At 64.5% G+C, this 54,118-nt stretch carries 63 protein-coding genes (1 of these 63 cut by a window edge); 26 read left to right on the plus strand and 37 right to left on the minus strand.

Going from position 1 to position 54,118, the window contains the following annotated elements; all coding sequences use genetic code 11:
* Together BUA05_RS11570 and BUA05_RS11575 are read left to right on the plus strand one after the other, a co-directional pair.
* Positions 1-266 (plus strand): integrase core domain-containing protein (locus BUA05_RS11570; protein ID WP_143150309.1); only part of this gene is annotated, 266 nt, incomplete at its 5' end.
* A 93-nt stretch (positions 267-359) separates the two neighbouring features.
* Entirely contained in the window at positions 360-1,268 is a 909-nt protein-coding gene (locus BUA05_RS11575; RefSeq protein WP_072675178.1) for a lysozyme inhibitor LprI family protein, read from the plus strand.
* 299 nt (positions 1,269-1,567) lie between these two features.
* On the opposite strand, the gene BUA05_RS11580 is transcribed toward BUA05_RS11575, so the two are convergent.
* Positions 1,568-2,035: a nucleoside deaminase gene (locus BUA05_RS11580; RefSeq protein WP_245790182.1), complete on the minus strand. Its 468-nt coding sequence runs from the start codon at positions 2,033-2,035 to the stop codon at positions 1,568-1,570.
* A 130-nt stretch (positions 2,036-2,165) separates the two neighbouring features.
* Between BUA05_RS11580 and rpmB the strand changes: the two genes are divergently transcribed.
* A complete protein-coding gene (rpmB, locus tag BUA05_RS11585) occupies positions 2,166-2,453 on the plus strand; it encodes a 50S ribosomal protein L28 (RefSeq protein WP_072675179.1) in 288 nt (95 codons plus the stop codon).
* A 75-nt stretch (positions 2,454-2,528) separates the two neighbouring features.
* Here the strand turns inward: rpmB and BUA05_RS11590 are convergent, their stop codons facing one another.
* The 3 genes from BUA05_RS11590 to xseA are packed head-to-tail and all read right to left on the minus strand — an operon-like array spanning position 2,529 to position 5,270.
* A complete protein-coding gene (locus BUA05_RS11590) occupies positions 2,529-3,485 on the minus strand; it encodes an esterase-like activity of phytase family protein (protein ID WP_072675180.1) in 957 nt (318 codons plus the stop codon).
* Between the two features lie 6 nt (positions 3,486-3,491).
* Positions 3,492-3,707, minus strand: coding sequence for a DUF2093 domain-containing protein (locus tag BUA05_RS11595; protein WP_072675181.1), 216 nt, complete (start codon positions 3,705-3,707; stop codon positions 3,492-3,494).
* Positions 3,708-3,731: 24 nt separating this feature from the next.
* Positions 3,732-5,270, minus strand: coding sequence for an exodeoxyribonuclease VII large subunit (gene xseA / locus BUA05_RS11600; protein ID WP_072675182.1), 1,539 nt, complete (start codon positions 5,268-5,270; stop codon positions 3,732-3,734).
* Here xseA and purD point away from each other — a divergent pair.
* Positions 5,269-6,543, plus strand: a complete 1,275-nt coding sequence (purD, locus tag BUA05_RS11605; RefSeq protein WP_072675183.1) for a phosphoribosylamine--glycine ligase — start codon at positions 5,269-5,271, stop codon at positions 6,541-6,543. The genes xseA and purD overlap by 2 nt on opposite strands.
* Before the next feature lie 237 nt (positions 6,544-6,780).
* On the opposite strand, the gene BUA05_RS11610 is transcribed toward purD, so the two are convergent.
* Positions 6,781-7,536, minus strand: coding sequence for a hypothetical protein (locus tag BUA05_RS11610; protein ID WP_143150310.1), 756 nt, complete (start codon positions 7,534-7,536; stop codon positions 6,781-6,783).
* A gap of 231 nt (positions 7,537-7,767) precedes the next feature.
* Between BUA05_RS11610 and BUA05_RS11615 the strand changes: the two genes are divergently transcribed.
* Positions 7,768-8,160, plus strand: a complete 393-nt coding sequence (locus tag BUA05_RS11615; protein WP_143150311.1) for a hypothetical protein — start codon at positions 7,768-7,770, stop codon at positions 8,158-8,160.
* Positions 8,161-8,428: 268 nt separating this feature from the next.
* Here the strand turns inward: BUA05_RS11615 and BUA05_RS11620 are convergent, their stop codons facing one another.
* Positions 8,429-9,430 carry an adenosine kinase gene (locus BUA05_RS11620; RefSeq protein ID WP_072675186.1) on the minus strand — a complete coding sequence of 334 codons (1,002 nt, stop codon included), beginning with the start codon at positions 9,428-9,430 and terminating at the stop codon, positions 8,429-8,431.
* Between the two features lie 126 nt (positions 9,431-9,556).
* Here BUA05_RS11620 and BUA05_RS11625 point away from each other — a divergent pair, with 126 nt between their 5' ends.
* From BUA05_RS11625 to BUA05_RS11635, 3 genes are read left to right on the plus strand one after another with little or no spacing between them, the layout of a single operon-like run.
* Positions 9,557-10,258 (plus strand): EI24 domain-containing protein, encoded by a 702-nt coding sequence (locus BUA05_RS11625; protein WP_072675187.1) that lies wholly within the window; start codon positions 9,557-9,559, stop codon positions 10,256-10,258.
* Complete coding sequence (locus BUA05_RS11630; protein ID WP_072675188.1) at positions 10,255-10,650, plus strand: hypothetical protein; 396 nt, start codon at positions 10,255-10,257, stop codon at positions 10,648-10,650. The genes BUA05_RS11625 and BUA05_RS11630 overlap by 4 nt, the downstream gene beginning before the upstream one ends.
* 59 nt (positions 10,651-10,709) lie before the next feature.
* Positions 10,710-11,651: a hypothetical protein gene (locus tag BUA05_RS11635; RefSeq protein WP_072675274.1), complete on the plus strand. Its 942-nt coding sequence runs from the start codon at positions 10,710-10,712 to the stop codon at positions 11,649-11,651.
* A gap of 104 nt (positions 11,652-11,755) precedes the next feature.
* Here BUA05_RS11635 and BUA05_RS11640 read toward each other — a convergent pair whose 3' ends face one another.
* The 11 genes from BUA05_RS11640 to BUA05_RS11690 all read right to left on the minus strand — a co-directional run bounded on the left by BUA05_RS11640 (position 11,756) and on the right by BUA05_RS11690 (position 21,502).
* Positions 11,756-12,121 carry a HesB/IscA family protein gene (locus BUA05_RS11640; protein WP_072675189.1) on the minus strand — a complete coding sequence of 122 codons (366 nt, stop codon included), beginning with the start codon at positions 12,119-12,121 and terminating at the stop codon, positions 11,756-11,758.
* Positions 12,118-12,615 (minus strand): GNAT family N-acetyltransferase, encoded by a 498-nt coding sequence (locus BUA05_RS11645; protein WP_072675190.1) that lies wholly within the window; start codon positions 12,613-12,615, stop codon positions 12,118-12,120. Before BUA05_RS11645 ends, BUA05_RS11640 begins: the two co-directional genes overlap by 4 nt.
* Positions 12,612-13,109, minus strand: coding sequence for a DUF59 domain-containing protein (locus tag BUA05_RS11650; protein ID WP_084662642.1), 498 nt, complete (start codon positions 13,107-13,109; stop codon positions 12,612-12,614). Before BUA05_RS11650 ends, BUA05_RS11645 begins: the two co-directional genes overlap by 4 nt.
* 3 nt (positions 13,110-13,112) lie before the next feature.
* Positions 13,113-14,339 carry an aminotransferase class V-fold PLP-dependent enzyme gene (locus BUA05_RS11655; RefSeq protein WP_072675191.1) on the minus strand — a complete coding sequence of 409 codons (1,227 nt, stop codon included), beginning with the start codon at positions 14,337-14,339 and terminating at the stop codon, positions 13,113-13,115.
* A complete protein-coding gene (locus BUA05_RS11660) occupies positions 14,336-15,097 on the minus strand; it encodes a SufD family Fe-S cluster assembly protein (RefSeq protein ID WP_072675192.1) in 762 nt (253 codons plus the stop codon). Before BUA05_RS11660 ends, BUA05_RS11655 begins: the two co-directional genes overlap by 4 nt.
* Complete coding sequence (gene sufC / locus BUA05_RS11665; protein WP_072675193.1) at positions 15,094-15,849, minus strand: Fe-S cluster assembly ATPase SufC; 756 nt, start codon at positions 15,847-15,849, stop codon at positions 15,094-15,096. Before sufC ends, BUA05_RS11660 begins: the two co-directional genes overlap by 4 nt.
* Before the next feature lie 120 nt (positions 15,850-15,969).
* Complete coding sequence (locus BUA05_RS11670; protein ID WP_072675194.1) at positions 15,970-16,509, minus strand: endonuclease domain-containing protein; 540 nt, start codon at positions 16,507-16,509, stop codon at positions 15,970-15,972.
* Between the two features lie 118 nt (positions 16,510-16,627).
* Positions 16,628-18,124 carry a Fe-S cluster assembly protein SufB gene (gene sufB, locus BUA05_RS11675; RefSeq protein ID WP_072675195.1) on the minus strand — a complete coding sequence of 499 codons (1,497 nt, stop codon included), beginning with the start codon at positions 18,122-18,124 and terminating at the stop codon, positions 16,628-16,630.
* Complete coding sequence (locus tag BUA05_RS11680; protein ID WP_072675196.1) at positions 18,121-18,561, minus strand: SUF system Fe-S cluster assembly regulator; 441 nt, start codon at positions 18,559-18,561, stop codon at positions 18,121-18,123. Before BUA05_RS11680 ends, sufB begins: the two co-directional genes overlap by 4 nt.
* A 99-nt stretch (positions 18,562-18,660) precedes the next feature.
* The gene (locus BUA05_RS11685; protein WP_072675197.1) at positions 18,661-20,481 is read right to left on the minus strand and encodes a DUF885 domain-containing protein; all 1,821 of its coding nucleotides are present in this window, start codon (positions 20,479-20,481) and stop codon (positions 18,661-18,663) included.
* 94 nt (positions 20,482-20,575) lie between these two features.
* Complete coding sequence (locus tag BUA05_RS11690) at positions 20,576-21,502, minus strand: helix-turn-helix domain-containing protein (RefSeq protein WP_178139181.1); 927 nt, start codon at positions 21,500-21,502, stop codon at positions 20,576-20,578.
* Between the two features lie 352 nt (positions 21,503-21,854).
* Between BUA05_RS11690 and BUA05_RS11695 the strand changes: the two genes are divergently transcribed.
* The 4 genes from BUA05_RS11695 (at position 21,855) to BUA05_RS11710 (ending at position 28,307) form a co-directional block, all read left to right on the plus strand.
* Positions 21,855-22,922, plus strand: coding sequence for a quinone-dependent dihydroorotate dehydrogenase (locus tag BUA05_RS11695; RefSeq protein WP_072675199.1), 1,068 nt, complete (start codon positions 21,855-21,857; stop codon positions 22,920-22,922).
* An 11-nt stretch (positions 22,923-22,933) separates the two neighbouring features.
* Complete coding sequence (gene ggt / locus BUA05_RS11700) at positions 22,934-24,664, plus strand: gamma-glutamyltransferase (protein WP_072675200.1); 1,731 nt, start codon at positions 22,934-22,936, stop codon at positions 24,662-24,664.
* Positions 24,665-24,827: 163 nt separating this feature from the next.
* Positions 24,828-26,651, plus strand: coding sequence for an AMP-dependent synthetase/ligase (locus BUA05_RS11705; RefSeq protein WP_072675276.1), 1,824 nt, complete (start codon positions 24,828-24,830; stop codon positions 26,649-26,651).
* 123 nt (positions 26,652-26,774) lie between these two features.
* Positions 26,775-28,307: a hypothetical protein gene (locus BUA05_RS11710; protein WP_245790183.1), complete on the plus strand. Its 1,533-nt coding sequence runs from the start codon at positions 26,775-26,777 to the stop codon at positions 28,305-28,307.
* A 55-nt stretch (positions 28,308-28,362) separates the two neighbouring features.
* On the opposite strand, the gene BUA05_RS11715 is transcribed toward BUA05_RS11710, so the two are convergent.
* The 3 genes from BUA05_RS11715 to BUA05_RS11725 all read right to left on the minus strand — a co-directional run bounded on the left by BUA05_RS11715 (position 28,363) and on the right by BUA05_RS11725 (position 30,523).
* The gene (locus tag BUA05_RS11715) at positions 28,363-28,875 is read right to left on the minus strand and encodes a hypothetical protein (RefSeq protein WP_072675201.1); all 513 of its coding nucleotides are present in this window, start codon (positions 28,873-28,875) and stop codon (positions 28,363-28,365) included.
* Positions 28,876-29,081: 206 nt separating this feature from the next.
* Entirely contained in the window at positions 29,082-30,077 is a 996-nt protein-coding gene (gene thiS, locus BUA05_RS11720; protein WP_072675202.1) for a sulfur carrier protein ThiS, read from the minus strand.
* 56 nt (positions 30,078-30,133) lie between these two features.
* Positions 30,134-30,523: a MerC domain-containing protein gene (locus BUA05_RS11725; RefSeq protein ID WP_072675278.1), complete on the minus strand. Its 390-nt coding sequence runs from the start codon at positions 30,521-30,523 to the stop codon at positions 30,134-30,136.
* A 132-nt stretch (positions 30,524-30,655) separates the two neighbouring features.
* Here BUA05_RS11725 and BUA05_RS11730 point away from each other — a divergent pair, with 132 nt between their 5' ends.
* The 4 genes from BUA05_RS11730 to rpsI all read left to right on the plus strand — a co-directional run bounded on the left by BUA05_RS11730 (position 30,656) and on the right by rpsI (position 33,270).
* Positions 30,656-31,735: a COX15/CtaA family protein gene (locus tag BUA05_RS11730; RefSeq protein WP_072675279.1), complete on the plus strand. Its 1,080-nt coding sequence runs from the start codon at positions 30,656-30,658 to the stop codon at positions 31,733-31,735.
* Complete coding sequence (cutA, locus tag BUA05_RS11735) at positions 31,735-32,070, plus strand: divalent-cation tolerance protein CutA (RefSeq protein WP_072675203.1); 336 nt, start codon at positions 31,735-31,737, stop codon at positions 32,068-32,070. The genes BUA05_RS11730 and cutA overlap by 1 nt, the downstream gene beginning before the upstream one ends.
* 181 nt (positions 32,071-32,251) lie before the next feature.
* On the plus strand, positions 32,252-32,731 hold the full coding sequence (gene rplM / locus BUA05_RS11740) for a 50S ribosomal protein L13 (RefSeq protein ID WP_072675204.1): 480 nt from the start codon (positions 32,252-32,254) through the stop codon (positions 32,729-32,731).
* On the plus strand, positions 32,731-33,270 hold the full coding sequence (rpsI, locus tag BUA05_RS11745; RefSeq protein ID WP_072675205.1) for a 30S ribosomal protein S9: 540 nt from the start codon (positions 32,731-32,733) through the stop codon (positions 33,268-33,270). Before rplM ends, rpsI begins: the two co-directional genes overlap by 1 nt.
* A gap of 86 nt (positions 33,271-33,356) precedes the next feature.
* On the opposite strand, the gene BUA05_RS11750 is transcribed toward rpsI, so the two are convergent.
* From BUA05_RS11750 to BUA05_RS11760, 3 genes are all read right to left on the minus strand, one after another.
* Positions 33,357-33,554, minus strand: a complete 198-nt coding sequence (locus BUA05_RS11750) for a hypothetical protein (protein ID WP_072675206.1) — start codon at positions 33,552-33,554, stop codon at positions 33,357-33,359.
* Between the two features lie 160 nt (positions 33,555-33,714).
* Entirely contained in the window at positions 33,715-34,470 is a 756-nt protein-coding gene (locus tag BUA05_RS11755; RefSeq protein WP_072675207.1) for a metallophosphoesterase family protein, read from the minus strand.
* Between the two features lie 7 nt (positions 34,471-34,477).
* Entirely contained in the window at positions 34,478-34,750 is a 273-nt protein-coding gene (locus tag BUA05_RS11760) for a hypothetical protein (protein ID WP_072675208.1), read from the minus strand.
* Positions 34,751-34,979: 229 nt separating this feature from the next.
* Between BUA05_RS11760 and BUA05_RS11765 the strand changes: the two genes are divergently transcribed.
* On the plus strand, positions 34,980-35,297 hold the full coding sequence (locus BUA05_RS11765) for a UrcA family protein (RefSeq protein WP_072675209.1): 318 nt from the start codon (positions 34,980-34,982) through the stop codon (positions 35,295-35,297).
* Between the two features lie 222 nt (positions 35,298-35,519).
* On the opposite strand, the gene BUA05_RS11770 is transcribed toward BUA05_RS11765, so the two are convergent.
* The 3 genes from BUA05_RS11770 to fumC all read right to left on the minus strand — a co-directional run bounded on the left by BUA05_RS11770 (position 35,520) and on the right by fumC (position 39,088).
* Positions 35,520-36,275 carry a LytR/AlgR family response regulator transcription factor gene (locus BUA05_RS11770; RefSeq protein ID WP_072675210.1) on the minus strand — a complete coding sequence of 252 codons (756 nt, stop codon included), beginning with the start codon at positions 36,273-36,275 and terminating at the stop codon, positions 35,520-35,522.
* Entirely contained in the window at positions 36,268-37,539 is a 1,272-nt protein-coding gene (locus tag BUA05_RS11775) for a sensor histidine kinase (RefSeq protein WP_086616570.1), read from the minus strand. Before BUA05_RS11775 ends, BUA05_RS11770 begins: the two co-directional genes overlap by 8 nt.
* Before the next feature lie 130 nt (positions 37,540-37,669).
* Positions 37,670-39,088, minus strand: coding sequence for a class II fumarate hydratase (gene fumC / locus BUA05_RS11780; RefSeq protein ID WP_072675280.1), 1,419 nt, complete (start codon positions 39,086-39,088; stop codon positions 37,670-37,672).
* A gap of 216 nt (positions 39,089-39,304) precedes the next feature.
* Between fumC and BUA05_RS11785 the strand changes: the two genes are divergently transcribed.
* Genes BUA05_RS11785 through BUA05_RS11805 form a run of 5 tightly spaced genes read left to right on the plus strand, consistent with a single transcriptional unit; the run spans position 39,305 to position 44,651 of the window.
* The gene (locus BUA05_RS11785) at positions 39,305-39,952 is read left to right on the plus strand and encodes a protein-L-isoaspartate O-methyltransferase family protein (RefSeq protein WP_072675212.1); all 648 of its coding nucleotides are present in this window, start codon (positions 39,305-39,307) and stop codon (positions 39,950-39,952) included.
* A complete protein-coding gene (locus BUA05_RS11790; protein WP_072675213.1) occupies positions 39,949-41,424 on the plus strand; it encodes a TolC family outer membrane protein in 1,476 nt (491 codons plus the stop codon). Before BUA05_RS11785 ends, BUA05_RS11790 begins: the two co-directional genes overlap by 4 nt.
* A gap of 42 nt (positions 41,425-41,466) precedes the next feature.
* Positions 41,467-41,988: a DUF2497 domain-containing protein gene (locus BUA05_RS11795; RefSeq protein WP_072675214.1), complete on the plus strand. Its 522-nt coding sequence runs from the start codon at positions 41,467-41,469 to the stop codon at positions 41,986-41,988.
* A 57-nt stretch (positions 41,989-42,045) separates the two neighbouring features.
* On the plus strand, positions 42,046-44,241 hold the full coding sequence (locus tag BUA05_RS11800) for a dipeptidyl-peptidase 5 (RefSeq protein ID WP_072675215.1): 2,196 nt from the start codon (positions 42,046-42,048) through the stop codon (positions 44,239-44,241).
* Positions 44,238-44,651 (plus strand): (2Fe-2S) ferredoxin domain-containing protein, encoded by a 414-nt coding sequence (locus tag BUA05_RS11805; RefSeq protein ID WP_072675216.1) that lies wholly within the window; start codon positions 44,238-44,240, stop codon positions 44,649-44,651. Before BUA05_RS11800 ends, BUA05_RS11805 begins: the two co-directional genes overlap by 4 nt.
* On the opposite strand, the gene BUA05_RS11810 is transcribed toward BUA05_RS11805, so the two are convergent.
* Positions 44,648-44,959 (minus strand): hypothetical protein, encoded by a 312-nt coding sequence (locus BUA05_RS11810; protein WP_072675281.1) that lies wholly within the window; start codon positions 44,957-44,959, stop codon positions 44,648-44,650. The two genes, BUA05_RS11805 and BUA05_RS11810, sit on opposite strands and share 4 nt — an antisense overlap.
* Positions 44,960-45,101: 142 nt before the next feature.
* On the opposite strand from BUA05_RS11810, the gene BUA05_RS11815 reads away from it, so the two are divergent.
* The 3 genes from BUA05_RS11815 to xth are packed head-to-tail and all read left to right on the plus strand — an operon-like array spanning position 45,102 to position 46,738.
* A complete protein-coding gene (locus tag BUA05_RS11815) occupies positions 45,102-45,533 on the plus strand; it encodes a CBS domain-containing protein (RefSeq protein ID WP_072675217.1) in 432 nt (143 codons plus the stop codon).
* 39 nt (positions 45,534-45,572) lie between these two features.
* Positions 45,573-45,905 carry an iron-sulfur cluster insertion protein ErpA gene (gene erpA, locus BUA05_RS11820; protein WP_072675218.1) on the plus strand — a complete coding sequence of 111 codons (333 nt, stop codon included), beginning with the start codon at positions 45,573-45,575 and terminating at the stop codon, positions 45,903-45,905.
* 38 nt (positions 45,906-45,943) lie between these two features.
* A complete protein-coding gene (gene xth / locus BUA05_RS11825) occupies positions 45,944-46,738 on the plus strand; it encodes an exodeoxyribonuclease III (RefSeq protein WP_072675219.1) in 795 nt (264 codons plus the stop codon).
* Between the two features lie 198 nt (positions 46,739-46,936).
* On the opposite strand, the gene BUA05_RS11830 is transcribed toward xth, so the two are convergent.
* The 10 genes from BUA05_RS11830 to BUA05_RS11875 form a co-directional block, all read right to left on the minus strand.
* A complete protein-coding gene (locus tag BUA05_RS11830) occupies positions 46,937-47,608 on the minus strand; it encodes a cell wall hydrolase (RefSeq protein WP_072675220.1) in 672 nt (223 codons plus the stop codon).
* Positions 47,609-47,810: 202 nt separating this feature from the next.
* Positions 47,811-48,143, minus strand: a complete 333-nt coding sequence (locus BUA05_RS11835; protein WP_072675221.1) for a DUF1491 family protein — start codon at positions 48,141-48,143, stop codon at positions 47,811-47,813.
* On the minus strand, positions 48,140-48,628 hold the full coding sequence (locus tag BUA05_RS11840) for a PaaI family thioesterase (RefSeq protein ID WP_072675222.1): 489 nt from the start codon (positions 48,626-48,628) through the stop codon (positions 48,140-48,142). The genes BUA05_RS11835 and BUA05_RS11840 overlap by 4 nt, the downstream gene beginning before the upstream one ends.
* Positions 48,629-48,646: 18 nt before the next feature.
* Positions 48,647-49,108, minus strand: a complete 462-nt coding sequence (locus BUA05_RS11845; RefSeq protein WP_072675223.1) for a PTS sugar transporter subunit IIA — start codon at positions 49,106-49,108, stop codon at positions 48,647-48,649.
* Positions 49,109-49,265: 157 nt separating this feature from the next.
* Complete coding sequence (hpf, locus tag BUA05_RS11850; RefSeq protein WP_072675224.1) at positions 49,266-49,832, minus strand: ribosome hibernation-promoting factor, HPF/YfiA family; 567 nt, start codon at positions 49,830-49,832, stop codon at positions 49,266-49,268.
* A gap of 57 nt (positions 49,833-49,889) precedes the next feature.
* Entirely contained in the window at positions 49,890-50,585 is a 696-nt protein-coding gene (gene dnaQ, locus BUA05_RS11855; RefSeq protein ID WP_072675225.1) for a DNA polymerase III subunit epsilon, read from the minus strand.
* Positions 50,586-50,634: 49 nt separating this feature from the next.
* On the minus strand, positions 50,635-51,219 hold the full coding sequence (gene coaE / locus BUA05_RS11860) for a dephospho-CoA kinase (protein ID WP_072675226.1): 585 nt from the start codon (positions 51,217-51,219) through the stop codon (positions 50,635-50,637).
* Complete coding sequence (locus tag BUA05_RS11865) at positions 51,216-52,067, minus strand: shikimate dehydrogenase family protein (RefSeq protein ID WP_072675227.1); 852 nt, start codon at positions 52,065-52,067, stop codon at positions 51,216-51,218. The genes coaE and BUA05_RS11865 overlap by 4 nt, the downstream gene beginning before the upstream one ends.
* Positions 52,064-52,681: a Maf family protein gene (locus BUA05_RS11870; RefSeq protein ID WP_072675282.1), complete on the minus strand. Its 618-nt coding sequence runs from the start codon at positions 52,679-52,681 to the stop codon at positions 52,064-52,066. The genes BUA05_RS11865 and BUA05_RS11870 overlap by 4 nt, the downstream gene beginning before the upstream one ends.
* A gap of 10 nt (positions 52,682-52,691) precedes the next feature.
* Positions 52,692-53,537 carry a pyruvate, water dikinase regulatory protein gene (locus BUA05_RS11875; RefSeq protein WP_072675228.1) on the minus strand — a complete coding sequence of 282 codons (846 nt, stop codon included), beginning with the start codon at positions 53,535-53,537 and terminating at the stop codon, positions 52,692-52,694.
* Positions 53,538-53,868: 331 nt separating this feature from the next.
* Between BUA05_RS11875 and hemE the strand changes: the two genes are divergently transcribed.
* On the plus strand, positions 53,869-54,118 hold the beginning of the coding sequence (gene hemE, locus BUA05_RS11880) for a uroporphyrinogen decarboxylase (RefSeq protein ID WP_072675229.1). Its footprint extends 767 nt past the window's final position; the window shows 250 of its 1,017 coding nt (coding positions 1-250); it begins with the start codon at positions 53,869-53,871; the stop codon falls past the right edge of the window.

The raw sequence follows: 54,118 nt of genomic DNA on the forward strand, positions 1-54,118 counted from the left end.
AAACCCAAGGCAAGATCGAGCGTTGGCACCAGACCCTGAAGAACCGCATCCTGCTGGAAAACTACTTCTTGCCCGGTGACCTCGAGGCCCAGATCGAGCCCTTCGTCGAGCACTACAACCACCAGCGTTATCACGAAGCGCTGTCCAACGTGACGCCCGCCGACGCCTACCTCGGCAGGGCGGCTTCCATCCTCAATCAGCGTGAAAGGATCAAGCGACACACCATCGAACATCGGCGCTTGCAACACCGCAAGCTCGCCGCCTAAAACCAACCCCCAGACGAGGTCCGCACTCCGCTAATCTACGCCGCAAGTTGTGCCAAATGTTCTGACGACGGACACTTCACAGGGGCGTGAGTAATGGTTGGAATGCGGACGAAATCTCTGTTTACGCTGGCATTTGCGTCTATTGCGCTGGCATCGTGCTCAGCTTTTTCTGAGACCAATTGTTCAGACGACAGTTCCAAGGGCGCTCTCGAAAGCGCCATCCGTGAAGGGCTTGAGAAAGTGGCCCTTGAGCGGGCGCAGGACGATGACGGTAATTATCTTATCAGCGCATCTTCTGTCCGGGCTTCAGTTGCCACGGTTAAGTTGATCCTTGAGGACATCCGCACCACAAAAGAAGACCCGGACAGCACCAAGCGTTTCTGCACGGGCACGCTCAAAATCGTGTTCTCGCCCGAAACCTTCAAGTCAGCGGATGCCGCCCGCGAATTGCTTGGACTGCCCAAGATCGCAAATGCCATAGATGATGCGGAAATGGATAAAGGGGCTGACTACCTCAAGGGATCGCTGGATTACAGCGTTCAGCCCACCGATGATGGCGAAAAGGTGTTCGCCGAGTTCGAGCGTTCGGATGGCAAGCTCGACATATTCGGCGAGGTGGTTGCCGCTTCTCTGCTGCGTGATCGGATCGAGAACAAAATAAGGGTCGAAAAGCAAGAAGCCGAACTCGCCCGCAAGCAAGAAGAAGAGGCTGTTCAGGCCATGCTCAATGCTGGACTTGAGGCGGCCGTGGCGCAGCGCAAGGCCTCGCAAGAGGCCATCGGTGTTGTGTGGAATTCGATCGATGCTGATGTGCGAAAGCAGCTGTTGGCACAACAGAGGGCGTGGATTAAACAGAAGGACGCGGCGTGCCGCGTTGAAGGCTTGCAGTATTCGACCGAACCGACTGAACAAAAGACCGCCGAAGCCAATTGCCAGGCTCGAGAAAATAACAATCGGGCTAACCAGCTGAGTGGATATATACCATACGAAGAGGGTTATTGATTCTAACCCACCCAAATGGCTCGTCATGTCGCCGTCGCACTGCGGATTAATCCCAGAACCTGCCATCGAGATCTATCGGCAAGCATGCTTGCTTTCAGGCGATCGCATGACCATTTGTTGTAATAGCCATAAGAGCGCCAAGCTGACACTGGCGGGCACAGCGGATCAATAAAGCGATCACTTATGTCTGATCGATATAGGTTTTTGCTCGTCTATCGGTATGGCAAAAAATCAATGATTAGAGAGCGATCACCCAGCTCTCATGTTCATCCTTCCCGGTGCGCCAGCCTTTGCGCGTTTCAGCGCCTTTCGCGGAAGAACGTCTTGAGCAAATCTGCCGCGGCGTCCTCGCCAATGCCGGAATAGACTTCGGGCCGATGCAGGCATTGCGGCTGGTCGAAGACCCGCGCGCCATGTTCGACCGCGCCGCCCTTGGGATCGCTGGCGGCATAATACAGCCGGGCGATGCGCGCATGGGCGATCGCGCCGGCGCACATTGCGCAAGGCTCCAGCGTCACCCACAATTCGCAATCCGCCAGCCGTTCATCGCCCAGCGCGCGGGCGGCCCGCCTGATCGCAAGGATTTCGGCATGGGCGGTGGGATCATGCAGGTCGCGGGGGCTGTTATGGGCCTCGGCAATCACCACCCCATCCTTGACCACCACCGCACCAATCGGCACCTCGCCGGCTTCGGCAGCGGCGCGGGCCTGCGCCAGAGCAAGGCTCATCGGCGGGGGAAGCGGCCACTGGGGGGTCGGGCGGTTCATCGCCTGGTGCGCTAGCCCGGGCGCTGCACGGGCGCAACTTGCTTGACGATTCGGGTCGGCCCCGTTATGCGCCCCGCTTTCCTTGCCTAGGCCCAAGCTTAGGCCCGATTTTTACGAGAAGAGACAAACTATGTCGCGCATCTGCGAACTGACCGGCAAGGGCCGTCAGGTGGGCCACAATGTGAGCCACGCCAACAACAAGACCAAGCGCGTGTTTCTGCCCAACCTGCAGAACGTGACGCTGATGAGCGAAAAGCTCGATCGCAGCTTCAAGTTCCGCGTGTCGACCCACGGTCTGCGCTCGGTCGAACACAATGGCGGTCTCGATAACTGGTTGATCAAGACCAGCGACGAAAAGCTTTCGGCCAATGCGCTTAAGGTGAAGCGCGAACTGGTGAAGGCGCAGGCTGCCGCCTGATTGGCGCGCGTCCTGCGGGACGTGGCGATATGATAGAGCGCTCGGGGTTGCCCGGGCGCTTTTCATTTGTCCGGCTCAGGCGCTGGGATCAAACACCAGCTTGGCCAGCAAGGTGCGCTGGAAGGTCGCAAAGTTGTCGTCCGACATGATCCACACATCCAGCCGCCCATCCTGGCGCGCACGCACCGCCAGCCCTTCATAATTGTCGCGTGGCACCACGCCATCCAGCGCCAGTGCGGTCGTCGGCGCAAAGGTGCCGCCCGCAACAGGGGCTGGCCCGATCGCCAGCAGCGCGGAAAAGGGCGGCCAGATCCGGGGTGAAGGCCGCTTCAGACTGCGCATCAGCACCAGCAGCCGGCCATCTGGCAGCTGCGCAAGATCGGTCGCCGCATAGCCTTTGGCCGGAGAGCGGAAGGCGAAACTGGCCGGCTTGCCGCCATCGACCGGATCGGCAACAAAGATCAGCCCGGTGCGGTTGTTTTCGGGCAGGACGACAAAGCGTCCGTCCGCCAGTCGCACCATCGCTTCGATCCCGCTATTCATCGGCCAATCCACTTCGCCGGTCAGGCCGCGCACCCCATCAGCCGCGCTGGCGCTGGTGAAGCGGTGGATCAGATGGGTCTGTTCATAGGCCAGCCAATAATGCCCGCTGTCAGGGGCGCGGGTTGCGGCCTCGATATCGGTCAGCGTGTACTGATCGCCGGGTTGCACCAGCTGGCGATCCAGCTGGCGCGTGGCATCGGGCAGGTCAGGCTCGGTCAGGGTAAAGCGAAAGCCGCGGTCGGAAAAGGCCTGCAGGGTGCCCGACCTGAGCGCAAGCATGGCCGAAAATCCGCCAAAATGCAGGCTCTCGGCGCTATACTGCCATACACCGACACGTTCCCACCCCGCCGTCCCGGTCGGCTGCGGCCCGGCGATCAGGGCGACATCGATCTGTTGGGGAACCTTGTGTTCCACCTCCGTCCGCAGCCATGTGCCGGGCGCGCAGAGCAACGTCACGGCGAGCGCCGCTAGCAGCCGCTGGCGGCGCATTGCAGACTATTGACCCGCCGGATCGAAACCGAGCAGGCGGCGCGTGGCAATCTCGCACGAGGCATAGGCCTCTTGCCGTTCGGCGCTCCAGTAACGCAAATCGGCGAGCGCGATCGGCATGCTTGTCACCGCGCACAACACGTGGTTGCCCGGGCGCAGCACGCGAAAGCTGGAGGGGCCGTAATACAGCTTGGCGGTCTTGTCGGCGGAGGACATCAGCATGGCACGCCCGATAGCACCACTGGCCTAGCTGAACAAATCATCTTGTGCCGCGCCGGGGCCGGGGCGCTTTGGCGCGGGGCGCGGACGGGGCGGCGCACTGCCTGCGGGGACGGCATCGAGCCTGCCGTCGCGAAACTGCAACACCAGCGCCGCTTCGCGCGCAGCATCGGCGCTGGTGGTGAGCGCCTTGCCCTCGGCATCGCGGATAATGGCATAGCCGCGCTCCAGCGGCTTTTCGGGATGAAGCTGGCTCATTACCCGTGTGAGCGCTCCCAGCCGGTCGGCGCCTGCCTGCAAGGGCCGCTCCACCAGCGCCGGGGTGAGCCGGGCGCGGGCGAGGCGTTCGGCAGCGGTCTGGGCCGGGCGCTGCACCAGGGCCGGGGTGAGGCCAACGCGATCCAGCCGCCGCCGCACTTCGGCAAGGCTGCGGGCAAGCAGGCTGGGCGAGAGCCGCGCGGCCGCGCCGGCCAGCCGCTCACGCCCCTTGGCCGAACGCTCACCCAGCCCGCGCCGCAGCCGTTCGGCCAGATCGTCGAGCCGCTGGGCCTGTGGTTGCAGCAGGTGTTCGGGCCGCGGCAGCAGCCGCGCCCGCGCCGCCAGCCGTTCGCGCCCCAGTTCGACCGGTCGGTAGACCGCGCGCGCCTGCCGCGTGCCGAAATCGGCCAGCGTCAGCATCAGATCGGCGCGCACCGGCACCGCCATTTCCGCCGCAGCCGTGGGCGTCGGCGCGCGGCGGTCGGCAGCGAAATCGGCCAGCGTCGTGTCGGTTTCGTGGCCCACGGCGCTGATCACCGGGATCGAACATTCGGCGATGGCGCGCACCACCGCTTCCTCGTTGAAGCTCCACAGATCCTCGATCGACCCGCCCCCGCGCGCCACGATCACCACATCGGGGCGCGGGACGGGACCGCCGGGCTGGATTGCGGAGAACCCGCGCACCGCCGCTGCCACCTGCTCCGCCGCGCCCTGCCCCTGCACCAGCACCGGCCAGACGATCACGTGGGTCGGGAAACGATCCGCCAGCCGGTGGAGAATATCGCGGATCACCGCGCCCGTCGGCGATGTCACCACCCCGATCACCTGCGGCAGAAACGGCAGGCGGCGCTTCTTGCTGTCCGCAAACAGCCCCTCCGCCGCCAGCCTTGCGCGCGTTTTCTCCAGCAGCGCCAGCAGCGCGCCTTCGCCCGCCAGTTCGAGGCTGTCGATCACGATCTGGTATTTGGAGCGCCCCGGATAGGTCGTCAGCTTGCCGGTCGCGATCACCTCCAGCCCGTCCTCGGCGCGGAAGTTCAGTCGCCCGGCGTTGCCCTTCCACATCACCCCGTCGATCACCGCGCCTTCATCCTTCAGCGCGCAGTAGAAATGCCCTGACGCCGCGCGTTTCACCCCCGACAATTCACCGCGCAGCCGCACATAGCCGAAGCGATCCTCGACCGTGCGCTTCAGCAGCGCGGATATTTCGCTGATGGTCAGCGGCTGCGCATTGTCGCCCGCGCCCGTGCGCGCTACCAGCCCGGCATCGTTACGACCGGTTGGGTCATCACTGTTCGGCGGAGGGGCCATGAATATCCTGCTTCTGGGTTCGGGAGGCCGCGAACATGCGCTGGCGTGGAAGCTGGCGCAATCCCCCAGCCTTACGCAGCTTTACGCTGCCCCCGGAAATCCCGGTATCGCCGAGGAGGTGGAGTTGGTCGCGCTGGATGTGACCGACCACGCCGCGGTAATCGCGTTCTGCGCCGACAAGACCATCGGCCTTGTGGTGATAGGCCCGGAAGCGCCGCTGGTGGATGGGCTGTCCGATGCCTTGCGCGCTGTCGGGGTGCCAGTGTTCGGCCCGTCGCAGGCCGCCGCGCAACTGGAAGGGTCGAAGGGCTTCACCAAGGATCTGTGCGCCCGCGCGGGCATCCCCACCGCTGGCTATGTCCGCACGTCCTCGCTCAAAGAAGCCCGCGCCGCGCTCACCCGCTTTGCTCCGCCTTACGTGCTCAAGGCCGATGGCCTGGCGGCGGGCAAGGGCGTGGTGATTGCCGATACCCTCGCTGATGCCGAGGCCGCGCTTGCCGATATGTTCGGCGGAGCCTTCGGCAGCGCGGGCGCTGAGGTGGTGGTCGAGGAATTCATGGCAGGCGAGGAAGCCAGCTTCTTCGCGCTGACCGACGGCACCGCCATTATCCCCTTCGGATCGGCGCAGGATCACAAGCGCGTGGGCGATGGCGACGTGGGGCCGAACACCGGCGGCATGGGCGCATACTCCCCCGCCCCGGTGTTGACGGCGGAGTTGCAGACGCAGGTGATGGCCGCAATCATCGAGCCGACCGTGCGGACGATGCGCGAGGACGGCCATCCCTATTCGGGCGTGCTCTATGCCGGGCTGATGCTGACGGCGGACGGCCCCAAGCTGATCGAATACAACGCCCGCTTCGGCGATCCCGAATGCCAGGTGCTGATGATGCGGCTGGAAAGCGATCTGGCGCAGATCATGCTCGCCTGCGCCAAGGGCGAACTGGCCGGGGTGGAGGCCGCGTTCCGTGCCGACACCGCGCTCACCGTGGTGATGGCGGCCAAAGGCTATCCCGGCACGCCCGAAAAGGGCGGCGCGATTGGTCTGGGCGATGCGCAAAGCAATGGGGCGAAGGTGTTCCACGCCGGAACCGCTCTGAACGACGGCGCGCTGGTGGCCAATGGCGGGCGGGTGCTGAACGTCACTGCGACCGGCGCGAACGTCACCGAAGCGCAGGGGCGCGCCTATGCCGCGGTTGACGCGATCACTTTCCCCTCCGGCTTCTGCCGCCGCGACATAGGATGGCGCGAAGTCGAGCGGGAAGGCGCAGCGTAGCGGCTGCTTTGCTGCGTCTTCGGAAAAAAGCGGACGTTCAGCAATCGACCCCCTCTCAGTCATTAGCGCTTGCCATTCTGCCTCCCAAAAGCGGACGCGGTTCGCGCTGGCTCTTTATGTCTCGAACTGTGGGCAAAAGCGGACATGGGGCGCAGGCGGTCATTGAGAATACCATACATCGCGATTGGACCGACAAGATTTAGCTGTTCTGAGGAACGGCAAGTGAAAGTTGGCCAATCATTTCGTTTTTCCCTGCCGAAAGGCTCCATGCTTAAGAGTTGCAGGCAAACTAAAATCTCTTTGGCCGTGGCCCCGCTTTAAGCTTGGCTCAGGGTATACACTGAGCCACTCAAGCCGGTCTCCGATCATATTGGTCACAGGTGAACTGGTCCGTGCCACGGTAATGTTCCTGAGCACCACACCTTGTCCAAAGGCAGCTTCCAAGTTTTCGAGCTCAAGCTTCTTCACGCTCACCGGGTCATTGGGGTCTTCGAAAGTTACTAGCATCGGCGCCGGATTCGGAGTCCTAGGATTATCGACTTGCGGGGCATTTGGCCAAAGCTCAATCACATCTTGATCGAGCTCTCTAAATACATGCCATATCATCTGCGATGCATGATCGGCATTACCGTTTACCCCAGTCAGGAGTGCAAAAAGGGCCTGGTCACCTGGCAAGTCTAAGGCCACAGCCTCACCGGTTACCTGCGCGAGGTGCCCACCGTTCATTGTCTTTGAGAACCGAATTTGGCGAACAGCTGACGCCGACAGCAGCCCTTGAGGCGTCTCTACCTCAACCGTTATCTTATACCTGAACGGCTTGGGACGTTGGGACCCGCTGCTTATTGCGCTCAAGACGAGTACAAGTGTGCCGAATGCCAAGGCAATCCAGACAATCCAAAGCATGATGCTCCCTTTCAAACTTTGCATATTCTCATCCCATGGATTCTGCTCTCGATTTAGACCTTTTCCAGTTAAAGCATAGGGATGCACCATACGTCGATAATTGGGGCGTTTGCTGCCATAAGCGGTTTGGCGTGAAAGTGTCTGCTCTCTCGGTGTTCATTTCCAAAACCGGACAGTCACAAAACCACCCACTTCCGGCCATTCGCACCCGACAGCGCACCGCCCAAAAGCAGTCATCCCGCCGGCTTGTCTGTTGGGAGGCTTGCGACAAATTTGATCCTGATCAAGGACAAGGTGACCCGAAAGGCCCATAGGGGCATTATGACCCTGAACCTCCTTCGCGCTTTCGCCATCCTCGCCGCGCCCTTGCTCGCGCTTTCCGCCTGTCAGAGCGCCGGAACGGACAACCCGCCGCCGATGGTGGGTAAGCGCACCGCGCCCTCGGCCGACATGCAGGCTCCGGCCTTTGTTCAGGGGGCATGCGGGGGGTGCCATGCGGCCGAACCGCCGTTCCTCTCGCCCAACCCGCAAGCGCCCAGCTTTGCCGCGATCGCCAACCGCCGGGGCCTTTCGGAAGCCTCGCTGGCCGATTGGCTGGCCGAGGCGCATAATTACCCCGAGGACATGGACTTCACCCTCACCGTTGCGCAGATCAACCAGATCGCGCGCTACATGGTGACGCTGCGCCGGGCCGGATACGTGCCCGACGAGTGAGCTTTCCTACAGGAGCGAAGGGGCGCTAGAACCAGCGCGCTCTTTGCCATCGTCAGCCGCCACACCCCCCCCGAAGCGAGAGGGTTTTCGCTTCCTGGACAGTGTCACCTGTGTCTCCAACTTCAGGAAACCGGGAACAACGCGGAACGCGCCGTGAAACGGCTGCGTAGCAGCCGCAGGGGCGACTGCCCGCCCGCAGCGATGCGAGCCTAAGCTCGCGTGAGCGAGGATATCGCACCCGCGCAAGGCGGGCGCGCAAACAAACACCTTACAACCGCTCTTCCATCAGCGCCTGCATATCGGCCTCGGGACGCGGGCCGTAATGGGCGATCACTTCGGAAGCGCAGATGGCCCCGCGTTTGAGACAGCGGGTCAGCGGCTCGCCCTTGGCATAGCCCGACAGGAAGCCCGCCGCGAACTGATCACCCGCACCGGTGGTGTCGATCACCTTGATCACCGGCACGGCGGCGACCTCGGCGCGTTCGCCGTGAGCGATGGCAACCGCGCCCTTCTCCGAACGGGTGGCGACCAGCACCGGCACCTTGCCTGCGACAGCGGCGAGGCCCGTTTCGAAGTCATCCTCGCCCGTCAGCGTCGCCAGCTCGCTTTCGTTGACGAACAGGATGTCGATCACGCCGTCTTCAATCATGGCGTGGAAATCGTCGCGGTGGCGATCGATCACGAAGCTTTCGGACGCGGTGAAGGCGACCTTGCGCCCGGCCTCGCGCGCGACCTCGATGGCGCGGCGCATGGCGCGGCGGGGCTCCTCCGGATCCCACAGATAGCCTTCGAGATAGAGGATCGCGCCGCTGGCGATCAGGTCTTCATCCAGCGCGGCGGCGGGAAGGAACTGGCCCGCCCCCAGAAAGGTGTTCATCGTCCGCTCGCCATCGGGGGTGACGAAGATCAGCACACGGCCTGTCGCAGGCTCGCCATCACGCGCCGGGGTGTCGAAATCGATGCCGGTGGCGCGCATGTCGTGGCGGAACACCTTGCCCAACTGATCATCGGCGACCTGGCCGATGAAGGCGCATTGCAGGCCGAGCGTGGCCAGCCCCGCCAGCGTGTTGGCTGCCGAACCGCCCGAGATCTCGCGCGCGGGCGGCATGGCTTCGTACAGTTCGTCGGCCCGCGCCTCGTCGATCAGGGTCATGCCGCCGCGATTGAGCTGAAGCTCGTCGATCAGCTCTTCCTCGCATGAGGCGATCACATCGACCACGGCATTGCCGATGGCGATCACGTCGTAGCGGGGCGGAGTGGTTTCGGGCACGGGCGGGTTCCTTGTCTGGCGTTTCCCGGTCGCCTAGCCGCCTTCGCCCGCCACGCCAAGCATCTGTGTGCGCCGCAGCATCGACGCGTTGACTTCGCGCAGCACACCTCGCATCGACCGGGGACCATGTCTGCCGTTCCCGCCGCCCTTGCCAAGGCCTTTGGCCAGCTTTCCGATCCCGCCGTGCTGCGTGTGCTGGGCAAGAGCATCGGCATCACGCTCGCGCTGTTCGCGGGGCTGGGCGCGGGCGTCTATTTCGGGCTTGCCGCAGTGATCGAAAGATACGGCTATGACGGCGAATGGGCCGGGGTGGTCGCGGCGGTGCTGGTGCCGGTGGCGATGTGGCTGTTGTTCCGGATCGTGGCGCTCGCGGTGCTGCAGTTCTTCGCCGACGAAATCGTCGCGGCGGTCGAGGCGCGGCATTATCCGGCGCTGGCAGCGCAAGCAAAACCGCTGCCCCTGCGCCGCGAGTTTGCCAATTCGCTGCGAGGATTGGCGCGCGCGCTTGGCTATAACCTGCTGGCCTTGCCGGTGGCGGGCATTCTCGCCTTCACCGCGATCGGCCCGGCGCTGGTGTTCCTTGGGGTGAATGCCGTGCTGCTGGGCCGCGAACTGGCCGACATGGCATGGCTGCGGCACTGCACGAGCCATGGCGACGGGGCCGAGCGGATCAACCCGGTCGCGCGGGGCGAACGCTTCGCGCTGGGGGCGGTGGTGGCCGGGATGATGCTGGTGCCCTTCGCCAATCTGCTGGCCCCGGTGATCGGCGCGGCGGCGGGAACCCATCTGGTGCTGCGGCGGCTGGAACAGGACGAAGGCGTGCGATGAAGACCGGTGCTCTTGCTGCCCTTACCGCGGCGTTCGTGCTTGCAGGATGTGCAGGCGGGGCAAAGCCTGCTCCTGCGCCCGCGCCGGCGCCGACCGGGGTGGTGCGGGTGCCGCAGGTGATGGCGCCGCAGGGCCTCGAAGGGGTGATCGGATCGCCGGCGGGCGTGCTGACCGGGCGGTTCGGCCCGCCGCGCATCGATCTGGCCGAAGGCGATGCGCGCAAGCTGCAGTTCGGCGGCGCGACCTGCGTGCTCGACATCTACCTCTATCCGCTGCGCCCCGGCGCGGATGCGGTTGCCGCCCATGTCGAGGCGCGGATGCGGCAAGGCGGGGACGAAGTCGATCGCGGCGCCTGCATCCGCGAGGTCGAGGCCCGCCAGCAGGTGCGGTAACTCTGTCTTAAGCCTGTTCGTGCCATGCCATGCGCGCAATCAAGGGATATGACCGGGCCATGACGACGCAATTCATCCAGCTTGCGAAAGCAGCCGCAGCCGATGGGCAGGTGACCACAGACGAACTGCTCGCGCTCCGCCGCGAAGGCTGGGGCGACGGGATCATCACCCGCGCCGAGGCCGGGGCACTGTTCGCGCTCAACAATGCGCTGATGGTGCGCAGCACGGAATGGGTCGATTTCTTCGTCGAGGCGATCGGCGAACACGTGCTCAACGGCACCCCGCCGCGGCTGCAATGTTCCGACGCCGAGGCGGCGTGGCTGATTGCGCAGATCGATCACGATGGCGTGGTCGAAAGCATGGCCGAACTCGAAGCCATGGTGCGGATCATCGAACGCGCCGAGAACACCGCCGAGCGGCTCAAGAACTATGTGCTTGGCGCTGTCGAACGCGAAGTGCTGACCGGGGTCGGCCCGACCCGCTGCGGCGGAGAACTCTCCGCCACCCATATCAGCGCGGCCGAATGCCGGATCATCCGCCGGGTGATCTTCGCCAGCGGCGGCCACGGGCCGGCGGCGGTGACCCGCTACGACGCAGAAATGCTGTTCCGCCTGAAGGACAAGACCCTCGCCGAGGAAAACGCTCCCGAGTGGGACGATCTATTCATCGATGGGGTGGCCAATTTCCTCAAGGGCTTTGCCTTCCAGAACGCGCAGGTCGGCCACGAACGCAAGCTGGAATTGGAAGCCTTCGTCGCCGACAATACCCCCAGCGTCGCCCGCTTCATGGGCCGTATGCTGCGCGAAGGATCGCAGGCGGGCAACCATTTCGGCAAGGTCTTCGGCAAGCGCCAGAGCGGGCCGGATTATGGCGCGCTGGCTGCCGCAGGCGAGGCCGTGACCGATCACGAACGCGAATGGCTTGAGAAAATGATCGACGCCGATGGCGCGGTGGACGAGCTGGAAAGCCGTCTGCTCGCCCGGATCGCGGCGGAAGGCTGATCGGCCAGCCCTTCAGCGCCGCACAATCCGAGACCGCCAGCCGCGCTGCCGGTGGGCGTAGAACACGCGCACGAACGCCGTGGCCAGGGCGACGCGCGCCATGATCAGACCATGAAGCTCTCGCCGCAGCCACAGGCACCCTTGGCATTCGGATTTTCGAACACGAAGCCAGCGGTGAAATCATCCTCGCGCCAGTCCATCACGCTGCCGATCAGGTAAAGCACACTGGCCCCGTCGATGTAGAAGGTGCCGCCGGGGGTTTCGATCTTTTCGTCGAACTTCGCTTCGGCGGTGACATAATCGACCGAATAGGCGAGGCCCGAACAGCCCCGGCGCGGGGTCGACAGCTTCACGCCGATGGCGTCGGCGGGCGCTTTGGCCATCAGATCGGCAATCCGGGCTTCGGCACCCGGAGTCAGGATCACGGCGGCCTTGGGCGCGGGGCGAGTGGTGGTGGTCGTTTCGGTCATGTCAGCCTCTTCTGCCAGAACAATGCGTGTCCGGCGGCGGGATCGAGTTGGTAATCGCCATAGCCATTGGCGGCATAAAGCCGCCTTGCCGGTTCATTACCGCTCAGCACTTCCAATGTGACCTTGCATGCGCCGCGGTTCAAGGCCTCGCTTTCGACAGCGGCGAGCAAGGCACGGCCGATCCCGGTGCCGCGATGGCCGGAAAGCACCGCGAAATCGTGGATGTTGACCATCGGGGCCGCGGCGAAGGTCGAATAGGCCATAAAGCAATTGGCCAGCCCCACCGCTGCATCATCCAGCCGCGCCAGCAGCGAGAAGGCGTGCGGGTTGGCCGCCAGATCGCCCACCAGCCGTACCTTCACCGCGTCGGGCAGCGGCCTGCCGCCGCCCATCGGGTCGCGGGCATAGGCATCGAGCAACGCCGCCACCGCCTCCGCATCGCGCGCCCTCGCATAATCGGCAAGGCCGATGGTGATGGCGGCTGCGTCGATCACAGCATCCCCAGTTCGAGCCGTGCCTCGTCGCTCATCTTGTGCGGGCCCCAGGCGGGCTCCCACACCAGCACCACCTCGGCATCGCGGATGCCCGGCACCGATGCACAGCGCAACTCGACCTCGCCCGGCATGGTTTCTGCAACGGGGCAATGCGGCGTGGTCAGCGTCATGGTGACGGTGGCGTCGGAATTTTCATCCACCTCGACCCCGTAGATAAGACCCAGATCATAGATATTGACCGGGATTTCCGGGTCAAAGATCTCGCGCAGCGCCGCGATCACATCGGCCTGCAGGTCGCTGCCCGGCCCGCCCGGAGCGCCCTCGGCAGGCTTGGCGGCGAGGAATCCGTCGAGATAGTCGCGGGCGCGCGGAGCCTCCGGCGCATCGTCAGGGTCGGGTGCATCCGCCACCCGGGCGCGCGGCGGCTTGGCCGGGGCCGCATCCTGGGACAGGGCTTCGGCAAGATCGTCGCGGGGTTCCTGCTGGTCGTGCATGGGTCAGGCCTTTCCAAAGATCCGGCGGGTGCGGGCAACGCCGGCGATGAACGCATCAATATCGGCCTCGGTCGAATAAAGGCCGAAGCTGGCGCGCGCGGTGGCGGGGACGCCAAGGTAATCCATCAGCGGCTGAGCGCAGTGGTGGCCCGCACGGATCGCGACATTCGCCTCGTCGAGGATGGTGCCGAGATCATGCGGGTGAATATCATCGATGGCGAAGCTGACGATGCCCGCGCTGTCGGCCGGGCCGAACAGGGTAACATCATTCATCGCCCCGAGTTCGCGCCGCAACCGGGTGACCAGCGCGGCTTCGTGCGCGTGGATCTGATCGCGCCCGATGGCGTCGACATAATCGGCGGCAGCAGCAAAGGCGATGGCTTCGGTAATCGCGGGCGTCCCGGCCTCGAACCGCTGCGGCGCTGGGGCATAGGTGGTGGCTTCAAACGTCACGCGGTCGATCATCGCGCCCCCGCCCTGCCACGGCGGCATGGCATCGAGCAGTTCGGCCCGCGCCCACAGCGCGCCGATGCCGGTGGGCCCATAAAGCTTGTGCGCGCTGAAGACGTAGAAATCGCAGTCAAGCGCGCTGACATTGACGCCCATGTGCGGCGCGCTCTGGCACCCGTCGAGCAGCAGTTTCGCGCCGACTTTGTGCGCCAAAGCCGCCGCCCGCTTCGCATCAAGCACGCTGCCCGTGACGTTGGAGACATGCGCCAGCGCAACCAGCTTGTGCCGCTCGGTCAGCATCGCTTCTGCCGCATCCAGATCAATGCAGTGATCGTCTGTCAGCGGGCAGACATCGATGTGGGCGCCGACCTCTGCCGCGATCATCTGCCAGGGCACGATGTTGGAATGATGTTCAAGCTGCGACAGCAGGATGCGGTCACCGGCCTTCAGGTTTGTCCGGCCCCAGGTCTGGGCGACAAGGTTGATGGCCTCAGTCGCGCCGCGGGTGAAGACCACTTCTTCCTCCAGCCCGCCAAGGAAGCGCGCAATCCGCCGCCGCGCCGCCTCGTAAGCCAGCGTCATTTCGGCCGAGCGGGCATAGACCCCGCGATGCACAGTGGCGTAATCCTCGCCCAGCGCGCGCGCCATGGCATCGATCACCGCGCGCGGTTTCTGCGCGGTCGCGGCGGTATCAAGGTAATGCCACGGCTGGCCCTCGGCCGTGGTCAGGCCGGGGAACTCGGCCCGCAGATCGCGGGTGATGGTGGCGGGCGCGTTCACAGCTTCGCCCCTTCCAGCGCGGCCAGCGCCGCATCGAGCAACCGCTCATGCTCACCCTCGTCATCCAGCGCCACAAAGGCATCGCCGATGAAGGCCTGCACCAGCAGCCGCTGCACAGCCGCCGGGTCAAGCCCGCGCGCCATCATGTAGAAACGGGCGGATTCGTCCAGTTCGCCCACCGTTGCGCCGTGCGCGCATTTGACGTCATCGGCGAAGATTTCGAGCTGCGGGACGGCGTTGGCGCTGGCACCTGCTTCCAGCAGCAGGCCTTTGAAATCCTGCGCGGCGTCGGTTTTCTGCGCATCGCGCGCGACCTTGATCTCGCCAAGGAAATTGCCGGTCCCGGTGTTCCAGTGAACCGCGCGGATGGTCTGGTTGCTGGTCGCCTCAGGTTCGGCATGGACGACCTGCGTCACAAACTCGCGGGTCGCATCGCCGCCGCCGATGGTGACCCCGCCAAATTCGAAATGCGCGCCCTTGGCGAGCCGCACTTCGATCTCGACGCGGGTGTAATCGCGCCCGGCATTGGTTACGAAGAACGCAGCGGTCGCACCTTCACCCAGCGTCACGCGAAATCGGTGCAGTTCGGGCGCGTCGCTGCCGACGATGAAGCACCGCATCAGGCTCTCGCCAGCAGCAACGGCGATCTCTTCCCACTGCTCAAGCGCTTCAGCGCCCAGCCGCGCCACGCCATCCATATCGGCATAGCGCCATGCCTCGTCACGGCGGGTTGGGAGAGTCGCAACAGCGCCGGTCATGCCATCACCGCATCATAGCCCTCGGCCTCGAGCCTGAGCGCGAGTTCCGGCCCGCCGGTCTCGACGATCCGGCCTCCGGCGAGCACGCTCACCTTGTCGGGCTTCACCACGTCGAGCAGGCGCTGGTAGTGGGTGATCAGCAGCACCGCCTTGTCGGGTGCGCGCATGATGGAATTGATCCCTGCGCCCACGATCCGCAGCGCATCGATATCGAGGCCAGAGTCGGTTTCATCCAGCACGGCAAACGAGGGGTTGAGGATCCCCATCTGCACCATCTCGGCGCGCTTTTTCTCGCCGCCGGAGAAGCCGACATTCACCTGCCGCTTGAGCATGTCCATATCCATCTGGAGCAGCGCGGCCTTGTCCTTGGCGAGTTTCAGGAATTCGCCGCCCGACAGCGGTTCTTCGCCGCGCGCCTTGCGCTGCGAATTGAGCGCCTCGCGCAGGAACTGCACGTTGGAGACGCCGGGGATCTCGACCGGGTACTGGAAGCCGAGGAACAGCCCCGCCGCCGCGCGTTCGTGCGGGTCGAGCGCCAGCAGATCCTGCCCGTTGAAGGTCACGCTGCCTTCGGTCACGTCATAACCCGGCTTGCCGCCGAGCACGTTCGACAGCGTCGATTTGCCCGCGCCGTTGGGGCCCATGATCGCGTGAATCTCGCCCGCCGGGACGGTGAGCGTCAGCCCCTTGAGGATCGGCTTGGGGTTTTCGCTGCCACCGACAGTGGCGTGGAGGTTGGTGATTTCAAGCATATCAGTCCTCAAAGTTCATCGTCTCCCCGGCCTTGAGCCGGGGTCCCGCTGCCTTTTTCGGCGCGGGAGGGAAGAAAGCGGGGTCCCGGGTCAAGCCCGGGAAAACGGAAGCGGCGCAGTTCATGCCTTGCGTTCCCCACGTGGCTTGGCGCCGGTCTTGGGGCGGTCGTAGCTCTGGTTCGGGTTGGCCGCCTTGTGCGCGCGGGCGGCGGCTTTGCGTTCGGCGAGGCGTTCGCGCATCACCAAAGTAAGGCGCTGGAGCACGGCGTCGATATCCTCGAGAATGTCCTTGGCCGCGATCCGCATCACCCGGATGCCGACGCTTTCGAGGCTCTTGTCGCGCCGCTTGGCGAGGGTGTCGTTCTGCCCCTCCTCGTCAATCGCCAGCGCGAGGCCGAGGTTGTGGCAGTTGAAATCGACAATCGCGCTGCCGACCACGGCGAAGCGCTTAAAGGTGTAGCGGCCGAGATCGGCGCCAGCGAACTTCTCGGCCAGCGCCTTGTGCGCCTCGGTCGAATGCCGCCGCATCTCACGCGCCTGTTCGTGCAGCGCGTCGAGCCGCTTGTCCGAAATCTCCCACCCGCGGCCCTTCTTCTTGAGCGCGGGGGCTTCGGCGGTGGCAGCCTCGGGGTTGAGGGCGAGGGTTTTACGGGTGGTCATTTGGTTGCTTTACTCTCGTCATCCCGGTGCAGGCCGGGACCCAGTGACGCCGGGCACTGCACGTTGCCGCTCTGGGCCCCGGCCTGCGCCGGGGTGACGGTTGTGGTGGGGGCGGCGGTCATCCAACCGAACCTTCCAGCGAAATCGCCAGCAGCTTCTGCGCTTCGACCGCGAATTCCATCGGCAGCTCTTTCAGCACGTCCTTGGCAAAGCCGTTGACGATCAGCGCCACGGCTTCCTCTTCGCCAAGCCCGCGCTGCATTGCGTAGAACAGCTGTTCGTCGCTGATCTTGGAGGTGGTCGCCTCGTGCTCGATTTGCGCGGTGGGGTTCTTCACCTCGATATAGGGCACGGTGTGCGCGCCGCATTGATCGCCGAGCAGCAGGCTGTCGCACTGCGTGAAGTTGCGCACACCGCTGGCCGTCGGCCCGACGCGGACGAGGCCGCGATAGGTGTTCGACGATTTGCCCGCCGAAATGCCCTTGGAGATGATCGTCGAACGGCTGTTCTTGCCGTTGTGGATCATCTTGGTGCCGGTGTCGGCCTGCTGGTAATTGTTGGTGACCGCGACCGAGTAGAACTCGCCCACGCTATCCTCGCCGTTGAGGACGCACGAAGGATATTTCCACGTCACCGCCGAGCCGGTTTCGACCTGCGTCCACGAGACCTTGGAACGGTCACCCTGGCACAGCGCGCGCTTGGTGACGAAGTTATAGATCCCGCCCTTGCCTTCGGCGTTGCCGGGATACCAGTTCTGCACCGTGGAATACTTGATCTCGGCATCATCCATCGCGACCAGTTCGACCACCGCGGCGTGGAGCTGGTTTTCATCGCGCATCGGGGCGGTGCAGCCTTCGAGGTAGCTGACGTAAGCGCCCTTTTCGGCGATGATCAGGGTGCGTTCGAACTGGCCGGTGTTTTCGGCATTGATGCGGAAATAGGTACTGAGTTCCATCGGGCAGCGCACGCCTTCGGGGACGTAGACGAAGGTGCCGTCGGAGAAGACCGCGCAGTTCAGCGCCGCAAAGTAATTGTCGCGCACCGGCACGACTTTGCCGAGCCATTTGCGAACGAGATCGGGATATTCGCGGATCGCTTCGGAGATCGAGAGGAAGATCACGCCCGCGCGCAGCAGTTCCTCGCGGAAGCTGGTGGCGACGCTGACCGAATCGAACACGGCGTCCACCGCGACCTTCTTCGCGCCCTTCACCCCGGCCAGCACTTCCTGCTCGCCCAAGGGGATGCCAAGCTTGTCGTAGATCCGCTTGATCTCGGGATCGAGGTCGTCGAGCGAATCGAGTTCGATCTTCTTCTTGGGCGCGGCGTAGTAATAGGCGTCCTGATAGTCGATCTTGGGATAGCCGACCTTGGCCCAGTCGGGCTCCTCCATGGTCTGCCACAGGCGGAAGGCCTTCAATCGCCATTCGAGCATCCATTCGGGCTCGTTCTTCTTCGCTGAAATGAACCGCACCGTGTCTTCAGTCAGGCCTTTTTCGGCGAATTCGGTTTCGATGTCCGAAGACCAGCCGTGCTCATAATCGGCGACTTTCGCCGCAGCTTCGCGCGCCTCAACATCTGTTTCAGGGGTTTCCGGGCGGGTTTGCAGATCGGTCATGCCTGAATTTCCTCGATAAGGGGGAGCGGACGCGCCGCTGGCGGATTGCGCAACTGGGCCAGGGAAATCCCCGCCAGCGCGCCGCGCAGCGCGACATTGATGATCGGCCAATGCGCGCGCATGTTGCACCCGGCCTCGAAATCGCAGGCGACGTGATCGACGCAGGCGGTGAGCGCGATGGGCCCTTCGATCGCCTCGACAATATCGGCGACCGTGATCGCTGCCGCCGGGCGGCCCAATTGCAACCCGCCATGCGCGCCGCGAACGGAACGCAGCAGGCCCGCGCCCGTCAGCTTCGACACCAGCTTCTGCACGGTCGGCACCGGAAGGCCCGTTTCCGCCGCCAGTTCCGCTGCACTCACCCGCCCATCACCGCAGTGGGTGGCGGCCTGGCACATTGTGATGACGGCATAATCGGCAAGGTTGGACAGGCGCATTGCGAGCGGTTCTCAATTCGGACGGAATCAGTCTGATTTCCAATTAGGACCGATCCGCTCGGATTACAACCGCAAAGGCGCGCCGCGCGCCCCGCACGTTCAGGACGTGCGGGCCTCTGCGACCCACTGCTCGACATTCTCCTCGAGAATCGACAGCGGCACCGGCCCACTGGTGAGAATGACATGGTGGAAATCGCGGATGTCGAATCCGTCGCCCAGCTCGGCGCGCGCGCGTTCACGCAGCTCCATGATCTTCAGCTTGCCGATCATGTAAGCGGTCGCCTGCCCCGGATAGACGATGTAGCGTTCAATCGCCTTTTCGATATCGCCGAGCGGGTTGGGGGTATTTTCCGCGAGCCACGCGATCGCTTCCTCACGGCTCCAGCGCTTGTCGTGGATGCCGGTGTCGACCACCAGCCGCCCTGCGCGCCACAGCTCCATGCCGAGCCGCCCGAAATCCGAAAAAGGATCGGTGTAGAAGCCCATGTCCTTGCCCAGCTCCTCGCTATAGAGGCCCCAGCCTTCGGAATAGGCGGTCACCCCGCCGAACCGGCGGAACGCGGGCAGATCGCCTAGCCCGGTCTGGATCGAGCGTTGCAGGTGATGCCCCGGCAGGCCTTCGTGATAGGCCAGCGCCTCCAGCTCGTTCCGGCTCATGTCCCTGAGGTTGTAGAGGTTGACGTAATAGGTGCCCGGGCGCGAGCCATCAGGGGCAGGACTCTGGTAAAAGGCCTTGCCCGCGCTCTTCTCACGGAACGCCTCGACTGGCTTGATCACCAGCGGATCCTTGGGCAACGTGGTGAAGAATTCGGGCAGCCTTTCGGTCATTGCCGCAAGATGCGCCTCGGCCTCGGCGAGGTAATCCTCGCGGGTGGTGTGGAAGAAGCGCGGATCGTCGCGGGTGTAGGCGAAGAAGTCCTGAAGGGTGCCTTCAAATCCGACCTTGGCCATGATCGCGCGCATTTCGCCGTGGATGCGATCGGTTTCGCTAAGGCCGATGGCGTGGATCTCGTCAGCAGTCAGATCGGTGGTGGTGTAATTGGCGAGCAGCGCGCCGTAATAGGCGGCCCCTTCGGGCAGGCGCCACACGCCGTCGTCGGTCGGGGCGACCTGCTGCTGGCGCTCCATTTCGGCGAGCAGGCGCTGGTAGGCGGGGACGACCTTGTCCCACCACTCATCGCGCGCGCCGCCATTGATGCCCGCCTTTGTATCGGCTGCAAGATCGAGCCTTTCGACCTTGCTCGCAAGATCGGCCAGAACTGCATTGCCATCACCCGCATCGAGCAGGTTGCGGATATCCGAGATCACATAGGGATAGACCCAGCGGGGCGGCATCGCGCCCTTTTCCGCCCGCTCACGCGACTGCGCTGTCAAGGCGTCGAGCACCGGCCCCATCCCTGCGATCCGTTCGACATAGGCGAGCGCATCGCCTTCGCTGCTGACCCGGTGGATATTGATCAGGAAGGCGGGCATTCGGCTCTGCGCGCCGTTCATCTGGTCGAAGATGTAGCCGTAATCGCGAAAACGGCGCAGGCTTTCGCGGCGCGCAGCCAGCGCTTCGAACAGGCGGTAGGACAGCGCCTGCTGCGGCGCCAGCTCCGCCGGGTCGAAGCGCGCCTGCATTGTCGCCAGCGTCTGCTGCAGCAGCGCATATTCGCGATCCGCCGCCGCGTCGGAACGATCGTCCCACTTGCCGTAATCCGCATCGCGGATGCCGCGATAGGCCTTGCCCTGGGGCGACATTGCAAGGCTCGCAGCGTCATAGGCAGCGAAGAGTTCATCGATTCCGGCTTCGGCGGGCAGTTCAGCCAGCGCGGCGACCGGATCGGCCTGCACTTCCTGTGCGGCGAGCGGCGCGGGGAGCGCCGCACACAGCGCCAAGGCAGAAACAGGGGCGGCCAGAAGGCGGATAAGTGTCATGAGTGTTCCTTGATATCGACGCGGATGCGACACGCGTTCGGGCCGGTCTAGCCGCGCCCGGCCCACTCTGACAACCGCCGTGTCGGTGTGCTGTTCAGTTGCGCAGTTCGCGCAGGTTCCGCGAATCGATCAGTTCGGCAAGATAGGGGGTCGCGGTATCGCTGAGCCGCGCCGGACTGCGCCCGACGAAATGGGTGATCTCGCGGATCATGTGTGACTGATCGAAGAACGCCTCGGCAATTGCGGCCTCGTCTTCGGGTGCGAGGTGCGGGCCGGACAGCAGCGCGGCGGCCCGCAAGGCGCGATATTTGCGCGCCAGCGCCCGCGGGGGCAGGCCGAAATAACGCTCAACCAGCCGCTGCACCTGCCGCGCGGAATAGCCCGCGACCCCGGCCAGATCGCCGATGTCCGGGTTGAAGGATGCCCCGAGCCAGCCACCCACCGCGATGATCAGGTCGAGGTGCCGCGGGTTTACCGGCCGCAGGTTGTGGCCAATGAAATCCCCGACCGCCCCGGCACAGGCCGGGCCGCTCATGGCACCGTTGCGATAGGCCCCCAGCAGCGATTCCCCAAGCGCGCCGAATTCTGCGCCCAGCACTGATGCCGCGGGCAGCAACCGGTCGCGATGCTGGCCGGCATGCAGCCCGGTCAGCGCCGCCCAGCCGAGCGGAGTCAGCGCCGCGCCAAACGCATGGAATGGGCCATCGACCACGATCGGTGTCGCGCGCGACAGCGGGGTCAGCAGGCCGACCGGGTGATTGGGATCGCAATGGCCGTTGGCAAAGCGGATTTCCCCCGTGCCGTGCGGGAACAGGCAGATCTGGCCGATCGCCGCTGGCTGGATGTCGCGGATCACAGGCTCGTCGCAACGGAAATGGTACAGCGTGGTGACGAACGGCGCGATCGCCTCGGGCGGGTCGATGTAATCGATCGTGATCAGCGCTGAGGGGGTCAGCGCTGCATCATGTGGCGGGATCGGAACCTCGGCGGTGGCATCCATATCCGTCCATATACCCGACAAGCCGGTTGTTTCCTCACAAAAAAAGGGCGGCGCTCCACTGGGGAGCACCGCCCATCTGAGTTGAGGAACTCTTTGCATTGCTGCTCCGAGCCCTTCGGGTCGCGGGCCAGCCTATAAAGAGCGAATCGATTGCTGGATTGTATGCAAGCGACAAGCCGTATCCCCAGAACAGGGTAGGCGGCGGCCAGAGCGGTTGCCGATCCCATTGCATCGGATCAACAACTCCATATTTCTGAATTGCCGCGTTTTTCGGATCGCCGGGTGATTCCATCCGGCTTATGGGGCTTGCGCACAGCCCCCTTGCGCCACTTGCCCGCTCGACAGCGCCGCCTGCCTGCCATAGGCGCTTCCCATGCTGTTCCGCCTGCTCAAGCCCGCCTTGTTCGCGCTCGATTCCGAAACCGGTCACCGCCTCGCGATCCGGGGGTTGAAGGCCCTGCCGTTGCGCGGCCCGATGCCTGTGCCGCGCGCGCTGGCGACCGAGGTGGCGGGCCTTTCCTTCCCCAATCCGGTGGGCGTCGCCGCAGGCTTCGACAAGGATGCCGAGGTGCCCGACGCGCTGCTGGGGCTGGGCTTCGGCTTCACCGAGGTCGGCTCGATCACTCCGCTGCCGCAGGCCGGCAACCCGCGCCCGCGCCTGTTCCGGCTGGTCGAGGATCAGGCCGTGATCAACCGCATGGGGTTCAACAATGCCGGGGCCGAAGCGGCGCTCGAACGGCTGCGCGCGCGCGCCGACAGGCCGGGGCCAAAAGGAGGGATCGTCGGGGTCAATATCGGTGCCAACAAGGATTCGGATGATCGCATCGCCGACTATGCGGTGATGGCGCGAAAGATGGCTCCATATTCGAGCTATCTCTGCGTGAACGTGTCTTCGCCCAACACTCCGGGGCTGCGCGCCCTGCAGGATGAAGCCGCCCTTGGTGCCCTGATCGACGCCGTGATCGCCGCGCGCGACGAAGCGGTGTCAGAAGCAAAGGGCGAATCGCCGCCGCCGATCTTCCTCAAGGTCGCGCCCGATCTCGAACCGGCGGACATCGACGCCATCGCCCGGATCGCGCTCGACAAGCGGCTGGGCGCGCTGGTGGTTTCCAACACTACCATTTCGCGGCCCGCCTTGCGTTCTCACCATGCAGGCGAGACCGGCGGGCTATCGGGTGCGCCGCTGCGCGACCTTGCGCTGGAACGCCTGCGCGATTTCCGCAAGGCCACTGGCGGCGCGATCCCTCTGGTGGGCGTGGGCGGGATCGCCAGCGCCGAAGATGCGTGGGAACGCATCCGCGCAGGGGCAAGCCTCGTCCAGCTCTATTCGGCCATGGTCTATGAAGGCCCCGGCCTCGGCGCACGGATCGCGCGCGGGCTGGAGACGCTGATGCGGCGCGATGGCTTCACCAGCATTGCCGAAGCGGTGGGAAGCGAATAGCGAGGCTGGCGATGCGTTTTCTTGCCCCCCTGTTCGCCCCGCTGGCGCTCGCCCTTGCGGGCTGCGCCGCCACCCTTCCCCCCCAAACCGCAGCCTCCGCGCCGCTCGCAACCGCTACGGTCGCAAAGGGCGCGGTCAGCAGCGCCGATCCGCGCGCCACGGCGGCGGGTGAGGCGATTCTGGCACAGGGAGGCTCCGCCACCGACGCGGCGATCGCGGTGATGCTGGCGCTGACCGTGGTCGAACCGCAAAGTTCGGGGATAGGCGGCGGCGGGTTCATGGTGCGGGCCGATGGAGAGCGCGACGCACTTGTGACCATCGACGGGCGCGAAACCGCCCCTGCCGCCGCCACGCCGACTCGCTTCCTTGACGAACAGGGCAAGCTCCTGCCGCGCGAAACCCGCGTCTTCTCCGGCCTCAGCGTCGGGGTGCCGGGCAATATCGCGCTCGCGGCCAAGGCTCATGCGCAGTTCGGCAAGCTGCCCTGGGCCGATCTGTTCCAGCCCGCCATCGCGCTCGCCCGCGACGGGTTCACCATGAACCGGCGGCTGCACGAATCGCTTGCCGCCAACAAGGGCCGGGCCGACCGCGATGTCGAGGCGCGGCGGGTGCATTTCGGCTCCGATGGCGAGCCGCTGCCGATCGGCACGACCCTGCGCAATCCCGATCTGGCCGAAACTCTCGCCGATCTGGCCGCAGCCGGACCGCAGGCAATGTATGATCGCAACGCCGGCAGTCTCGCCCGCTGGGTCGCGCGCGAAACGCCGCAGGATGGCGCGATGACCGAAACCGACGTGCGCGCCTATATCGCAAAGGAACGTGCGCCGGTCTGCGCGCGCTACCGGGTGTACCGGGTGTGCGGCATGGGGCCGCCATCGTCCGGCGGGGTCGCGGTGGCGCAGATACTCGGCCAGCTTCAAGGCTTCGATCTGGCCGCGCTTGGCCCGGACAGCCCGCAATTCTGGCACCTGTTCGTCGAAAGCCAGCGCCTCGCCTATGCCGACCGCGAGCTTTATCTGGCCGATGCCGATTTCGTCGCCGTGCCGGTCGAAGGGCTGGTCGATCAAGCCTATATTGCCGGGCGTGCCGCGCTGATTGCGCCCGACAGCGCTCTGGCGAAAGCCGAAGCCGGCGTGCCGCCCGGTGCGCCGCTGGCCCGGGCTGTCGGTCAGCAGGAGCCGGAAAACGGCACCACCCACTTCTCCGTAGCCGATGCCATCGGCAATGCTGTCAGCTACACGTCCACCGTCGAAGGCGCGTTCGGATCGGGACTGTTCTTCGGCGGGTTCTACCTCAACAACGAACTCACCGATTTCACCCTGACCCCCGAGGAAGACGGAAAGCCGGTCGCCAACCGGGTCGAGGGCGGCAAGCGCCCGCGATCATCAATGGCGCCAACCATCGTCTATGATGCGACCGGCAAGGTGGTGCTGGTGATCGGTGCGGCGGGCGGGCCGACGATCCCGGTGCAGGTCGCCCGCGCGATCATCGGCGTGGTGGATTTCGGCATGAGCGCCGAGGCCGCGCTGGGAATGCCTTTCGTCATGGCGTTCGGTGAGACAGTGATTGTCGAGCCGGGCACGGCGCCCGATGGCCTCGAAGATGGTCTCAAGGCGCTCGGCCATGCCAACATCCGTCCCGCCGCCCCGCCTTTGAAGGCCAACGCCCTGCGGCGGTTGCCCGATGGCGGCTGGGAAGTGGCGGTCGATCCCCGGCTCAAGGGCAAGCTCGATTACGAGTGATGCTCCCGGCTTGCCGCTAGGGTGATGACGTTCTAATCTGCTTCGACACGGGGCCGCGCGAGAGCCCCGGCAACATGCTCGAAGGGATCAGGAGCCTTTGCCAGTGCATTCCCCCACCTTGCCGCATTCCGCCCGCACGGTCGTGAACCCTGCGGATCATCCGCTGCTGCAGGATATCGACGGCGCGCGGAACCTTGTCGAACTGTTCCTGAAGCGCGCCGACGAAAAGGGCGACGCGCCTTTCCTTGGACATAAGGCCGACGGCCAATGGGTGACGCAAAGCTGGCGCGAGACCGCCGATCAGGTCTGCCTGCTGGCCGAAGCCTTGCGCCGCATGGGTCTGGCTGATGGTGACAGGGTCGCGCTGATTGCCGAAAACCGCCCGGAATGGTGCATCGCCGATCTCGCGATCATGGCCGCCGGGTGCATTACCGTGCCGACCTACACCACCAACACCCGCCGCGATCATGCCCACATACTCGACAATTCGGGCGCGCGGGCGGTGTTCGTCTCGACCGAGAAACTGCTCGCGCCCGTGGTTGGCGCGATCGGGCAGACCGGGATGGTCGAACACGTGATCGGGATCGAAAACCTCAAGCGCCAGCAATCGGGCAGCTTCGAATATCACGATTGGGCTGCGCTGATCACCGGCGATGCCGCCGCCGCGCGGACCGCGGTCGATGCGCGTATAGCCCGCATCGAACGGTCGGAAACCGCGTGCCTGATCTACACCAGCGGCACCGGCGGCGCGCCGCGCGGCGTGATGCAGCACCATGGTGCGATTCTGTGCAATATCGCGGGCGCAGCCGAAGTGCTGATCGAGGATTTCGGCATCCGGGACGAGCGCTTCCTGTCGTTCCTGCCGCTCTCCCACGCCTATGAACATTCCGGCGGGCAATATCTGCCGATCGGGGTGGGTGCGGAAATATTCTATTCCGAGGGGCTGGAAAAGCTTGCCTCCAACATCGAGGAAACCCGCCCCACCATCATGGTGGTGGTGCCGCGCCTGTTCGAAGTGCTGCGCACCCGCATCATGAAACAGATCGAAAAGCAGGGCAAAGTCGCCAATTTCATGATGGATAGCGCGCTCAGGATTTCCGAGCACACCAGCGATGGCAAGAAACGCCTGCGCGACAAGCCGCTCGATTTCCTCGTCGAAAAGACCCTGCGCCCCAAGATCCGCGACAAGTTCGGCGGGCGGATCAAGGCGATGGTTTCGGGCGGCGCGCCGCTCAATCCCGAAGTCGGCAATTTCTTCGACGCGATGGGGCTGACCATGCTTCAGGGTTATGGCCAGACCGAAGCCGGGCCGGTGATCAGCTGCAACCGCCCCAAGGTTGGCCTGAGGATGGACACCGTCGGCCCGCCGCTGCGCGGGGTCGAGGTGAAAATCGCGGATGATGGCGAGATTCTGGTGCGCGGCGAACTGGTGATGCACGGCTATTGGCGCAACGATGCCGAAACCGCGCGCACGCTGCAGGCCGATCCGGCTGAACCGGCGGGCAAGCCGTGGCTCCACACCGGCGATATCGGGCATCTGGATCACAAGGGCCGGATCGTCATCACCGATCGCAAGAAGGACATGATCGTCAACGACAAGGGCGACAATATCGCCCCCCAGAAGGTCGAAGGCATGCTGACGCTGCAGCCCGAAATCGCGCAGGCGATGGTGAGCGGGGACAAGCGGCCCTATGTCGTCGGCCTGATCGTGCCCGATGCCGAATGGGCGCTGGAATGGGCGCGTGCCAATGGCGAGAAATTCGATCTGGCCGCCTTGCAGGAACTGCCTGCCTTCAAGAACGCGGTGCGCGCGGCGGTCGACCGCACCAATGCCGATCTGTCGGTGATCGAAAAGGTGCGCCAGTTCGCCTTCGCGGACGAGGCGTTCAGCATCGAGAACGAGGAAATGACGCCCTCGATGAAGATCCGCCGCCACAAGATCCGCGAACGGTATCAGGGGCAAATCGACGGGCTGTATCGGGGCTGACCGGCAAAGTTGTCCACAGGGACGCGCGCCAGCGCGCTATTCATTCCTGATCGGATGCGTGACGGAGCTCCGCTAGGCCAACCCGGCTCGTCGAGTTGCAGCGGTCTTTATGGGGGAATTTCTTTGAATATTGATTTTTTGGCGCGAAATGCGCTGCTTGCGGGCGTTGCATGTGCAGCTTTCGCAACACCGGCGGCTGCCCAGGATGCAGCACTGCTTCAGCGGCTGGAGGCACTTGAACGCAAATTCGAGGCGCTGGAAGATGAAAACCGTACGCTTAAGGAAGAACTGGTCGATCTGCGTGAAACGGCTGCTGCGGAACCGGCACCTACTGCTCAGGCTTCGTCACACCAGACCGCAGCCGCCGATGCCGCATCGGCGGGCTCGGGACGGGCATTCCGCGACACGATCGGAATCAGCCCGACCTACGCCTTCCGCGTGCTCGACCAGGCGGTGGACGTCAATTCGAAGCCCCTCGTACAGCTCGAAGCGCTGCAAAATGGGGAGCTGAGTGGCCGCGCGACCCTTTCGGGTCAGGTTACGGCAATCGCCAACTTCCAGTGGTCGAACCGCGACAGCAAGTTCGGCTACCTGATGCGCAATCCGACCAGCGCCAACCAGATCGGCGATGTTGTCTCGGAAGCCCTGCTGCACAGCGCCAATCTGGCCGTGACCGCGCGAGTGACCAACGATCTCACAGCCTATGCGGAGCTGCTCTATGATCCGCAGCAAAATTTCGCGGCCGGAACCATCACCGGGCTGGCGAGGAACAATATCTCGCTGCGTCGCGGCTGGCTGATGTGGGGCAACCTCGACAAATCGCCGGTCTACGCGCTGGTGGGCAAGATGGACGTGCCGTTCGGCCTCAACGATACCGTCAACCCCTTCACCAACTCGACCAATTGGCACGCATTCTCGCCGCTGGCATATGGTGCGCAGCTCGGCTTCCATCAGGGCGGCCTCGATGTCCGCGCGATGGCGGTGCAGGGCGGCGCCCAGTTCCGTTCGGCCAACGCACCTGTCGAAGGCACCAACGTGCCTTCGCGGCTGAACAACTTCGCCGTGGATGCGCGCTACACGATTCCGTTCGGCGATATCGGCGACGGACTGATGGTTGGGGGCAGCTACCAGCACGCGACCAGCTATTGCCAGGGTTATCCCGTCTTCCACTTCAACCCGTGCCAGGACAATAACCCGGGTATAGCGGCCTACGGGCGCCTCGATCTGGGTCCGATCCAGATGATCGGCGAATATGCGCAGACGACCAAGGCATGGCCCGGATCGAATGTGCCGATCCCTACCAATCCACTGAACATCTTCCCGGCTGTGAAGGCCAAGGCCTTCACGGTCGGAGGTCGCTATTCCTTCGGCTCCGAAATGGCTGTGCAGCAGGAACGCGCCTTCGCAATTTCGGGTGAATTCTCGAAATTCATCGCCGGAGCCGAGGATTCGCCGTGGGAGCGCCAGAACCAGGCGGTCGCAGGCTTCTCCTGGTTCCCGGCGACCAATTTCAACCTCTTCGCCGAATTCATCCATGTCGACGGGTTCGCGCCCCTCAACTTCCTATCCGGCGGCAACTTCCCTGACGGGAGCACGTGGTCTGATCGCGATGCAACGACCAACGTCATTCTGATCGGCGGCACCGCCGCCTTTTGACGAATGAAAGGGCGGCCTGGGTTTTCGGGCTCAGGCCGCCGCCTTCGGACCGTGCCTACGCCGCCTCGAAATCGTCGACATATTCGGGGTAGAATCCCGGCTCGCGCTCGGACCAGCCGGGTGCGGTGGCGGCGGCTTCGCTCAAGGACTGCAACAGCACCTTGCGACGTTCCGGACGGATTGCGGGGAGCGCGCTGGCGGCGCAGAAGGCGGCAGGCAGATAGGGCCGCACGCGCGCGCCGAGCAGGCGTTCATACAGAAACCGGAAGGCCGAAAAGCTTGCCAGCCGTTCCTGTTCGAGATCAAAGGCGGCGATCCGCACCAGCTTGCCGAGAAAGCGTTCGACCTCGTTGGCGGTGCCCTCCATCGGGATCAGGCCGCGCAGGGCCTTCAGGTCCTGATAGGCGACATATTGGCGGCGGATTGCGGTATTTTCCGCCTCGCTGCGGCCCCAGCGGCGGAAGGCATCGGTGCGGGCGAGGCCGATATCGAGGCTGCGCTTGATATAACGCTGCTCAGCGGGTGCGAACCCGGCAAATTCGCGCATCTCGGCAATCGGCATCATCATTGCGGTGTCTCCTTCGGACAAGGAGAACTGTCGCAGAGCGTGGTTAATTAAGGGTTAGGTAGGAGAAGGGGGGGAGTCTTTGTGTCCGCAGCCCATCCGGGCTGCGAAATCCTCGCTCATGCGACCTGAAGGTCGCGTCGCTGCGGGCGCGCGGTCGCGCTTGCGGCTGCTGCGCAGCCGTTTCAGCGCGACACGCTGGTGCCTTTTTAAATCAATCCCGCCAACGGACTGCTGGGATCGGCATACATCCGCCGTGCCATGCGGCCCGCGAGATAGGCTTCGCGCCCGGCCTCGACCGCGAGTTTCATCGCGCCGGCCATGCGGATCGGATCTTTGGCTTCGGCGATGGCAGTGTTCATCAGAATGCCGTCGCAGCCCAGTTCCATGCCGACCGCCGCGTCGGACGCGGTGCCAACGCCTGCATCGACCAGCACCGGCACCTTCGCACCTTCGACAATCAAGCGGATCATCACCCGGTTCTGGATGCCGAGGCCGGAACCGATCGGCGCGCCCAGCGGCATGATCGCCACCGCGCCTGCATCTTCCAGCTGCTTGGCCGCAATCGGATCATCGGCGCAGTAGACCATCGGCAGGAAGCCTTCCTTGGCCAGCACTTCGGTCGCCTTCAGCGTTTCGCGCATGTCGGGATAGAGCGTGCGCGCTTCGCCCAGCACTTCCAGCTTGACCAGATCCCAGCCCCCCGCCTCACGCGCCAGCCGCAGCGTGCGCACGGCGTCCTCACCGGTAAAGCACCCGGCGGTGTTGGGCAGGTATGTGATCTTTTTGGGGTCGATGAAGTCGGTCAGCATCGGGGCCTTGGGATCGCTGACATTCACGCGCCGCACCGCGACAGTGACGATTTCCGCGCCCGAAGCCGCAACCGCAGCGGCGTTCTGTTCGAAGCTTTTATACTTGCCCGTGCCGACGATCAGCCGCGAGGTGAAGGTGCGCCCGGCGACGGTCCAGGTGTCCGCCGCATGATCGCTCCCATGGTCTCCACCGCCGACAAAATGCACGATTTCCAGTTTGTCGCCATCGGCCAGTGGCACCTCGCCCAGCGTCGAACGGGGCACGATCTCGCCATTGCGTTCCACCGCGACTTTCTCTGGCACGAGGTCGAGTTCGCGCACCAGATCGGCGATGGTGGCAGCATTGGTGCGGCGGGAATCGCCGTTCAGCGTGATGGTTTTGGGGCTGGTCATGGCGCGAGACATAAGCGCTCAGGGCCTCGGTGCAACCACCAGTTTGACGCGTGTGCTCAGCGCGCAGCGCGCAGGTTGAGCACGTGCGCAACCGAAACCAGCGTCACACCCACCAGCGTCAGCAGCAATTCGTTGGTGCCGTGCGGCACTATCAGCGCCGATGCCATGAAGCCCAGCCCGGCCAGCGCCACGGCAAAGGGCAGCGCGCGGCGATGCCGCCACAGCCCCCAGCCAATTGCCACCGCCGCCACCACCAGCGCCAGAGCGAGGCCGATTCGGTGGATGTTTTCTTCCAGCAGGAAATGCCCGCCAAGCCCCAGAGTCGAAACCACCACCAGCGTTGCAATGCAGTGCAATGCGCATAGTCCGGCCAATCCGATCCCGACATGGTCGAGCCGGCGGCGCAGCGATATCCGACTCGCGGCAGGGATAGGACGGCTCGACATAACGGGGCCCAGATATGTGATGTTGTCACATTCTGCAAGGCTCATGCACGGCGATGATTGCGCCGCTCGCATGCAAGCTTGCGTCGAAGGGGCTTGCACTGGCGCGCGGTCCGACACATGTGGAGCGCCGTCATGGCGACCTCTGCCTCCGTATCGAACCTGTTCGTGCCGCAAGCGCGTGGCCGCGTGCGTCCGCTCGCACTGGCGCGATGGCTGGAGCTGACCGCCGCGATGGTGGTGATGATCGTGCTGGTCGGCGGGATCACGCGGCTGACCGAAAGCGGGCTGTCGATCACCGAATGGAACGTCGTCAGCGGGATTCTCCCGCCGCTGAGCGAAGCCGCCTGGCAGGCCGAATTCGCCAAGTATCAAGACACCCCCGAATACCGGCTCGAAGCGGCGCTGGGCGGCATGACGCTGGCAGATTTCAAATTCATCTTCTTCTGGGAGTGGGTCCACCGGCTGATCGCGCGCACGGTCGGCCTTGCCTATGCCCTGCCGCTGGCCTGGTTCTGGCTGCGCGGGGCGATACCGGCGGGCTACAAGGGGCGACTGCTTGGCCTGCTGGCGCTTGGCGGGCTGCAAGGCCTGTTCGGGTGGCTGATGGTGCAATCGGGGCTGGTCGGGGACATGACCGATGTCAGCCATTTCCGCCTGTCGCTCCACCTGCTGACCGCGCTGGCGCTGCTCGCAGGGCTGGTGTGGACGGCGCGCGACATGCGGCTGGTTGCGCGCGATCCTGGGGCCCGGCCTGCGCCGCTCACCCTGGGCGCAGCGCTGGTAGCAGGCGTGCTGTTCGTCCAGCTGCTGCTTGGCGCGTGGGTGGCAGGGCTGAATGCGGGCCATGCTGCCTATGACTGGCCGCTGATGAACGGGCGGCTGGTGCCGTCTGTGGACTGGTCAGGCGGCGTGCTGTGGACGCTCACCCATGATCCGTTCCTGCTGCAATTCCTGCACCGCTGGTGGGCGTGGGTGGCCGTTGCGGCGCTGGTGTGGCTGGCGCGGCGGGTGCGCAAGACCGATCGGTTCGCGTCGGTGGCGGTCCACACCGCGTTTGGAATCATGGTGCTGCTCGGCATTGCGACGGTGATGAGCGAAGTCTCGCTGTGGATCGCCGCCGCGCATCAGCTGGTCGGCGCGCTGACGGTGGCGGCGACCGTGCGGGCCATGCACAGCGACGGGATCGCGCGGCGGGGCGCAAGGGCGGCCTGATGCCCGGCAAAAGGGACAGCGCGGCGCTGGTGTGGTGCCCCTTCCCCGATCGCGAAACCGCCCGCGCCATCGCCGGACACCTGCTTGATGAAGGCCTGATTGCCTGCGCCAACATCATCGGGGAGGTGGAATCGGTGTTCCTGTGGCAGGGCGAACGCGACAGCGCGGCCGAGGCCGCCGTGCTGTTCAAGACCACGGCGGCGCGGCTCGATCCCCTGATCGCGCGGCTGGGGACGCTGCATCCGTATGATACCCCCGCGATTATCGGCTGGCGCTGCGATGCCGCCCACCCGGCGACACTGGCATGGCTCGCCCTTACGGGGCCGAAAACCTGACGGGATTTCGCAGCGCAACGCCTTACGGTATTATTTTACCTCTCGCGTGACCCCCGGTTTTGCTTGACTTTCACGGGGTGAAGCGACATTTGCGCCGCCACTTGCCCACCAGCCAGTTAGCCGGATGGGCGATTCTCCGGACAATTCCAGAGAAACAGTTTCGAACCAAGGATACACAGCCATGAAGGCGCTCAGCAAGCAGACCCGGTCGATCAAACCGGCCGAGGTCGAGAAGAACTGGCACATCATCGATGCCGATGGCCTCGTCGTCGGGCGGCTCGCCGCGATTGTCGCCAACATCCTGCGCGGCAAGCACAAGCCGAGCTACACCCCGCACGTTGACTGCGGCGATCACGTCATCATCATCAATGTCGAGAAGGTGCGCTTCACCGGCAACAAGATGGGCGGCAAGGTCTATTACAAGCACACCGGCCACCCCGGCGGCATCAAGGAAACCACCCCGGCCAAGGTGCTGGGCGGCAAGTTCCCTGAGCGCGTGCTGGAAAAGGCCGTGGAACGCATGATTCCGCGCGGCCCGCTGGGCCGTGCGCAGATGAAGGCGCTGCACCTCTATGTCGGCACCGAGCATCCGCATGACGGGCAGAAGCCCGCAACGCTCGACGTCGCTTCCATGAACCGCAAGAACAAGGTCACCGCATAATGACCACGGAAAATACTGGCGAGAACACTGGCGAAACCACCACCGTGTCCGATCTTGCCGATCTCAAGGACATTGCCGGCGATGCCCCGCAGGGTGATGCTGCCGAAATCGCCCGCGTTGCCATGCCGCTGCGCGAGCAGGAACTGGACAAGCAGGGCCGCGCCTATGCCACCGGCCGCCGCAAGGATGCGGTCGCCCGTGTGTGGGTCAAGCCCGGCACCGGCAAGATCACCATCAACGGCAAGGACCAGGAAACCTATTTCGCGCGTCCGACCCTGCGGCTGATCATCAACCAGCCCTTCGGCATCACTGATCGCAGCGGGCAGTATGATGTCGTCGCCACGGTGACCGGCGGCGGGCTTTCGGGTCAGGCCGGTGCGGTCAAGCACGGCATCGCTCAGGCGCTGACCAAGTACGAGCCGGCGCTGCGCTCCACCGTCAAGGCCGCCGGCTTCCTCACCCGCGACAGCCGCGTGGTCGAGCGCAAGAAGTACGGCAAGGCCAAGGCCCGCCGCAGCTTCCAGTTCTCGAAGCGTTAAAAATCCGGCCTGTCATCAGGCGGGCATCAGAAAAGGGCGGCTCCTGCAAAGGGGGCCGCCCTTTTCGTATCGGGCCGGGGCGTGGTTCAGCGTTGCAGCAGCAACAACCCCCAGGCAAGACTGCTGCCCGACAGGAAAACCGGCCACGACCAGTAGAACCTGGCATCGGCAAGGGTGATGAGGTGGATCGCCAGCGGCCCGGCACTGGTGCCCTGCGATCCGATCACCAGCCCGATCGTCGCCGAGAGGATCGCGCCGAGCATCAGGGCTTTCAACATGTCCATCTTCGTATCTCCGCCGGAATTGCGACAGGGAAACATCGTCTGAAAACTCGCAAAGCCGGTGTGCCGCCATGCTGCGGCTGGCCCCGGTTGCGGGACAGGTTTGGCCAATAAGGTCTTAACACCGATATTCGCGAAAGGGTTAAGCCAGAGCCCCGTCAGGTTACGCAGGCAAGGGCGCAGCGACCAGCCGCAACTCGCTGTCGATCACCCCGCCCGGCGCGCAGGTGATGACCCGCCACGAGGCCGGTGCGCCGTGGCGCAGCCGGGTCGAAAGCGTGCCCGCCCCGATCATTCGCGCACTATGCCCGGCGCGGGAGCGAACCTCGTCGAAGGGCACATGGACATGGCCTGACAGGATCGCATGCGCGCCCGCAGCCGCAATCCGGGCGAAGGCTTCATCACCGCCGATGGTCGGGTTCTTGCCATCATCACGCGGGCCGAGCAGGGGGTGATGCGCGGTGACGAGGATGGTGCGCGGATCGCCTTCGAGCGTCGCAAGCCGCGCCAGCGTCTCCTCGATCGCGGCGCGCTTGATCACCCCGTCAGACCATGGAATGCGGCGCTGGATCCGCACGGTGGTGCGCAATGGCACCAGCACCACATCGGGCGAGGCAAGTTCGCTCCCCACCGTCTTCCGCAGCCGGTTGTAGCGGCGGAAGGGATCGGTGAAACGCTCCCACGGGTTGTAATAGGGCATGTCGTGATTGCCCGGCTCCAGCACCACCGGCACGCCCAGTGAGGCGAACCATTCGGCCGCGCGGGCATATTCGGAATGCTTGGCGCGCTGGGTCAGATCGCCGGTGCAGATCACTGCGTCGGGACGCTCTTCTGCCACGGCGCGCGCCACGGCATCGAGCGCGGCGCGGTCCTCGACCCCGAAATGCACATCGCTGATATGGAACAGGCGGGTGGTCATCGCAGAATCAGACCTTCCGGTTGAGGATGAGCCATGCGGCCAGCGTGTTGAAGCCGGTGTAGGCGCCATAGGCCCAGACGAACCCGGGCCACCCCTTTTCCGCCAGCAGCAGCGCAAAGAACAGCACGGCGAATTCGGTCACCAGCGCGGCGCGATGGCCGAGCACACGGCTCCGGTGCGGCAGCCGCGCCAGCAGCGGGTGGCCGCTTTCGAACACCGCCCGATTGAGCGCGAAATTGCCCACCCCGAGCACAAAGATCACGATTGTCGGCCATCCCATCTTTGTCACTATGGCGATGCGCCGGTCGATTGGAAACCGCCATTTGTCGGCACCGGCACGGCATCCGTCCGCGCCGCCCCGCGCCGGTCGAGCAGTGGCCGCCGGTTGATCGACCTGTGGCTGATCGGTGGTCGGAACCAGCCTATTGCTTGTGTCGACAGGTCGCCTTGCAACCCCCGGATCGGCACCCCCGCACGATCACAGGCCATCTGTCACTGGAGGATGACCGATGAAGACCCCGACAAAGACCTTTGCAATCGCCGCCGCGCTTGGCCTCGCGTGCACCGCCAATCCTGCCTTCGCCGCCGATACCCAGCCGATGTCCGTCGACGTCAGCGTTGATGGGCTCGATCTTTCGACCACAGCCGGCCAGAAGCTTTTGGAACGCAAGATCGAACAGGCCGCACGCACCGTGTGCCGCGCCAACCACCCCAACACCGGCACCCGCATCATCAGCCAGCAGGCGCGCGCCTGCCTTGCCAAGGCCCGCACCCAGGCCCGCGAACAGATGACCGCTTTGATCGAAGACCGGCGGCGCGGCGGCTGAACCGCGCACTGATCCTGCACCTCTAATACCAGCGCGCCAAGATGCTGACGCATCACGCGCTGGGAATGCTCAAACGCCGAACGGGCTTAACCAATGCTCGATGAGTCAACCTCATCGAGTATTGGTATGACCCCGCGGTGCAGTCGATACGGCCCTAACCCTCACAGTCCCTGGGGTTCGGGCCGTTTTTTGGGCAGCCACCTGCAATGGCGCAACCGCCAGCTAACGACCTGCCATCGCCTTGACCCGTGCAAGATAGGTGCGCCCGATCCGCAGCGCCTCGCCATTCTGCAATTCCACCGACCATACGCCAAGCCCGTCGTGCCGCAGCCCGCGGATATTGTCGCGCCGCAGGATGGTGGAGCGATGGATGCGAATGAACTGTTCAGGATCAAGCCGCGCTTCCAGCCCGGCGATGGTCTGTAATAGCAGGTAGGACCGCGGCGCATCCTCGCCACCGACATGCAGGCGCACATAATCGCGCTCGGCATCGATCTGGTGCACTTCGCTGACCGCAATGCGCAGCAGTTCCGAACGGTGCGGCACCCATAATTCGTCGAGATGACGGCTCGATTTCTGGCGGCGCTGCCCACGGCGGGCAACGGCACGCTCGATCGCACGTTCGAGCCGGTCGGCGGCAACCGGCTTGAGCACGTAGTCGACCGCCTCGCAATCGAACGCCTCGACCGCGAAATGATCATGCGCGGTGACGAAGATCACCACCGGGGCCTGTTCCTGCTCGGCCAGCTTGCGCGCCACGCCCAGCCCGTCAAGCTCGGGCATGGTCATGTCGAGCAGCACCAGATCGGGTTCCAGCTTTTCCGCCAGCCGCAGCGCCGCCGCGCCGTCGCTGGCCGTGCCGATCACCCGCACGCCGGGGATTTCGGCGCAGATCACCTGCACGCGTTCGACCGCCAGCGGTTCGTCGTCGACAATCAGGGTTCTGAGCGCGGTCTGTTCGATGTCGGCATCAGTCATGGCGGGTCGCAAAGCGGGTCAAAGGGATACGGATTTCGGTGCGGTAGCCGCCCGGAACCGGCGCCGAGGTAAAGCCGATATCGGGGCCAAAGCGCGCCTCCAGCCGATCGCGGACATTGGCCAGCCCGATGCCGAACCCGTGGCCCGCACCCTGCGGCACACCGGGGCCATCATCGCTGACGGTGATCAACAGCCGATCAAACTCCTCGCGCGCGGCGACCGTCACCGTGACCGTGCGCGCCACGGCAGAAATCGCATATTTGACCGAGTTTTCGACCAGCGGCTGGAGAATCATGCCCGGCACGCGCGCATTCTCAAGGTCTTCGGGCAGATCGAACACGGACGCCAGCCGCTTGGGAAAACGCACCGCCTCGATATCGAGATAGAGACGCTGAAGGTCGAATTCGTCCTTGAGCGACACGTCGGCGGTCGGTTCATTGGCGAGGCTGTGGCGGTAAAACCGGCTCATCGTCTGGATCATCTTCTCGGCCCGGTCAGCCTTGCCTGTCATCACCAGCGCGGACAGTGAATTCAAGGTGTTGAACAGAAAATGCGGGTTCACCTGATAACGCAAGGAGCGCAATTCAGCGGCCTTGGCGGCAGAGCGGAACTGCTGTTCGCGCCGCTCAGCCGCGCGTGCCTGTACCCCGGCGAGCAGGGCAAAATAGGTCGAAGCCCAGGCCAGCAGCAGGAAGTAACGCCCCAGCGCCACATGGAGCAGCCTGCGCCAGAAATCGGCATAGGTTACCGCCGGGGCAATCAGCACGCTTTCCGAACCAATCACTTCCTCTTGCGCTGTCGCCCCGCTGACACCCGGTGCAGCCGGGCTGATCCGCCGCACCGGCACATCGACCAGCAGGTTGCCGGCTTCGTCGCGGCGCAGGTTGAGATTGTACTTCGCGGCATAGGCCCTTTCCTGGGCCAGCTGGATATCCTCGAACACCCACTGGTTGACCTGCCCGATCCCCAGCGCAACTGGCAGGGCCAGTATGATCGCCGCGGAAATCTTGAGCCATAATGGCTTGCGATCGAACAGGCGCAGCAGCAGCCACAGCAGCATGGTGAAGGCCACCCCCACCCCCGTCACCGCGAAGCGTCGCCAGCCCATTTCGAATTGGAGCCCGAAATCCATCACCAGGCTGCGCACTGTGATGAGCGCGAAATAGGTCGTCCACAGCACCAGCATCGAGACCAGCACCATGCGGAAAGGTACGGTCACGGGGGGGGCGGCAGGGGCCGCTTCGCTCGGTGGTTTGGTCGCCATTATGGAACCCACCGATAACCGCGCCGCCGCGCCAACGCCACCGGCATGGGCGTTTGTCGTCGGTCAGCATCGGGCCTTGGTCGAATGGGGCGCCCCCGATCAGGGCGCCCCGCTTCGTTCAGGTGCAATCCTATGCTCTGGGCTTGATCATGTCGGCCGGCACCACCCACTGGGCGAACTGTTCTTCGGTCAGCAGGCCCAGTTCCAGCGCCGCGGCCTTCAGCGTGGTACCCTCGGCATGGGCTTTCTTGGCGATCTTTGCCGCATTGTCATAGCCGATATGGGGATTGAGCGCGGTCACCAGCATCAGGCTTTCATTGAGCAACTGGTTGATCCGATCCTCGTTGGCTTCGATCCCGACCACGCAATTATCGGTGAAGGCGTGGCTGGCATCGCCAATCAGCTTGATTGACTGCAACACGTTGTAGATCATTACCGGCTTGAACACGTTCAGCTCCAGGTGCCCATGCGTGCCCGCGACCGTCACCGTCATGTGATTGCCGATCACCTGCGCGCAGACCATCGTCATCGCCTCGCACTGGGTCGGATTGACCTTGCCCGGCATGATCGAGGAACCCGGTTCATTAGCAGGCAGGCTGAGTTCGCCAAGACCGCTGCGAGGGCCAGAGCCAAGCAGGCGGATATCATTGGCGATCTTCATCAGGCTGACGGCCAGCACATTCAGCGCGCCGGAAATCTCCACCATCGCATCATGCGCGGCGAGCGCCTCGAACTTGTTGGGTGCGGTGACGAAGGCATGGCCGGTCTCGGCGGCCACCTGGCTCGCAAATTCCTCCGCAAAGCCGACCTTGGCGTTGATCCCGGTGCCCACCGCTGTGCCGCCCTGCGCCAGTTCCAGCACGCGCGGCAAGGTCGCCTGCACGCGGGCAATGCCGTATTCGATCTGCTTGGCGTAACCGGAAAACTCCTGCCCCAGCGTCATCGGGGTGGCATCCTGCAAATGGGTGCGGCCGATCTTGACGATATCGGCAAATTCCCTGGCCTTGTCGTCCAGCGCGCCGTGGAGTTTCCCCAATGCCGGAATGAGGTTGGCAATCGCCTCATGCGCAGCGGCGATGTGCATCGCGGTGGGGAAGGTATCGTTTGATGATTGCCCCATGTTGCAGTGATCATTGGGGTGCACCGGATCCTTGCCGCCCCTGTGGCCGGTCAGGATCTCGTTGGCGCGGCTGGCGATCACCTCGTTGGCGTTCATGTTCGACTGGGTGCCGGAACCCGTCTGCCACACCACCAGCGGGAACTGATCTGCCAGCGTCCCGTCGATCACTTCGCGCGCGGCCTGCACGATGGCTTCGCCCAGCCTGGCATCCAGCACGCCCAGTTTGATGTTGGCGCGCGCGGCGGAAAGCTTCTGAATGCCCAGCGCGCGCACCAGTGCGGGGGGCATTTTCTCGCCGCCGATGGGGAAATTGACGATGCTGCGCTGGGTCTGCGCGCCCCAATGGGCATCCGCCGGAACCGCCACTTCGCCCAGCGAATCCGTTTCGATCCGCGTCTCTCCATACTTGGCCGCGCCATTGCTCGTCATGTCACTCATCGAAGCCACCCTCACGTAAGTCGAATACAATCCCGCTTGATTGCGCGCTCCCCTAAGCACCGGTGGCGAGCGAGGTCAAAGCCCGAAATGACGCGAACAGGCCAACAACGCAAAGACCTTGGAACAAGCGGCTGCCGCGTCTAAGGGCAAGCCGCCAGAGGACTTGACGAACTGTGTTACTGATATAATACAGTTCGCGGAGCAAGAATGACCGACATTACCATGAACCGTGACACCCAAATCTCCCCCGATACGGCCCCGGACACGGCAATCGCCCGACGGGCCATGATCGACAGCCAGTTGCGCACCAGCGGCGTGAACGAGGAATATGTGCTGGCGCGGATGCTGGCCGTCCCGCGCGAAAATTTCCTGCCTGCCGACAAGGCCTCGCAGGCCTATATCGACCGTATGGTTGTGCTGGGCGGCCCGGGTCATGCGGGGGGGCACCTTGCCTCTCCGCTGTTCTACGGCAAGCTGCTGCTGGAAGCCGCGCCCGCCCCCACTGACCGTGTTCTGGTGGTCGAAGGCGGCACCGGCTACCTTGCCGAATTGCTGCGTCCGCTGGTCGCCGCGCTGGAAACCGCCAGCGCAGATGATGCCGCGACGGGCAAACTCGTGCCCGCAGCGCCCTTTAGTCTGATCGTGGTCGACGGTGCGATCGAACGACTGCCCGAAGCACTCACCGCCCACCTCGCCGAAGATGGCCGGATCGTCTCGGGCCTGCTCCTGCGGCAGGTGACCCGGCTCGCCGCCGGGCGCAAGATCGGCGGGCGCGTGGCGCTGCAACCGTTCGAGGATCTTGGCATTCCGGTGCTGCACGCCTTTGCCGCGCGCAAGGGCTGGTCCTTCGCGTGACACGCATTCCAGCCCTGCTTCAGCTGGCCGGTTCGGCAAGCCTGCTGGCAATCAGCGCAATCGCTGCGCCCGCTCAGGCCGACAACCTGCGTGAAGCCCTGGTGGAGGCCTATGGTTCAAACCCGACGCTCGAAGCTGCGCGCGCCAACCAGCGCGCCACCGACGAAGGCGTGCCGATCCAGCGCGCGCCGGGCCTGCCTTCGCTTGATGTCACTGCGACCCATATCGAGTTCATCCGCCAGTCGGCCAACGCTTTCGCCCCGCCGGAACGCAACCTCGGGGTGACGACCGCGCTGCTGGTGCCGGTCTATTCGGGCGGCGCGGTGCGCAACGGGATCGCCGCAGCCAAGGACCGGGTCGAGGCCGGGCAGGCCGATCTGCGCAACACCGAAAGCACCATCTTCGCGCAGGTTGTCGCCGCCTATATGGACGTGCTGCGCACCGAGGCGCTGGCCGCGCTGGCGGCGAACAATGTCGCGGTGCTGCGCACCAATCTCGAGGCGACCAGCGACCGCTTCCAGATCGGCGATGTCACCATCACCGACGTCGCCCAGTCGCGCTCGCGTCTCGCGGTGGCAGAGGGCGATCTGCAACAGGCCGAGGCCAACCTGATCGCTGCGCGTGAAACCTATATCCGCCTGGTCGGGCAGGCGCCGGGCGAACTCGCCCCGCCGCCGCCGCTGCCCGGCCTGCCGGATACGATGGGCGATGCCATCGTCAGCGCGCTGGAAAACAACCCCAACCTCGAAGCCGCCAAGCTGCGCGCCGAGGCTGCGGGTTTCGACACCAAGGTTGCGGGCGCCGGGCGGCTGCCCACCGTCGGCCTGTTCGTCAACGGCCAGTACAGCGATTTCTTCGGCACGCTGGCCAGCAATTTCCCCGGCCTCGTGCAGCGCGAAGTGACAGCCAATGCCGGCGTGCGTGTCACAGTGCCGCTGTTTCAGGGCGGCTTGCCCGCTGCCCGCCAGCGTCAGGCCGGAGCGCGCGAATCGGCCGCGCTCGAAGACGTGATCGCCTCGGAACGCCAGATCATCGCCGAAACCCGTTCGACCTGGTCGAACTGGCAGGCTGCCAATGGCGTCATCAAGAGCGCGCAGGCCGCCGTCGAAGCCGCCGAACTCAGCCTTGAAGGGGTGCGCGCGGAAAATTCCATCGGCAACCGCACGATCATCGAAGTGCTCAATGCCGAACAGGAACTGGTCAGCGCCCGCGCGCAGCTCGTCACCGCGCGGCGCAACGCCTATGTCGCCGGGTTCAATCTGCTGGCTTTGATGGGCAAGGCCGAGGCGCGCGATCTCAATCTCGATATCGAAGGCGTGCTCTACGATCCGACGATCAACGCCCAGCGGGTCAGCGCCAAGATGTGGGACTGGGACCGCGATCCCAAGGCCGAAGCGAAATCGACCAGAACCGTTGACATTCCAGCCCCTGACGCAACAATCGGACCGCAACTTCTGCCCCGCGAAATGTGATTCCCGATTCGGGACAGGCAGGCAGCAGCACGAGGACATGAGATGGGGCAAGAGGGCGAAGCTTCGGTCGAGGAAATCCTCGAATCGATCAAGAAAGTGATCGCGCGCGATAACCGCGCGGGCGCGCTTGAGGCACGGCGCCTTCGTGAACAGGCCGCCGATCAGGCCGACGCCGAAGCCCCGCCCCATGAAACTGCCGAGCGCCCGCGCCAGCATCAGGTGCGCGACGCGGAAGAAGTGCTCGATCTGGCCAACATGGAATTCGCCCCGGATGACGAATCATCCGCGCTACCGATTGAAAACGCGCGCGGTAACCCGGACGAAAGCCCGCTGATCGCGGATACTGTGCGCAGTGCCATGCAGGAAAACCTCGCCGCGCTGGCGATGCTGGCAGAACCGGGGGCCAGGCCGCAGATCGTGCGCTCGGGCGAAACCTCACTGGAAGGCCTGACGCGCGAATTGCTACGCCCGATGCTGGCCCAGTGGCTCGAAGCCCATCTGCCCGCCATGGTCGAAAAACTGGTGCAGGCGGAAATCGCCCGGATCGTCGGCAAGAAAGTCTGAAGGCTGGAAAGTCTGAAGGCTGGCGCCGCGCCGCCACGCAGGCTAATCCTTGCGGCCATGCGTAATCTTGCAGTTTCCGGCGCCCTGATTCCGATCATGCTCGCCGCCGCCCTTTTTGCCGCTCCCTTGGCCGCGCAGGATGCGGCCGGGACAGCGCCCGCCCAAAGCGTGAGCATCCCCGGCCTGTCCGCCCCGCCGATGAGCGCGCGTGACCTTGTCACCATGCCGCGACTGGGTGCGCCAATGGTCAACCCCGCTGGCACGCTGGCGGTCTATGGGGTCACCACCACCGATCCGGAAAGCCTCACGCGCAGCACCGCCCATTACCTGCTCGATCTGACGCAACCGGGCGCAGGGCCGGTGGCGCTCGATCTGGGAATGAAGGCCTCGTCGCTCGCCTTTGGGCCGGGCGGGCGGCTTTATTTCCTCAGCAGCGAACATCCGGAAGCGAACGCCGAAGCGCGCAGCCGCGTGTGGCGGATCAGCATCGACGATGCGGGGCGGATCGGCGCGCCCGAACTGGTCGCCGACACGCCCGGCACCGACATCGCCGGGTTCAAACTGGCGCCGACCGGCGATGCCATCGCACTATGGGGCGAAGTGCCGCGCGAATGCCCGCGATTCGCGTGTCCCGAGGCCACTGCGGCGCACCTGCCGGGGCCGGGCACCGGACGGCTTTATGATGGCGCTGGCGGGTTCTATCGCCATTGGGATCAGTGGGAAACGCCCGGTACCTATAGCCGCGTTTTCGTGTTCGGGCTGGAAAACGGCATGGCGGTGGGCGACGGCGTGCCGGTTGACGGCACCGATCCGGCCAACGGCCTCACCGGCGACACCCCGACCATGCCGTTCGGCGGGGGTGAGGATATCGCCTGGGCGCCCGATGGCGAACATCTCTATTTCGTCGCCCGCAAAGCCGACGGCGCGGAACCGGCCTCGACCAATTTCGACATCTACGTCTCCGACCTTTCGGGCGCTGCGCCGATCCTGCTGACCGCAGGCAACGCAGCAACCGACACCGCGCCGACGCCTTCGCCCAACGGGCGCTATCTTGCATGGCTGGCGATGGACCGGCCAACCTACGAGGCTGATCGCCTGTCGGTGCGGCTGCTCGACCTCGCCACCGGAAAGGCGCGCAACCTGACCGCCGATACCGATCTCAGCTTCGGCAGCCTGACGTGGGAAGCAGACGGCAAAAGCCTGATCGCGACCGCGCAGGAAGTGCTTGATACCCCCGCCTTCCGCATCGATCCGGTGAGCGGCGCAGTGGCCCGGCTCGATCTGATGGCTGGGAACGAGGCGCATATTGCCAATCTCGCCGCGTTGCCGGGGGGGCGGCTGCTGTTCACCCGCGATTCGCTGGGCGCGCCTTCTGAGCTCTATCTCGCCGACGCAGGCCAGCAGGGCCGCCCGCTGACCGATGTCGCGACCACCCGCATGGGAACCATGGCCAGCATTGTCACCCGTCGCTTCAGCTTTGCCGGAGCGAACGGCGACACGGTGTGGGGCCAGATCACCCGGCTGGCCGATCAGACCGGGCCGATCCCGGCGATCCTCTATATCCACGGCGGGCCGCAGGGCAGCTTCAATGATGGCTGGTCGAGCCGCTGGAACCCGCGCGTTGTCGCCAGCCAGGGCTACGCGGTGATCTCGGTCGATTTCCACGGCAGCACCGGATACGGGCAGGCCTTTACCGATGCGATTCGCAGCGACTGGGGCGGCAAGCCGCTGGAAGATTTGCAGAAAGGCCTCACCGCCGCGCTGGCTGCGGATCAGCAGATCGATGGCTCACGGGCCTGCGCGATGGGCGCGAGCTATGGCGGTTACATGGTCAACTGGATCGCCGGGCAATGGGCTGACCGGTTCGATTGCCTGATCCAGCATGATGGCTTGTTCGACATGCGCAGTTTTTACTATTCCACGGAAGAATTGTGGTTTCCGCGCTGGGATTTCGGCGGCTCCTACTCCGAGGCGCGCGAGACTTATGAACGCTGGAACCCGGCCAATCATGTCGATCAATGGAAAACCCCGATGCTGGTGGTCGCCGGGGAGCGCGATTTCCGCGTGCCCTATACGCAAGGCCTGCAAAGCTTCACCGCCTTGCAGGAACGCGGCATCCCGTCGCAATTGCTGGTCTTCCCGGATGAAAACCACTGGGTGCTGGGTCCGAAGAACTCGCTGCAATGGCATAACACCGTGTTCGCATGGCTGGACCGCTGGCTGAAGCAGGAAAAGCCGGAGACGAGCGAATGAGCCGCAAGGAACTGCTTTCGGCCCAGACCTCGCTTGCCAAGCATTACGGCGATCCGGCCAAGGGCACGCAGATCACCCGTCACATCATGCTGTGTTCGGTTTCCGACAAGCAGAAATGCTGTTCGCGCGAGGACGGGGAGGAAGCGTGGAAATTCCTCAAGACCCGGCTCAAGGAACGCGGACTGGTCGGGCCGCAACGCGGGGATGACAGCAACCGCGGTGCGGGGGGCGGCATCCAGCGCAGCAAGGCCGATTGCCTGCAGATCTGCGCGGCGGGGCCGGTCGCGGTCGTGTGGCCGGACGGCGTGTGGTATCACTCGTGCTCGCCCGACGTGCTCGACCGCATCATCGAGGAACATCTGGTCGGCGGCGTCCCGGTGGAAGACTTCAGGCTCCGCCCGCCCGCCTAATCATCCTTGGGCAGCCAGAATTCGTCGCGCCCGGGCAGGCGATTATCGACCGATTCGTCATGACCCGTCCCGTTGGACAGGAAGGCAAGCCCCATCAATCCGCCGCCAAGCAGCATGGTGAGGCTGATTCCCAAGGCCACCGCGATGTAGAAATGCACCGAAATCATACCGTTATAGGCAAACAACAGCCCCATCGCCACCGCCACCACCAGTGTGGTGACCGCCAGCAGCAATTTCATGATCTGGCGATAGCGCGCCCAGGCATGGGCCGCGTTCACAGGATCATCGAGCGGGGATTTGCGCGTCATCGGCCCGACATGGCCCGCACACCGGCGCATTGCAACGCGCAAAGGATGCAAGCCCCGGTTCGCGCCATGCAAGCGCCGCCAGCCACGGATTCGCTTTTTCACCACAGACATGGCACTTTCCCCCCGGAGAGAGGAGTCGGCCATGAACATTGCCAACATCATCGCCCACCGCGCAGGGTCTAACATTATCGCCTGCGACGTTTCGACCCCGGTGGCCGAGGCCGTCGGCATCCTTGCGAGCAAGCGCATCGGCGCCCTACCGGTGCTGCGTGATGGCCGGGTGGCGGGGATCGTGTCGGAACGTGACGTGATCTACCGTCTTGCCGATCATGGGCGCGACTGCCTTGATCTGACGGTCGAACAGATCATGACCTCGCCTGCGGTAACGGTCGAACCATCGACCTCGATCGACGATGCGCTGGCGATGATGACCCGCCGCCGGTTCCGCCACTTTCCGGTGGTCGAGGACGGCAAGCTGGTCGCCTTCATCTCGATCGGCGATCTGGTGAAACACAAGATCGACGAAGTGCAGCACGAGGCCGAAGCGCTGCGCAATTACATTCAGGCGGTCTGAAGGCTTGAGCTTGGCCGCCGGGCACCCTAAATTGCAATCATGACAACCCAGACCCTCACGCTCACCCCGTCCGCCGCACAACGGATCGCGCTGATTGCCGAAAAGCAGGCGCGCCCGGCGATTTTGCGCCTTGCGGTCGAAGGGGGCGGCTGTTCGGGGTTTCAGTACAAGTTCGACCTCGCCGACGCGCCAGAGGGTGACGACATGGTGAGCGAGACCGACGGGGTGAAGCTGGTGGTCGATCCGATGAGCCTCGATCTGATCGCGGGCAGCGTGGTCGATTTCGTCGAATCGCTCGGCGGCGCGGCGTTCAAGGTCGAAAACCCGCAAGCGGCCGCCGGTTGCGGCTGCGGGTCAAGCTTCGGGATTTGAATTAGACCCGCGCGCCGCTTTGGGGCATCAGGGCGCGCATGAAAATCGCCACCTTCAACATCAACGGCATCAAGGCGCGCTTGCCGCGGCTCAAGGAATGGCTTGCCGAAACGCGGCCCGCAGTCGCCTGCCTGCAGGAAATCAAGTCGCAGGATGAAGGCTTCCCCGCTGGCGAGATCGAGGAACTCGGCTACAGCGCGATCTGGCACGGGCAGAAAGCCTTCAACGGGGTCGCCATCCTCGTCGATAGTCAGGCCGGTTACACCATCACCGAAGTGCAGCGCGGGCTCGGCGTCGACGGGCCGAAGGACGGTGAGGGCGAGCAGGCGCGCTATCTCGAAGCGGAAGTGAACGGGGTGCGCATCGCCTGTCTCTACCTGCCCAACGGCAACCCCCAGCCGGGGCCGAAATTCACCTACAAGCTGGCATGGATGGAGGCCTTGCGCGCGCGCATGGCGCAAATCTGGGCCGAAGAGGTCCCCGCCGTGGTGCTCGGCGATTTCAATGTCATCCCCGAAGATGATGACACCTGGTCGGTCAAGGCGATGCAGGACGACGCGCTGATGCAGCCCGAATCGCGCGATGCCTATGCGCGTTTCCTCAATGACGGATGGACTGACGCCCTGCGCACCCACAATCCGCGCGGGGGCGTGTGGACATATTGGGATTATCAGGCCGGCGCATGGCAGCGCGACCACGGCTTCCGGATCGATCACATCCTGCTGTCACCCGAATGCGCCGACCGGCTGGAAAGCGTCGGCGTCGACAAGGCTCATCGCGGGCGCGAAAAGGCCAGCGACCATGCGCCTGTCTGGGTGCGCCTGAAGGCGTGATCCTCGCCGGGTCCTTGTCGCCCTACCGCTGCGCTACTTGAGGGCGGTTTCCCTTCCGGCGCTACTCCCGTTGGCTGTCTCTGATCAGCGCGAAGCGCCGCAAGCCCGGAGTCGAAGCCGAAGGCGCAGACGTGCGAAGCACACCTGCACGGGCGCCCGCAGCGGCGTGGGGGCTTGCCCCCACAGCAGCCGCGAGGATCACCTATAAAAGATATGCGTGTCGATCTGCGCAAGCTTGGTCTTGCGCTGGCTCCAGCCGGGGCGGACATATCTGGCGTGGAAGAACACTGCATCGCCCGCTTCGGATTGCCACATGCCCTGATGCGCAATCTGCGCGATCGCCACGGCGCGACCCCAGGCGGCTGATCCGGTGCGAACCTGCGGCATCCGGGTGCCGCGCATGAAGGAAAACTGCCCCTTCTGGCGCACGACGCCGCAATAGCTCGCCGGGAAGCGATTATCCTCGCTGCGGTTGATGATCACTTGCGCCACCGCCAGCTGGCCCGCCAGCGGCTCGCCGCGCGCCTCGAAATAGACCGCGCCGGCAAGGCAGCGCATGTCATCGCTGAGCAAGGCGGCATCGGCATCGATCATGCCCACCAGTTCGCCAAGCGATCCGGCCTCGGTCAGAACCGGCGCTGCGGGCGCTGGGGGAAGCGGCTGCACCACTTCTTCGGAAATGAACACGGTTGGTTCAGGAACCAGTTCCGTTGCCGGGGCCGGATCGGCCGCACCGGAAAGGGAAAACTGGTCATTGGCCGATGCATCTGCATCCGGGGCCAGAGCCGCAACGCCATCGACGCCGGGAACAGTGACGGTCGCGGCGGCCAGTGCGGCCAGTGCGACAAGGGAAAAAGTCTTGCGACTCATGGACTCTACTATTCGGGCGGTGAGCGCGCTCCGACGCAGGCGGAAACCCTGTGTGAAATTTCACGTGAATGTTAGGGGTTCAAAAAAGCCTGCCGGCCGCTCCCCGTCTGCGTGCTGATCGGACAACCGAATTGTTGCCGCGCCAGCCTGCGCCAGGAAGTTGACGCGCCAAATAGCCATGCGCGCTCCGGCGTCAAGTTAATCACGCAATTTGCGCGATGAACCGTTCCGCATTGGCGATATCCACCTCAATCAGCCAGATATCCGGGTCCTGACGCCGCCGCCGCGTCAGATATTCGGAAAATTCCTGTCTATTTTCAGGGTCTTCGTTTTTTGTAGCAACAAAAGAACGTGAACCGTCAAGCGCGGGCATCCTTTCATAAAGCGTTGATGCTTCCCCGCGATAGGTGGTTACCACGAGCACCGTCCCCGCATCGCGCTCGCCCTTGGCCAGAACCGTGCCGAACCCGCCTTGCGATTCGGCAAGGCGCAGGATCGCACCCGCTTCCAGATGCGCAGGGATGCGGTCGCTCACGGCTCGGCCGTATAGCCCGGCAGGCTGGACAGCGCGATGCGCGAGCGCATGAAGGTGCCGGTGCCACGCCCGATTTCCTCGCCCTCTGCATCCACCAGCCGCGCTTCGGCGACAAACACCCGCCGCCGCCCGCTGACCCAACGCCCCTCGGCTGTGACGGTGCCGGCGCGCACCGGCTTGGTGAAATGCAGGTTGAAACTGGTGGTAAGCAGAAAGCGATCAGTCGCCAGCGTGTTGGCCGCATAGAAGGCCGCATCGTCGAGCATCTTGAAATAGATCGTCCCGTGGGCCGCGCCTGCTGCGTGGTAATCATCGGGCGTGATGGTGAAGCTCAGGCGTGAAAGGCCTTCAGCCGGAATGTGCAGGTGCGAAGCAAACTTGGCGTTGACCGGCGCGGAGGCATAAAGGCGCTCCAGTGCGCGGTAATGGCCCTCGGCCCCAGTGGCGGAGGCCGAAGCGAGGGCGGCATGTTCGGTCGTACTCATGATCTTGGGGCAGGTGCGTCAGGCGGCATCACGTTCAAACTGGTGGGTGAGCAGCGCATAGACCGCCTCGGCATCGGGCGCATCAGCCAGCATCTGCAGCTTAGCTTCGTCACGGGTCAGGCGCGAGATCGCGGCGAGCGCATGCAAATGGGTCGCTCCGGCGTTCTCGGGCGAAACGAGCCCGCACACCAGCGTGACAGGCCGGGCATCGGCAGCCGCGAATTCAAGCGGCTGATCAAGCCGGATCAGCGCCAGCGAAGGGCGCCGCACATTCTTGCTGCGGCAATGCGGAATCGCCACCCCGCGACCGAAACCGGTGCTGCCCAGCGCTTCGCGCGCTTCGAGGTTTTCCAGCAGTTCTTCCCGGTCGAGATCATAGGCATCCGCCAGCAATTGCGCGATGGCCGCCAGCACCCCCGCTTTGCTGTCGATCCGGTCAAACTGGATCGCCTGCGGGGAAAGGGCCAGATTTACATCCATTTTTTGCGAATCCCGAATGAGTATGCCTGCAAGCAGTGCAAGTCCGGCCTGACAGGGTCACGAGGGTTCCTGCCGACCGGGGCGGTGTGCCCTCCTGCTGCTGCCGCCTGAGTCTTGCGCCGGGCGGTCAAAATGCCCCCAATAACCGGCCCGAACCCTATTTCGGCTCAACCCACCCGATCGAGCCATCGGCACGCCGGTAAACCATATTATGCCTGTCGGTACCAGCATTTTTGAAGAACAGCGCGGTGGTGTTCCTGAGATCCATCATCATCACCGCATCCGCCACGCTGGCGGTGGGGATGTCGACCCGGGTCTCGGCAATCACCAAAGGGGCATCGGCGGCCAATTCCTCCTCGTCATCCACTTCGACCGCGAAGATGGTGTAGGCGGCTTCTTCCTCGGCGCGGGAATGGTCGGCCTGCTGGTGGTGATCGGTCAACCGGCGCTTGTAACGGCGCAGCTGCTTGTTGATCTTGGCAACCGCATCATCGAGCGCGAAATGCGCATCCTGCGCCTGTCCCTGCGCCTTGAGCATCAGCCCCTGCATGACATGGGTGATGATGTCGCAGGTAAACGCCCCGCCGGGTGCCTTGCCGAAGGTGACGTGGCTGGACAGCGCCTTGTCGAAATATTTCTCGACCACCGCGCCAAGCCGGTCGGCGGCGTGTTCCTGCAACGCGCTGCCCGTGTCCATCTGATGGCCTGAAACCCGAATATCCATGTCATTGCCCTCCGTTGGGTGATGAGGAACCCGTGATGCGTGGTGCGCGCCGATTCGTCAGCGCGTCCAGATGGCGTTATCGATCCCCGCGATGAAGCTGCGATGCCGCTCCAGCTCCTCGGGCAAGGCGGCGTGGGGGCGGGGCGAGCGCACCGGACGCGTCGGCGCAGGCGCGGCACCAGCGGAAATGGTGGTCTCCACCAAGGTGACGCTCTCCGCCTCGACCAGCCCCAGCCCGATCTGCCGCCCGCCGGTCAGTTCGACATAGACCTGCGCCAGCAATTCGGCATCAAGCAGCGCGCCGTGCTTGACCCGGTGCGAACGATCAATCCCGTAGCGGGTGCACAGCGCATCAAGCGAATTCTTTGCGCCGGGATGTTTCCTGCGGGCGAGCGCAACCGTGTCGACCATGCGATCAAGGCTGATCGCAACGCGGCCGGCGCGTTCAAGCTCGCCATTGAGGAAGCCGAAATCGAACCCGGCGTTGTGCGCCACCAGCGGATCATCGCCGAGAAATTCGAGCAGTTCATCCGCCAGCTCGGCAAAGCGCGGCTTGGTGGCAAGGAAGGCGGCAGACAGGCCGTGCACCCGCTCCGCCTCGATCGGCATGTCGCGGTCGGGGTTGAAATAGGCGTGGAAGGTGCGGCCCGTTTCGACCCGGCCGACCATTTCGATGCAGCCGATTTCCACCATGCGATCACCGGTCCTGGGATCGAGTCCGGTGGTTTCGGTGTCGAAGATAATCTCACGCATTGGCCGCACTATCTGCCCAAGCCATGCCGCTGGCAAGAGCCGCCTTGCATCAAAGTGAAGCAATCAGCGCGACGACCTCAGCGCGGGTTTCTTCAAGCGAGGTGCCGGTGTCGATCACATGGTCGGCGCGGGCGCGTTTTTCCGAATCGTGGAGCTGAAGGCCGCAGATATGTTCGAACTTCTGCTCCGTCATCCCCGGACGGGCGAGCACGCGGGCGCGCTGCACATCCTCGGGGGCGGAGACGACGACGATGACATCCACCGCTTCATGCCCGCCGCGTTCGAACAGCAGCGGGATGTCGAACACCACCGCGCGCTTGTCATGGTGCCCGGCGAGGAAGGCTGCGCGCCTCGCGCCCACCGCCGGGTGGACGATGGCTTCCAATCGGGCCAGCGCGGCCTTGTCGGCAAAGACCTGCTGGCCGAGCCGGTCGCGGTCGACACCCTCAGGCCCGGTCGATCCGGGAAAGGCGGCCTCGATCGCGGGGACAAGCGCGCCGCCTGCCTCCTGCATCGCCCGAACCTCAGCATCCGCGTCGAACACCGGGATGCCGGCGTCGGCAAACATCTGCGCAACGGTCGACTTGCCCATGCCAATGGAACCGGTGAGGCCGATGATTTTGGGTCGTGTCATCGCGTCAGGAGCTCCCGCAATTGGGCATCATGCGCGCGCGGGGCGGGCTGGCCGAAGAATTTTTCGAAGGCGACCGCCGCCTGCCCGATCAGCATCGCAAGCCCATCGATGGTGCGATGTCCGGCATCCCGCGCGCCATGCAGGAAGGGTGTGTCGGGCGGGGCGGTGACGATGTCATAGGCAATGCTGCCGGGCGGCGCATGACTCCAGTCGAAGGCGAGCAGCGGCTGGCCCTGCATCCCGAGGCTGGAGGCATTGACGATGAGGTCAAGGCAGCCTTCGCGGTCGTCGAAGGCGAAATCCGTGGGATCGGCAAAATGGGCGAGGGGGCAGGTGTGATGATCGCCCGCGGGCGCCAGTTCATTGAGCAGCGCCCGCGCCTTGCCCGGATCGCGGCCCGCCACCACCAGCGTGAAGCCTTGGCCCGCCAGCGCAGTGATGATCGCGCGCGCCGCGCCGCCGGTGCCGATGATGCGCGCCATGCGGAAATAATGGGTCTGCGCAAGGTCGGCAGCCAGCGGTTCGAGAAAGCCTGCCGCATCGGTGTTGGTGCCGGCCAGTGCGCCGCCCCCTGTCGGGAGGATCGTGTTGACCGCACCGATTGTATCAGCGGGCGGCGCGATCTTGCCCAGCAGTGGCATCACCGCCTGCTTGTGCGGCATGGTGACATTGCATCCGCGCCAGTCAGGGTCGGTGCGGCGGGTTGCAAGGTAATCGGCCAGCGCCTCGGGCCGAATATGGCAAGCGCGATATTCAGCATCGATCCCCAGCTTTTCGAGCCAGAAATTGTGGATTGCAGGGGATTTCGACTGGGCGATGGGATCGCCGATCACCTCTGCGTAAATCATGCGATCAGCACTCCAGCCTCGCGTAGCGCGCCCAGCAGCGGCAGCAGCGGCATCCCGAGCACGGTAAACTGATCGCCTTCGATATTGTCGAACAGCTGCACCCCCGGCCCCTCGATCCGGAACGCGCCCACGGTGTGACCGATGGCGGGCCATTCGAGGTCGAGATAGGCGGTGATGAAATCTTCCGACAGGTCACGCACATGGAGCCGCGCGATGCTGGCCTGGCTCCATTCGCAGCCCGCCCCCGAACCATCGGCGCGCACCAGCGCGGCGGCGCTGTGCAATTCCATCACGCGGCCTGAGAAAAGGCGCAGGTGCTCGCCCGCTTCATCGCGGCTGCGCGGCTTGTCGAAGCGCTGTCCGGCCGCAACCACCAGCGAATCCGAGCCCAGCACCAGTGCGCCGGGGTGAAGCGCAGCGACTGCCGCCGCCTTGGCGACGGCCAGCGCTTCTGCCACCGCGCCGGGGGCTGCACCCGTCAGCCCAGCCTCCACCGCGCGCTCGTCAATATCGGCAGGCACCGCATCATAGGCCACCCCCGCCGCATCGAGCATTGCCCGGCGCGAGGCGGATTTGCTGGCGAGGATCAAGCGCGGTGCTGTCTCTAGGCTCATATCGGCCACCTCATATCGGTTTGCCCACCCCGCCTTCGCTTGCTGGTTTGCGGTCACGCTCCTGCGCCAGCCGGATGATCGCAGCAGCAGTTTCCTCGATCGAGCGGCGGGTGACATCGATCACCGGCCAGCCATTATCACCGAACATCCGCCGCGCGAATTGCAGCTCGGCCTTGACCCGGTCATTGTCGACATAGGCGGTCTCGGTCGCCTCGTTCAATGACAGCAACCGGTTGCGGCGGATCTGCACCAGCCGTTCGGGCGAGGTGGTGAGGCCAACGATCAGCGGATGGCGCAGCCCGTACAAGGCGGGCGGCGGCGGGCTTTCCACCACCAGCGGGATATTGGCGGTCTTGAACCCGCGATTGGCAAGGTAGATGCTGGTCGGGGTCTTGGACGAGCGCGATACGCCGACGAGGACGATATCGGCCTCTTCCCATTCCTCGTACCCGATCCCGTCATCATGGGCGATGGTGTACTGGATCGCTTCGACCCGCTTGAAGTAATCCTCGTCCATCATGTGCTGGCGGCCGGGGCGGCCATGAGCCTCCTGCCCGAGCTGCGCCTCGAGCGCGGCGGTCACCTGATCGAGCACCGGCACCGCGGGCAGGCCCAGATGGCGGCAATGCTCCTCCAGCCGCTTGCGCGTTTCGGGATTGACCAGGGTATGGAACACCAGCCCTGGATGCGCGGCGAGATCGGGCACGATCCGGTCAAGATGCTGGAGCGATCGCACCATCGGCCAGAAATGGCGGCTGACATCGGGATCGTCGAACTGCGCAAGCGCGGCCTTGGCGATCATTTCCAGCGTCTCGCCGGTTGAATCCGAGACAAGATGCAGGTTGAGTCGATTCATGACGGGGGTTTTCCCGCTCCGGCTAGGGCTGTGGACAGAGCCGCGCATAAACCACGGGAGAGGATGGCGAACAAGCAGGGGAGCAATTTTCCTGCCCGCTGCGGGGCTTTTCCTCGGGGTATTTGCCCACATGGGAGAAGTCTTGTCGACAGGCTGGGAAGAGTGGGGATAAAGCCCGCTTGACGTCGAAGCCTTGCGGATTCGATGGGGGTGATTGGGCTTGTGCAGGCTGGGGGTAATCGGGCAGGAACCGGTAATTCCCGGTATCCACAGGGCCAACAGACTCCATCAATCCTTTTATAAGTTAGATTGTTTTGTTTAAAGGAACGCCATGCCCGGCCCATTGCTCGATACGCTGAAAGGTGTCCGTCAGGACGTTGCCCCCGTGTGGCTGATGCGCCAAGCTGGGCGCTATCTGCCTGAATACCGAGAACTTCGGGCCGAAAAGGGCGGTTTCCTTGAACTGGTTTACGATAGCGAAGCGGCGGCCGAAATCACCGTGCAGCCGATCCGGCGCTTCGCGTTCGACGGCGCGATCCTGTTTTCCGATATCCTGATCGTGCCGCATGCGATGGGGCAGG

Source organism: Erythrobacter sanguineus (genome assembly GCF_900143235.1).
In the GTDB taxonomy this organism is placed as follows: domain Bacteria; phylum Pseudomonadota; class Alphaproteobacteria; order Sphingomonadales; family Sphingomonadaceae; genus Erythrobacter; species Erythrobacter sanguineus.

Bases quoted from the DNA above. Each gene is read 5' to 3' on its own strand.
- BUA05_RS11575 (WP_072675178.1), top strand. From the start codon at position 360: ATGGTTGGAATGCGGACGAAATCTCTGTTTACGCTGGCATTTGCGTCT.
- BUA05_RS11580 (WP_245790182.1), bottom strand. From the start codon at position 2,035: ATGAACCGCCCGACCCCCCAGTGGCCGCTTCCCCCGCCGATGAGCCTT.
- rpmB (WP_072675179.1), top strand. From the start codon at position 2,166: ATGTCGCGCATCTGCGAACTGACCGGCAAGGGCCGTCAGGTGGGCCAC.
- BUA05_RS11590 (WP_072675180.1), bottom strand. From the start codon at position 3,485: ATGCGCCGCCAGCGGCTGCTAGCGGCGCTCGCCGTGACGTTGCTCTGC.
- BUA05_RS11595 (WP_072675181.1), bottom strand. From the start codon at position 3,707: ATGCTGATGTCCTCCGCCGACAAGACCGCCAAGCTGTATTACGGCCCC.
- purD (WP_072675183.1), top strand. From the start codon at position 5,269: ATGAATATCCTGCTTCTGGGTTCGGGAGGCCGCGAACATGCGCTGGCG.
- xseA (WP_072675182.1), bottom strand. From the start codon at position 5,270: ATGGCCCCTCCGCCGAACAGTGATGACCCAACCGGTCGTAACGATGCC.
- BUA05_RS11610 (WP_143150310.1), bottom strand. From the start codon at position 7,536: ATGGTGCATCCCTATGCTTTAACTGGAAAAGGTCTAAATCGAGAGCAG.
- BUA05_RS11615 (WP_143150311.1), top strand. From the start codon at position 7,768: ATGACCCTGAACCTCCTTCGCGCTTTCGCCATCCTCGCCGCGCCCTTG.
- BUA05_RS11625 (WP_072675187.1), top strand. From the start codon at position 9,557: ATGTCTGCCGTTCCCGCCGCCCTTGCCAAGGCCTTTGGCCAGCTTTCC.
- BUA05_RS11630 (WP_072675188.1), top strand. From the start codon at position 10,255: ATGAAGACCGGTGCTCTTGCTGCCCTTACCGCGGCGTTCGTGCTTGCA.
- BUA05_RS11635 (WP_072675274.1), top strand. From the start codon at position 10,710: ATGACGACGCAATTCATCCAGCTTGCGAAAGCAGCCGCAGCCGATGGG.
- BUA05_RS11640 (WP_072675189.1), bottom strand. From the start codon at position 12,121: ATGACCGAAACGACCACCACCACTCGCCCCGCGCCCAAGGCCGCCGTG.
- BUA05_RS11650 (WP_084662642.1), bottom strand. From the start codon at position 13,109: ATGCACGACCAGCAGGAACCCCGCGACGATCTTGCCGAAGCCCTGTCC.
- BUA05_RS11660 (WP_072675192.1), bottom strand. From the start codon at position 15,097: ATGACCGGCGCTGTTGCGACTCTCCCAACCCGCCGTGACGAGGCATGG.
- sufC (WP_072675193.1), bottom strand. From the start codon at position 15,849: ATGCTTGAAATCACCAACCTCCACGCCACTGTCGGTGGCAGCGAAAAC.
- BUA05_RS11670 (WP_072675194.1), bottom strand. From the start codon at position 16,509: ATGACCACCCGTAAAACCCTCGCCCTCAACCCCGAGGCTGCCACCGCC.
- sufB (WP_072675195.1), bottom strand. From the start codon at position 18,124: ATGACCGATCTGCAAACCCGCCCGGAAACCCCTGAAACAGATGTTGAG.
- BUA05_RS11680 (WP_072675196.1), bottom strand. From the start codon at position 18,561: ATGCGCCTGTCCAACCTTGCCGATTATGCCGTCATCACAATGTGCCAG.
- BUA05_RS11685 (WP_072675197.1), bottom strand. From the start codon at position 20,481: ATGACACTTATCCGCCTTCTGGCCGCCCCTGTTTCTGCCTTGGCGCTG.
- BUA05_RS11695 (WP_072675199.1), top strand. From the start codon at position 21,855: ATGCTGTTCCGCCTGCTCAAGCCCGCCTTGTTCGCGCTCGATTCCGAA.
- ggt (WP_072675200.1), top strand. From the start codon at position 22,934: ATGCGTTTTCTTGCCCCCCTGTTCGCCCCGCTGGCGCTCGCCCTTGCG.
- BUA05_RS11715 (WP_072675201.1), bottom strand. From the start codon at position 28,875: ATGATGATGCCGATTGCCGAGATGCGCGAATTTGCCGGGTTCGCACCC.
- thiS (WP_072675202.1), bottom strand. From the start codon at position 30,077: ATGACCAGCCCCAAAACCATCACGCTGAACGGCGATTCCCGCCGCACC.
- BUA05_RS11725 (WP_072675278.1), bottom strand. From the start codon at position 30,523: ATGTCGAGCCGTCCTATCCCTGCCGCGAGTCGGATATCGCTGCGCCGC.
- BUA05_RS11730 (WP_072675279.1), top strand. From the start codon at position 30,656: ATGGCGACCTCTGCCTCCGTATCGAACCTGTTCGTGCCGCAAGCGCGT.
- cutA (WP_072675203.1), top strand. From the start codon at position 31,735: ATGCCCGGCAAAAGGGACAGCGCGGCGCTGGTGTGGTGCCCCTTCCCC.
- rplM (WP_072675204.1), top strand. From the start codon at position 32,252: ATGAAGGCGCTCAGCAAGCAGACCCGGTCGATCAAACCGGCCGAGGTC.
- rpsI (WP_072675205.1), top strand. From the start codon at position 32,731: ATGACCACGGAAAATACTGGCGAGAACACTGGCGAAACCACCACCGTG.
- BUA05_RS11750 (WP_072675206.1), bottom strand. From the start codon at position 33,554: ATGGACATGTTGAAAGCCCTGATGCTCGGCGCGATCCTCTCGGCGACG.
- BUA05_RS11755 (WP_072675207.1), bottom strand. From the start codon at position 34,470: ATGACCACCCGCCTGTTCCATATCAGCGATGTGCATTTCGGGGTCGAG.
- BUA05_RS11760 (WP_072675208.1), bottom strand. From the start codon at position 34,750: ATGGGATGGCCGACAATCGTGATCTTTGTGCTCGGGGTGGGCAATTTC.
- BUA05_RS11765 (WP_072675209.1), top strand. From the start codon at position 34,980: ATGAAGACCCCGACAAAGACCTTTGCAATCGCCGCCGCGCTTGGCCTC.
- BUA05_RS11770 (WP_072675210.1), bottom strand. From the start codon at position 36,275: ATGACTGATGCCGACATCGAACAGACCGCGCTCAGAACCCTGATTGTC.
- BUA05_RS11775 (WP_086616570.1), bottom strand. From the start codon at position 37,539: ATGGCGACCAAACCACCGAGCGAAGCGGCCCCTGCCGCCCCCCCCGTG.
- fumC (WP_072675280.1), bottom strand. From the start codon at position 39,088: ATGACGAGCAATGGCGCGGCCAAGTATGGAGAGACGCGGATCGAAACG.
- BUA05_RS11785 (WP_072675212.1), top strand. From the start codon at position 39,305: ATGACCGACATTACCATGAACCGTGACACCCAAATCTCCCCCGATACG.
- BUA05_RS11795 (WP_072675214.1), top strand. From the start codon at position 41,467: ATGGGGCAAGAGGGCGAAGCTTCGGTCGAGGAAATCCTCGAATCGATC.
- BUA05_RS11800 (WP_072675215.1), top strand. From the start codon at position 42,046: ATGCGTAATCTTGCAGTTTCCGGCGCCCTGATTCCGATCATGCTCGCC.
- BUA05_RS11805 (WP_072675216.1), top strand. From the start codon at position 44,238: ATGAGCCGCAAGGAACTGCTTTCGGCCCAGACCTCGCTTGCCAAGCAT.
- BUA05_RS11810 (WP_072675281.1), bottom strand. From the start codon at position 44,959: ATGACGCGCAAATCCCCGCTCGATGATCCTGTGAACGCGGCCCATGCC.
- BUA05_RS11815 (WP_072675217.1), top strand. From the start codon at position 45,102: ATGAACATTGCCAACATCATCGCCCACCGCGCAGGGTCTAACATTATC.
- erpA (WP_072675218.1), top strand. From the start codon at position 45,573: ATGACAACCCAGACCCTCACGCTCACCCCGTCCGCCGCACAACGGATC.
- xth (WP_072675219.1), top strand. From the start codon at position 45,944: ATGAAAATCGCCACCTTCAACATCAACGGCATCAAGGCGCGCTTGCCG.
- BUA05_RS11830 (WP_072675220.1), bottom strand. From the start codon at position 47,608: ATGAGTCGCAAGACTTTTTCCCTTGTCGCACTGGCCGCACTGGCCGCC.
- BUA05_RS11840 (WP_072675222.1), bottom strand. From the start codon at position 48,628: ATGAGTACGACCGAACATGCCGCCCTCGCTTCGGCCTCCGCCACTGGG.
- BUA05_RS11845 (WP_072675223.1), bottom strand. From the start codon at position 49,108: ATGGATGTAAATCTGGCCCTTTCCCCGCAGGCGATCCAGTTTGACCGG.
- hpf (WP_072675224.1), bottom strand. From the start codon at position 49,832: ATGGATATTCGGGTTTCAGGCCATCAGATGGACACGGGCAGCGCGTTG.
- dnaQ (WP_072675225.1), bottom strand. From the start codon at position 50,585: ATGCGTGAGATTATCTTCGACACCGAAACCACCGGACTCGATCCCAGG.
- coaE (WP_072675226.1), bottom strand. From the start codon at position 51,219: ATGACACGACCCAAAATCATCGGCCTCACCGGTTCCATTGGCATGGGC.
- BUA05_RS11865 (WP_072675227.1), bottom strand. From the start codon at position 52,067: ATGATTTACGCAGAGGTGATCGGCGATCCCATCGCCCAGTCGAAATCC.
- BUA05_RS11870 (WP_072675282.1), bottom strand. From the start codon at position 52,681: ATGAGCCTAGAGACAGCACCGCGCTTGATCCTCGCCAGCAAATCCGCC.
- BUA05_RS11875 (WP_072675228.1), bottom strand. From the start codon at position 53,537: ATGAATCGACTCAACCTGCATCTTGTCTCGGATTCAACCGGCGAGACG.